At 69.2% G+C, this 54,908-nt stretch carries 53 protein-coding genes and 2 pseudogenes (1 of these 55 running past the window's edge); 30 read left to right on the forward strand and 25 right to left on the reverse strand.

The window, feature by feature from the left end; translation table 11 throughout:
- Positions 1–162: 162 nt before the first annotated feature.
- Positions 163–544: pseudogene (locus JOY88_RS23145) on the forward strand (type I restriction enzyme HsdR N-terminal domain-containing protein); the annotation flags it as partial.
- A 386-nt stretch (positions 545–930) separates the two neighbouring features.
- On the opposite strand, the gene JOY88_RS22420 reads toward JOY88_RS23145, so the two are convergent.
- From JOY88_RS22420 to JOY88_RS22460, 9 genes and pseudogenes are all read right to left on the reverse strand, one after another.
- Positions 931–1,866, reverse strand: a complete 936-nt coding sequence (locus tag JOY88_RS22420) for a LysR family transcriptional regulator (RefSeq protein ID WP_293504876.1) — start codon at positions 1,864–1,866, stop codon at positions 931–933.
- The gene (locus JOY88_RS22425; protein ID WP_293504878.1) at positions 1,863–3,791 is read right to left on the reverse strand and encodes a CocE/NonD family hydrolase; all 1,929 of its coding nucleotides are present in this window, start codon (positions 3,789–3,791) and stop codon (positions 1,863–1,865) included. The genes JOY88_RS22420 and JOY88_RS22425 overlap by 4 nt, the downstream gene beginning before the upstream one ends.
- Positions 3,788–5,380 (reverse strand): ABC transporter substrate-binding protein, encoded by a 1,593-nt coding sequence (locus JOY88_RS22430; protein ID WP_293504880.1) that lies wholly within the window; start codon positions 5,378–5,380, stop codon positions 3,788–3,790. The genes JOY88_RS22425 and JOY88_RS22430 overlap by 4 nt, the downstream gene beginning before the upstream one ends.
- A 38-nt stretch (positions 5,381–5,418) precedes the next feature.
- Complete coding sequence (locus JOY88_RS22435) at positions 5,419–6,456, reverse strand: ABC transporter ATP-binding protein (protein WP_524539250.1); 1,038 nt, start codon at positions 6,454–6,456, stop codon at positions 5,419–5,421.
- An 8-nt stretch (positions 6,457–6,464) separates the two neighbouring features.
- Entirely contained in the window at positions 6,465–7,499 is a 1,035-nt protein-coding gene (locus JOY88_RS22440) for an ABC transporter ATP-binding protein (RefSeq protein WP_524539251.1), read from the reverse strand.
- A 66-nt stretch (positions 7,500–7,565) separates the two neighbouring features.
- Positions 7,566–8,384, reverse strand: a pseudogene (locus JOY88_RS22445) (ABC transporter permease); the annotation flags it as partial.
- Complete coding sequence (locus tag JOY88_RS22450; protein WP_293504884.1) at positions 8,381–9,331, reverse strand: ABC transporter permease; 951 nt, start codon at positions 9,329–9,331, stop codon at positions 8,381–8,383. The gene JOY88_RS22450 and the pseudogene JOY88_RS22445, both read right to left, overlap by 4 nt.
- Positions 9,332–9,369: 38 nt before the next feature.
- Positions 9,370–12,144 (reverse strand): TonB-dependent receptor plug domain-containing protein, encoded by a 2,775-nt coding sequence (locus JOY88_RS22455; RefSeq protein ID WP_293504886.1) that lies wholly within the window; start codon positions 12,142–12,144, stop codon positions 9,370–9,372.
- Positions 12,145–12,647: 503 nt separating this feature from the next.
- Entirely contained in the window at positions 12,648–13,139 is a 492-nt protein-coding gene (locus JOY88_RS22460) for a DUF1439 domain-containing protein (RefSeq protein ID WP_293504888.1), read from the reverse strand.
- 330 nt (positions 13,140–13,469) lie between these two features.
- Between JOY88_RS22460 and JOY88_RS22465 the strand changes: the two genes are divergently transcribed.
- The 6 genes from JOY88_RS22465 to JOY88_RS22490 all read left to right on the forward strand — a co-directional run bounded on the left by JOY88_RS22465 (position 13,470) and on the right by JOY88_RS22490 (position 19,240).
- Positions 13,470–14,309, forward strand: coding sequence for a GDSL-type esterase/lipase family protein (locus tag JOY88_RS22465; protein WP_293504890.1), 840 nt, complete (start codon positions 13,470–13,472; stop codon positions 14,307–14,309).
- A gap of 69 nt (positions 14,310–14,378) precedes the next feature.
- The gene (locus JOY88_RS22470) at positions 14,379–14,852 is read left to right on the forward strand and encodes a hypothetical protein (protein ID WP_293504891.1); all 474 of its coding nucleotides are present in this window, start codon (positions 14,379–14,381) and stop codon (positions 14,850–14,852) included.
- A gap of 10 nt (positions 14,853–14,862) precedes the next feature.
- Positions 14,863–16,884: an alkaline phosphatase gene (locus tag JOY88_RS22475; RefSeq protein ID WP_293504893.1), complete on the forward strand. Its 2,022-nt coding sequence runs from the start codon at positions 14,863–14,865 to the stop codon at positions 16,882–16,884.
- An 87-nt stretch (positions 16,885–16,971) separates the two neighbouring features.
- Positions 16,972–17,739, forward strand: a complete 768-nt coding sequence (locus JOY88_RS22480) for a class I SAM-dependent methyltransferase (protein ID WP_293504895.1) — start codon at positions 16,972–16,974, stop codon at positions 17,737–17,739.
- A gap of 13 nt (positions 17,740–17,752) precedes the next feature.
- Positions 17,753–18,556 (forward strand): DUF2520 domain-containing protein, encoded by an 804-nt coding sequence (locus JOY88_RS22485; protein WP_293504897.1) that lies wholly within the window; start codon positions 17,753–17,755, stop codon positions 18,554–18,556.
- A 126-nt stretch (positions 18,557–18,682) separates the two neighbouring features.
- Positions 18,683–19,240, forward strand: coding sequence for a protein phosphatase CheZ (locus tag JOY88_RS22490; protein ID WP_293504899.1), 558 nt, complete (start codon positions 18,683–18,685; stop codon positions 19,238–19,240).
- On the opposite strand, the gene JOY88_RS22495 is transcribed toward JOY88_RS22490, so the two are convergent.
- Positions 19,237–20,058 (reverse strand): M90 family metallopeptidase, encoded by an 822-nt coding sequence (locus JOY88_RS22495; protein WP_293504901.1) that lies wholly within the window; start codon positions 20,056–20,058, stop codon positions 19,237–19,239. The genes JOY88_RS22490 and JOY88_RS22495 overlap by 4 nt on opposite strands.
- Positions 20,059–20,127: 69 nt before the next feature.
- On the opposite strand from JOY88_RS22495, the gene JOY88_RS22500 reads away from it, so the two are divergent.
- The 3 genes from JOY88_RS22500 (at position 20,128) to JOY88_RS22510 (ending at position 21,930) form a co-directional block, all read left to right on the forward strand.
- Positions 20,128–21,300, forward strand: coding sequence for a YbfB/YjiJ family MFS transporter (locus JOY88_RS22500; protein WP_293504903.1), 1,173 nt, complete (start codon positions 20,128–20,130; stop codon positions 21,298–21,300).
- 118 nt (positions 21,301–21,418) lie between these two features.
- Positions 21,419–21,592, forward strand: coding sequence for a hypothetical protein (locus tag JOY88_RS22505; protein ID WP_293504987.1), 174 nt, complete (start codon positions 21,419–21,421; stop codon positions 21,590–21,592).
- A complete protein-coding gene (locus JOY88_RS22510) occupies positions 21,589–21,930 on the forward strand; it encodes a hypothetical protein (RefSeq protein ID WP_293504905.1) in 342 nt (113 codons plus the stop codon). Before JOY88_RS22505 ends, JOY88_RS22510 begins: the two co-directional genes overlap by 4 nt.
- On the opposite strand, the gene JOY88_RS22515 is transcribed toward JOY88_RS22510, so the two are convergent.
- Genes JOY88_RS22515 through ylqF form a run of 3 tightly spaced genes read right to left on the reverse strand, consistent with a single transcriptional unit; the run spans position 21,931 to position 25,598 of the window.
- Positions 21,931–23,136, reverse strand: a complete 1,206-nt coding sequence (locus JOY88_RS22515; RefSeq protein WP_293504907.1) for an acetyl-CoA C-acetyltransferase — start codon at positions 23,134–23,136, stop codon at positions 21,931–21,933.
- Positions 23,133–24,599, reverse strand: coding sequence for a wax ester/triacylglycerol synthase domain-containing protein (locus JOY88_RS22520; RefSeq protein WP_293504909.1), 1,467 nt, complete (start codon positions 24,597–24,599; stop codon positions 23,133–23,135). The genes JOY88_RS22515 and JOY88_RS22520 overlap by 4 nt, the downstream gene beginning before the upstream one ends.
- 45 nt (positions 24,600–24,644) lie before the next feature.
- Positions 24,645–25,598, reverse strand: coding sequence for a ribosome biogenesis GTPase YlqF (gene ylqF / locus JOY88_RS22525; RefSeq protein WP_293504911.1), 954 nt, complete (start codon positions 25,596–25,598; stop codon positions 24,645–24,647).
- Between the two features lie 107 nt (positions 25,599–25,705).
- Between ylqF and JOY88_RS22530 the strand changes: the two genes are divergently transcribed.
- Positions 25,706–26,107: a cold-shock protein gene (locus JOY88_RS22530; protein WP_293504913.1), complete on the forward strand. Its 402-nt coding sequence runs from the start codon at positions 25,706–25,708 to the stop codon at positions 26,105–26,107.
- A gap of 91 nt (positions 26,108–26,198) precedes the next feature.
- Here JOY88_RS22530 and JOY88_RS22535 read toward each other — a convergent pair whose 3' ends face one another.
- The 6 genes from JOY88_RS22535 to JOY88_RS22560 all read right to left on the reverse strand — a co-directional run bounded on the left by JOY88_RS22535 (position 26,199) and on the right by JOY88_RS22560 (position 32,429).
- Positions 26,199–26,516, reverse strand: a complete 318-nt coding sequence (locus tag JOY88_RS22535) for an energy transducer TonB (protein WP_293504915.1) — start codon at positions 26,514–26,516, stop codon at positions 26,199–26,201.
- Positions 26,517–26,545: 29 nt separating this feature from the next.
- Positions 26,546–28,093, reverse strand: coding sequence for a methyl-accepting chemotaxis protein (locus tag JOY88_RS22540; protein ID WP_293504917.1), 1,548 nt, complete (start codon positions 28,091–28,093; stop codon positions 26,546–26,548).
- A gap of 214 nt (positions 28,094–28,307) precedes the next feature.
- Positions 28,308–29,600, reverse strand: a complete 1,293-nt coding sequence (locus tag JOY88_RS22545) for a cytochrome c (protein WP_293504919.1) — start codon at positions 29,598–29,600, stop codon at positions 28,308–28,310.
- On the reverse strand, positions 29,597–30,310 hold the full coding sequence (locus JOY88_RS22550) for a c-type cytochrome (RefSeq protein WP_293504920.1): 714 nt from the start codon (positions 30,308–30,310) through the stop codon (positions 29,597–29,599). Before JOY88_RS22550 ends, JOY88_RS22545 begins: the two co-directional genes overlap by 4 nt.
- Positions 30,311–30,345: 35 nt before the next feature.
- Positions 30,346–31,758: an aminotransferase-like domain-containing protein gene (locus JOY88_RS22555; RefSeq protein WP_293504922.1), complete on the reverse strand. Its 1,413-nt coding sequence runs from the start codon at positions 31,756–31,758 to the stop codon at positions 30,346–30,348.
- Positions 31,755–32,429, reverse strand: coding sequence for a YggS family pyridoxal phosphate-dependent enzyme (locus JOY88_RS22560; protein WP_293504924.1), 675 nt, complete (start codon positions 32,427–32,429; stop codon positions 31,755–31,757). The genes JOY88_RS22555 and JOY88_RS22560 overlap by 4 nt, the downstream gene beginning before the upstream one ends.
- Before the next feature lie 27 nt (positions 32,430–32,456).
- On the opposite strand from JOY88_RS22560, the gene JOY88_RS22565 reads away from it, so the two are divergent.
- From JOY88_RS22565 to JOY88_RS22575, 3 genes are read left to right on the forward strand one after another with little or no spacing between them, the layout of a single operon-like run.
- On the forward strand, positions 32,457–33,500 hold the full coding sequence (locus JOY88_RS22565; RefSeq protein WP_293504926.1) for a type IV pilus twitching motility protein PilT: 1,044 nt from the start codon (positions 32,457–32,459) through the stop codon (positions 33,498–33,500).
- A gap of 18 nt (positions 33,501–33,518) precedes the next feature.
- On the forward strand, positions 33,519–34,655 hold the full coding sequence (locus JOY88_RS22570; protein WP_293504928.1) for a PilT/PilU family type 4a pilus ATPase: 1,137 nt from the start codon (positions 33,519–33,521) through the stop codon (positions 34,653–34,655).
- 2 nt (positions 34,656–34,657) lie between these two features.
- Positions 34,658–35,548: an NAD(P)-dependent oxidoreductase gene (locus JOY88_RS22575; protein WP_293504930.1), complete on the forward strand. Its 891-nt coding sequence runs from the start codon at positions 34,658–34,660 to the stop codon at positions 35,546–35,548.
- Between the two features lie 116 nt (positions 35,549–35,664).
- On the opposite strand, the gene JOY88_RS22580 is transcribed toward JOY88_RS22575, so the two are convergent.
- From JOY88_RS22580 to JOY88_RS22590, 3 genes are all read right to left on the reverse strand, one after another.
- Positions 35,665–36,276, reverse strand: a complete 612-nt coding sequence (locus JOY88_RS22580) for a BON domain-containing protein (protein WP_293504932.1) — start codon at positions 36,274–36,276, stop codon at positions 35,665–35,667.
- Positions 36,277–36,295: 19 nt separating this feature from the next.
- Positions 36,296–36,874 carry an SIS domain-containing protein gene (locus tag JOY88_RS22585; protein WP_293504934.1) on the reverse strand — a complete coding sequence of 193 codons (579 nt, stop codon included), beginning with the start codon at positions 36,872–36,874 and terminating at the stop codon, positions 36,296–36,298.
- 65 nt (positions 36,875–36,939) lie between these two features.
- Complete coding sequence (locus tag JOY88_RS22590; RefSeq protein WP_293504936.1) at positions 36,940–37,188, reverse strand: PDDEXK family nuclease; 249 nt, start codon at positions 37,186–37,188, stop codon at positions 36,940–36,942.
- Between JOY88_RS22590 and rsmI the strand changes: the two genes are divergently transcribed.
- The 4 genes from rsmI (at position 37,187) to JOY88_RS22610 (ending at position 40,595) form a co-directional block, all read left to right on the forward strand.
- Positions 37,187–38,110 (forward strand): 16S rRNA (cytidine(1402)-2'-O)-methyltransferase, encoded by a 924-nt coding sequence (rsmI, locus tag JOY88_RS22595; protein ID WP_293504985.1) that lies wholly within the window; start codon positions 37,187–37,189, stop codon positions 38,108–38,110. The two genes, JOY88_RS22590 and rsmI, sit on opposite strands and share 2 nt — an antisense overlap.
- A gap of 81 nt (positions 38,111–38,191) precedes the next feature.
- A complete protein-coding gene (locus JOY88_RS22600; RefSeq protein ID WP_293504938.1) occupies positions 38,192–38,437 on the forward strand; it encodes a hypothetical protein in 246 nt (81 codons plus the stop codon).
- Positions 38,438–38,516: 79 nt separating this feature from the next.
- Positions 38,517–39,980: a metalloprotease TldD gene (gene tldD, locus JOY88_RS22605; RefSeq protein WP_293504940.1), complete on the forward strand. Its 1,464-nt coding sequence runs from the start codon at positions 38,517–38,519 to the stop codon at positions 39,978–39,980.
- A 9-nt stretch (positions 39,981–39,989) separates the two neighbouring features.
- Positions 39,990–40,595, forward strand: coding sequence for a hypothetical protein (locus tag JOY88_RS22610; RefSeq protein ID WP_293504942.1), 606 nt, complete (start codon positions 39,990–39,992; stop codon positions 40,593–40,595).
- A 13-nt stretch (positions 40,596–40,608) separates the two neighbouring features.
- On the opposite strand, the gene JOY88_RS22615 is transcribed toward JOY88_RS22610, so the two are convergent.
- Entirely contained in the window at positions 40,609–41,382 is a 774-nt protein-coding gene (locus tag JOY88_RS22615; protein ID WP_293504943.1) for a fumarylacetoacetate hydrolase family protein, read from the reverse strand.
- 259 nt (positions 41,383–41,641) lie between these two features.
- Here JOY88_RS22615 and JOY88_RS22620 point away from each other — a divergent pair, with 259 nt between their 5' ends.
- Positions 41,642–42,769 carry a 3-deoxy-7-phosphoheptulonate synthase gene (locus JOY88_RS22620; protein WP_293504945.1) on the forward strand — a complete coding sequence of 376 codons (1,128 nt, stop codon included), beginning with the start codon at positions 41,642–41,644 and terminating at the stop codon, positions 42,767–42,769.
- 13 nt (positions 42,770–42,782) lie between these two features.
- Entirely contained in the window at positions 42,783–43,094 is a 312-nt protein-coding gene (locus JOY88_RS22625; protein ID WP_293504947.1) for a hypothetical protein, read from the forward strand.
- Between the two features lie 19 nt (positions 43,095–43,113).
- On the opposite strand, the gene JOY88_RS22630 is transcribed toward JOY88_RS22625, so the two are convergent.
- Positions 43,114–43,356: a hypothetical protein gene (locus JOY88_RS22630; protein WP_293504949.1), complete on the reverse strand. Its 243-nt coding sequence runs from the start codon at positions 43,354–43,356 to the stop codon at positions 43,114–43,116.
- 133 nt (positions 43,357–43,489) lie between these two features.
- On the opposite strand from JOY88_RS22630, the gene htpG reads away from it, so the two are divergent.
- From htpG to JOY88_RS22645, 3 genes are all read left to right on the forward strand, one after another.
- On the forward strand, positions 43,490–45,370 hold the full coding sequence (gene htpG / locus JOY88_RS22635; protein ID WP_293504951.1) for a molecular chaperone HtpG: 1,881 nt from the start codon (positions 43,490–43,492) through the stop codon (positions 45,368–45,370).
- Positions 45,371–45,448: 78 nt separating this feature from the next.
- Positions 45,449–46,273: an alpha/beta fold hydrolase gene (locus JOY88_RS22640; protein WP_293504953.1), complete on the forward strand. Its 825-nt coding sequence runs from the start codon at positions 45,449–45,451 to the stop codon at positions 46,271–46,273.
- Between the two features lie 115 nt (positions 46,274–46,388).
- A complete protein-coding gene (locus JOY88_RS22645; protein ID WP_293504955.1) occupies positions 46,389–46,997 on the forward strand; it encodes a GNAT family N-acetyltransferase in 609 nt (202 codons plus the stop codon).
- Here the strand turns inward: JOY88_RS22645 and JOY88_RS22650 are convergent.
- Complete coding sequence (locus tag JOY88_RS22650) at positions 46,925–47,719, reverse strand: Crp/Fnr family transcriptional regulator (RefSeq protein WP_293504957.1); 795 nt, start codon at positions 47,717–47,719, stop codon at positions 46,925–46,927. The genes JOY88_RS22645 and JOY88_RS22650 overlap by 73 nt on opposite strands.
- Positions 47,720–47,851: 132 nt before the next feature.
- Between JOY88_RS22650 and JOY88_RS22655 the strand changes: the two genes are divergently transcribed.
- The 7 genes from JOY88_RS22655 to JOY88_RS22685 all read left to right on the forward strand — a co-directional run.
- A complete protein-coding gene (locus JOY88_RS22655) occupies positions 47,852–49,801 on the forward strand; it encodes an AMP-dependent synthetase/ligase (protein ID WP_293504958.1) in 1,950 nt (649 codons plus the stop codon).
- The gene (locus tag JOY88_RS22660; RefSeq protein ID WP_293504959.1) at positions 49,798–50,577 is read left to right on the forward strand and encodes an ABC transporter ATP-binding protein; all 780 of its coding nucleotides are present in this window, start codon (positions 49,798–49,800) and stop codon (positions 50,575–50,577) included. The genes JOY88_RS22655 and JOY88_RS22660 overlap by 4 nt, the downstream gene beginning before the upstream one ends.
- A complete protein-coding gene (locus tag JOY88_RS22665) occupies positions 50,577–51,506 on the forward strand; it encodes a branched-chain amino acid ABC transporter permease (RefSeq protein ID WP_293504961.1) in 930 nt (309 codons plus the stop codon). The genes JOY88_RS22660 and JOY88_RS22665 overlap by 1 nt, the downstream gene beginning before the upstream one ends.
- A gap of 2 nt (positions 51,507–51,508) precedes the next feature.
- Positions 51,509–52,573: a branched-chain amino acid ABC transporter permease gene (locus tag JOY88_RS22670; protein WP_293504963.1), complete on the forward strand. Its 1,065-nt coding sequence runs from the start codon at positions 51,509–51,511 to the stop codon at positions 52,571–52,573.
- Positions 52,574–52,598: 25 nt separating this feature from the next.
- The gene (locus tag JOY88_RS22675; protein ID WP_293504964.1) at positions 52,599–53,915 is read left to right on the forward strand and encodes an ABC transporter substrate-binding protein; all 1,317 of its coding nucleotides are present in this window, start codon (positions 52,599–52,601) and stop codon (positions 53,913–53,915) included.
- A 9-nt stretch (positions 53,916–53,924) separates the two neighbouring features.
- Positions 53,925–54,731, forward strand: coding sequence for an ABC transporter ATP-binding protein (locus JOY88_RS22680; RefSeq protein ID WP_293504966.1), 807 nt, complete (start codon positions 53,925–53,927; stop codon positions 54,729–54,731).
- A gap of 76 nt (positions 54,732–54,807) precedes the next feature.
- Positions 54,808–54,908: the 5' end (the start) of a hypothetical protein gene (locus tag JOY88_RS22685; protein ID WP_293504968.1), read on the forward strand. It continues 199 nt past the right edge of the window; only the first 101 of its 300 coding nucleotides appear in the window; its start codon is at positions 54,808–54,810; the stop codon falls past the right edge of the window.

The raw sequence follows: 54,908 nt of genomic DNA on the forward strand, positions 1-54,908 counted from the left end.
CCTCACCCAGCCCAGCCCAACCCAGCACCGCGCCCTGCAACTCGTCCAAGACATCAAGTTGTAGACAGCAGCCGCACCCCCGATTCCCGCCAAGTGCTTGAATCAACAGGGAAACTCGGCCGGAGGCTCGAGGAACTTCAGGCTAATAAGAGGAAGTCGGCAATGACCAGGGAGCAGCTGAATAAAAACGTTATGACGGAGGCCGATACCCGCCGGGAATTGGTCACCCCGAAGATCGTTCAGGCAGGGTGGTTCAGTTCGCCTTTCTCCATCGGGGGAACAACGCACGTTCACCAACGGCCGCATCTTCGTGGCAGGTGGCAAAGTCAGGCGTGGAAAGCAACACCGGGCTGACTACATCCTCTTCTACCGCCGCAACCTCCCCCTGGCCGTGGTCGAGGCCAAGGAGGCCAGCCTGCCCGCCGAAACGGGTGTGCAGCAGGTCCGCGAGTACGCCGAGGCCCTGGGGCTCAAGCTCGCCTGTGCCACCAACGGCCATCGGATCATTGAGATCGACTACCTGGCCGGCACCGAGCGCGAGGTCACCCTAGTCTGCAAACGACTTGTTCGTGGTGGCCGCCGTGCTCTTGTGCTGGTAGCGCCGGCTGACAGGTTCAGTTTGAGCCGGTCGCCCAACTGGAAAGCAGTTGGCACCCCAACACGGTTGCACTGTCTTGAGTGGCTTCCATTTGTCCAGAATGCTGGTCAAAAGTTGATGTTTTGACCATAAAGCTGAACAAACGATTGTGCCGACTGGCTGCCCGTCAAGGGCCCGTCGCAGCAGCCCGCGCCAATCACCCCACCGCAAGCAGCGGCACCGGCACAGAGGCCGGCGCAATGGCCACACCCGCCTGTTCGAGTATCCAGGCCTCGATGCGCTCATGGCGCATGCGCAGCAGGTCCAGGGGGCGTCCATGTACGGATTTAGGATCAGTCTTCAGGTGTGTCTTCGGGGCTTCCCCCCGCTCCGTCGGTCGGACCCAGCCGCGCCTTGTAGAAGCTGAAGAACGCCTCCACCGTCCTGTCCTCGCGTGCATTCCTCGCTGTGAGGAAACCGAACTCGGTCGTCAACTCGGGCACCAGCAGACGCGTGTTGCGGGTGCCCTCCGGGCGACGATTGCGGGCGAGCAACTCATCGACCAGCGCAATGCCGACGCCGGCCTCCGCCATCGCGCAGGCCACCGACGCGTTGTTGGTCTCGCTCCTGGACTTCGGAATGACCCGGTGACGGCGAAACACATCGAGCAGCCGTGAGCGCGTCGTGCTGCTGTGGCCGATCAGGATCAGGGGTTCATCGGCCAGGTCGCGAGGCGTCAGGGTCGGCTTGGCCAGCAGGGCGTGCCCAGGCGGAAGCACACAGGTGATGCGGGTCTGCAGCAGGCCGCGCACGCGAATGTCGGGATGCTCGCAGGGGAGCTTGCCGATGCCGCAATCCGCCGCCCGCGCGGCCACCATGTGCATGGCGGTCGGCCTCAGATGCGCCATCACCGAGATGCGCAGCTGCGGGTGAAGGCGCTGGAAGTCGGCCAACACCGGCACCAGCGCCCCTTCCGCGAACGTTGGCGGCGCGACGATCCGAAGGTGTCCCGCGCTGAGCTTTTGCAGATCTTCCGCGAGCGCACCAATGCGATCCATGCCCTGCAGGGCGATGTCCACTTCCTCGTAGAGCGCCTGGGCACGGCTGTTGGGCTGCAGCCGCCCGTTGACGCGGTCGAACAGCTTGAAGCCCAGCTCAGCCTCCAGTCCGCTCAGCAGCCGGCTCATGCCCGGCTGACTGATCCCCAGCGACCGCGCGGCCTCCGTCATGGAGCCCAAGGCCATGATCTCGCGGAAGCACTTGAGGCTGCGCAGACTTTCGATCTTCATCCGGGCCAGGCTCGACGAGCCGCATCAACGTTGAGGACGCATATGCTCACACGAGAAGGCGTGTGAGCGCCGAGGTGCAGCGTATTGCGGGCCACGCGGCTCTCTCGCCAGTCACCTTCGGGAGCGCCCGTGTTCGGGTTCGGGTCGAAATGCGGGAAGTTGCTGCTGGAGATATCGATCCGCAGGCGGTGTCCGGCGCAGAAGCGGTTGGCACTGGGGAAGGGCTGAACGGTCGCCTCGAAGACCTTGCCGGGCTCCATCAGACTCGGCTGCTCCCAGCTGTCGCGATACCGCATGCGCAAAATGCCGTCGGTGATGTTGAGCGCAAAGCCGTCCGGGTAGTCGGGGGTCGGTGGATACCAGTCGATCAGCTTCGCCGTGAAGTCGGTATCCACGGCGTCGGAAGAGACGAACAGCGTGACCTTGACCTCCCCAACGAGATCCAGCGGCCCGGCCAGCGGCGCGCTGACAAAGCTCAGTACATCGGCACGTTCCGCCAGGTCGCGACCGCTGCCCTTGCAGCCGAAGAAGCGCGGGTCGTCCCGCTGGTCGAATCCGCCCCCCACCATGACCGGCTCGGCCGAGGTGATGGTGCCGCCCATCGTTGGCACCGGATGCCTCGGGTCGTAGTCATAGCTGAGCGAAGCGGCGTCGGCGGTCGGGGCATCGGCGGCCAGACGTCCATCCGCGTGCAGGAACAGTTCCAGGTTCTGGCTGCCCGGCAGCGGCCATGCGTCGGCGAAGTGCCAGCGCCCGCCGTGGTCCATGCGCCCTGAGGGCAGCTTGCGGCCGCTGCCCCCGCCCATGATGAAGACCGCCACGCGCCGGCCCGACAACGGGTCGGGCGGCACACTGCCGTCGGCGGCGGCCCGACCCAGGGCATGGTCGAACCATTCCCGACGCAGCGTCAGATAGTCCTTCGCGAGGTTGCCGTCCAGGGTGGACTGCGGCCCGAAGTCCACGTCCCCGGAGAAGGTCTGCGAGCGGCGCCCATGCACCCAAGGCCCCATGATCAGGGACGGTCGGCATTGCTTGAACCGGCTCAGGCCCAAGTAGTTGCTGATGGCCGTGCTCGCATACGGGTCGTACCAGCTGGACATGTGCACGGTCGGGACGTCCGCATAGCCGGGATAGTGGCCCGCCGCCCAGAGAGCCGGACGGCGCCAGTAATCGTCGAAGCTGCCATGGCGCCACTGCTCGAACAGGTAGGCCTCGTACTCCGGCGCCGCCGTGACGGGCGAGTGGCCTGGCCACCAGGGCAGCCGCGTCAGCCACTCGCGGATGTCCACCGACGCGAGGGCCGCGGCCCGTGCGGGATCCTCCTGCGTGCTCGGGCTCAGGCGCGCATGCTTGAGGGCCCATGTGACCTGCTTCAGCTCGAACGCCCCCCCTTGCCGGATCCCTGCATGGAAGGCGCTCGCAAAGCCACCGGAATCCATCCACTGCGCGGCCAGCCCGTCGGGGTTGAGTGCCCCCAGCGCCGACTGCGTGTGGGCACAGTAGGACAGCCCCCAGGTGGCGATCCGCCCGTCGCAGAACGGCTGATCGCGCAGCCACGCCAGCGTGTCGACGCCGTCCTCCGCCTCGTCCAGGTACTTGCGGAACACCCCCTCGGAGCCATAGCGCCCGCGGCAGTCCTGCAGCACCACCACATAGCCGTGGCTCGCGAAGTACCGGGCGATCTCGGGCTTGCTGAGGCCGCTCGGGTTGGCCACGCTGCGGTCGGCCGCGTTGCTGCCGCGCTTGTTGTAGGGCGATCGCTCCATGAGCACGGGCAGTGCCTGCGTCAGCAGCACGCCGTTCAGCGCGGGCCTGTAGATGTCGGTGGCAAGCCGGACGCCGTCGCGCATGGGAACCATGTGTTCGACGCAGTCGACGTCATAGGGACCGTGGTCGGGCGCTGCGGGCAAGGGGTGATCGGTCATGGCCGGCTCCGCTCAGGGGTGGGGGCGCGACTCACGTTCTGCGCCAGCGTGCGCTCGTCGCGCCGTGCTGTGAAGGCCAGGCCCGGCCGGCCGGCCCAGCTCGCCTGCTGGTGATACAGGGGAATGATCGCCACGTCGGCGAACGCCGCGGCCGCGGCCTGACCGACCAGCGCGTCCAGGGCGGGGCCATGCTCGGCGGCGCTGGCCTGCTCCAACAGCCGGTCCACGAGGGCGTTGCGGTAGTGCCCGCGGTTGTTGGACCCGAAGCCGCGCCTGGGGTCCGGGCTGGCCAGCAGCGAGCGCATGACGTGCAGCGCCTCCCCGGTAGCGGCGCCGAAGCCGTAGAGGTAGAACCCGTATTCGCGCTTGCTCGCGCGCGGGAGGAACACGTTCTTGGGCACGGTATCGAGCTGCATCTGGATGCCGAGCTTGGCGAGCTGGATGGCCAGCCCCTGTGCGACCAGGGCGTCGTTGGGGTAGCGGTTGTTGGGGGCGTGCAAGGTCAGCCTGAACCCGCGCGGATAGCCGGCCTGTGCGAGCAGTGACCTGGCCTTCTGCAGGTTGAACTGCTCCCGCGGGATCTCGCCGTTGAAGCCGGGCGTTCCCTTGGGCACGACCTGATTGGCGGGGATGCCCATGCCGTCCAGCAGCTTGTCGACGAGCTGCTCCCGGTCGATTGCCAGTGACAAGGCCTGGCGTACCCGCAGGTCCTTCAGCGGATTGACCTTCAGGGGGCGGCCCTCGATGTCCGTGATCGACGGATTGACGTCGCGCTCCAGCTCCATGCCCAGGTACAGCAGCGTGACCGTGGGGGCCTGCCACAGCTCGAACCGGGCCTTGTGCTTCAGGGACTCGAGGTCGAACACCGGCACGGCGTCGATGAGATCGACGGTACCCGACTCCAGAGCTGCGAGGCGGGCCGCGTCGGCCGTCATGTAGCGAACCGTCACCCGCTCGAAGTCGGGCTTGTCGCCCCAGTACTGATCAAAGCGCAGCAGCTCCAGTCGGTCCGCCGGCACCCAGCGGACGAATCGGTAGGGCCCCGTGCCGATGGCGGCGCGCCCGGCGTTGAACTGCTGGGTCTCCAGCCTGGCGCCCAGCTTGCTGCTGACCATCATCACGGTGGAGATGTTGACCAGGGCCTGGGGGTCGGGCTTGCGGGTGGTCACACGTACCAGCAAAGGCCCCAGCACCTCGACCTTGCTGATGTTGGCCACCCGCGACCTGAACGGTGCGGGGCTGTTGGGCACGTTCGCCGCTCGGTCGAGGCTGAAGCGCACATCCTCGGCGTCGAACGGTTGGCCGTCGTGGAACTTGACGTTCGGGCGCAAGGCGAACTCCCACTGTGTGGGACTCACCCGCGTGGCAGACAGGGCCAGGGCCGGCTGCAGGCGCAGTTGCGCATCCCGGGTGAACAAGGGCTCGAACATCTGCATCGCCGTGGCCTGATTGGTCCCCACGGTCGAGAACTGCGGATCCATGGCGTTGGGCTCGGCCCGGGTCGCGATGACGAGGGTGGTGCGGGAGTCTGCGGCCGTGGTGGCGCCATGGCAGACGCCCGTGGTCATCCCGATGAAGAGCGCGGACACGATAGCCCGCCATCCTCGCATCGCTGGTCTCATGCTTGTCACTGGATATCCGTCGTCTGATGCAGATGGCAGGCTGCGCCGTGGCCCGGCTGCAGCTCGCGCCATGCCGGCGTCTGCTGCCGGCAGACCGGCATCGCGTGCGGGCAGCGCGGGTGGAAATGGCAGCCGGGCGGCGGTGCAAGCGGCGACGGAATCTCGCCCATCACGGGCGTGTAGGCGCCTTGCCGCTTGCCCACCTGGGGCAGCGCCATCAGCAGTCCCTTGGTGTAGGGGTGCTGCGGACGCTCGAAGACCTCCTGCACGGGCCCCGACTCCACCATGCGGCCCAGGTACATGATGACCACGCGGTCGCTGACATGGCGCACGACGGCCAGATCGTGGCTGATGAAGAGGCTGGCGAGACCCAGCTGCCGGCGCAGGTCCATGAACAGGTTCAGGACCTGGGACTGCACCGAGACGTCGAGCGCGGCCACCGGCTCGTCGCACAGCAGGAGCTCAGGTTGCATCGCCAGTGCGCGCGCGATGCCGATGCGCTGGCGCTGGCCGCCGGAGAACTCGTGCGGCCAGCGCTGTGCCGCGTCCGCCTGCAGGCCGACCTGGTCGAGCAGCGCAGCCACACGTGCCGCCTGCTCATCCCGGGCCCAGAGTCCATGCACGACGGGCGCCTCGCCGATGAGGTCCAGCACCCGCAAGCGTGGATTCAACGAGGCCATGGGGTTCTGGAACACCATCTGAACGCCGCCAGAGGCCGCGTGGGCCGCGGTGGCCCGCGCGCTCCGCCCCTGCCAGACGATGCTGCCTTCGGTGGGGCGGTCCAGGCCGCAGATGAGGCGCGCGAGCGTCGACTTCCCGCAGCCGCTCTCGCCGACCAGGCCGACGACCTCGCCGGGCTGGATCTGCAGGGAAACGCCGTCCACGGCGTGCACGACCTGTCCTTGCGCCCTCCTGCCGAGCAGCAGCCCGCGTGCGCGGGCCCACAGGCTGGGCGGCCGGCTGAAGCGGCGCACGACCTGACGCACGTCCAGCAGAGGCGGCGGCAGGAGCGATGTTGTGTTGACAGCGTTCACGGACGACATCCAGTCGGTCAAACCAGGGGGTGGTGGCACAGGGCCGACCGTGGCGCATCGGCGGTGCCAAGCCGGACCACGGGCACCGGCGTTGCGCAGCGCTCGTCGGCGCGTGAGCAGCGGTCGCGGAAGCCGCAGCCAGGATCCTTGCCCACTTTGCTGGTCACCATGCCGGGGATCTGCCGGAGCCGCTGACCGGGCGTGTTGGCCGCGGGGAGGGAGTCGAGCAGCCCGCGCGTGTAAGGGTGTGCGGGTGCCGCCAGCACCTCGTGGGTCGGCCCTTGCTCCACGATCCGCCCCCGGTACATGACCGCCACGCTCTGCGTGAGGCCTTCCACGACGCCCAGGTCGTGCGTGACCCAGATCGCCGCCATGCCCTCCTCGCGGGCCAGGCCCTGGAACTCCGCCAGGATCTGGCTCTGGATGGTCACGTCGAGCGCCGTCGTCGGCTCGTCGGCGAGCACGACGCCGGGGCGGTTCAGCAGGGCGATGGCGATCGCGACCCGCTGCCGCATCCCGCCGGACAGCTGATGCGGGTACTGCGCCAGGCGCTCCTGCGGCGAGGGAATGCCCACGCGTGCCAACATCCGGGCGGCCAGCTCCTGCGCCTGGGCGTCGCTCACGCGGCGGTGCGCGTGCACCGCCTCCGTCATCTGGCTGCCGATGCGCAGCACGGGATTGAGTGCAGTTGTCGGGTCCTGGAAGATGAGAGAGATGTCCTTGCCGCGCCTGGCTTGCAGCTCCGTCTCGCCCATGGCCACCAGATCCACCCCTTGCAAGAGCACCTGGCCGGCGGTCACGCGCCCGGGCGCGTTGATCATTCCCATGATGGCGCGCGCCGTCATCGACTTGCCCGAGCCCGATTCGCCGACCAGCCCCAGGACCTCCCCGCGCCGCACGCTCAGGCTGACATCGTCCACGGCGTGCAGGGGGCCGGCCGGTGTGTCGAACACCACGCTCAGGCCCTCGACGCGCAGCGGCCTGTCGTCGGCGTCACTGCCGCGGGAGGCCTGCCGTTCGCGGGGCGCGGGCGCAAGGTCCAGCGGCAGCATGACGCCCTTGCGCAGCCGGGGATTGAAGTACTCGCGCAGCCGATCGCCCACCAGGTTCAGGCTGCCGACCAGCAGCAGCAGGGCCAGGCCTGGATACAGGCTGATCCAGTAGTCGCCATTGAGCAGGAACTGTGATCCGTTGGCGATCAGCAGGCCCAGGGACGGCTCGCTGATGGGCAAGCCGATGCCGAGGTAGCTCAGCGTCGATTCCAGCAGGATGGCGCTGGCCACCTGGATGGTGAGCACGACCAGCAGCGGCGGCAGGCAGTTCGGTAGCAGGTGCTTGAGGAGCTGGCGCCACAGCGGCAGCCGCAGAACCCTCGCGGCGTCCATGTACTCCTGATGCACCTGGGGCAGGGCGGCGGCCCGCGCGGTGCGCGCAAACGGCGCCCACTGCACGATGATCAGTGCCAGCACGATCTTGTCCAGGCCCTTGCCGAGCACGGCGAGCAGGATCAACGCCACCAGCAGCGTGGGGAAGGACAGCTGCAGGTCCACCAGGCGCATCAGCAGGGCATCCACCCGGCCGCCCCGATAGGCGCTGAAAAGACCCACCGAGACGCCCACGGCGAACGCGACGATGCCCGCGGTCAGGCCCACCATCAGGCTCATGCGCAGCCCGTACAGGATCGCCGACAGCACATCGCGGCCCAGCACGTCGCTGCCCAGCAGGTAGGTGGCGCCGGAGGCCGCCCCGCCGAGCGGCGGCGTGCGGCTGTCCTCCAGCCTGAGGCTCGCCAGGTCATAGGGATTCTGCGGCGCCAGGTAGGGCGCGAAGCTTGCGCCCAGCAGGAGCAGCATGAGCACGGCCAGGGCCACGACAGCCACGGGGCTGCGGGCGTACTCCCGCCAGAACTCGGCAAACGGCTTGGAGGATGCGCTCATCGGGCCTGGTCCAGCCTCACGCGGGGATCGAGCGCGGAATAAAGAAGGTCAACCACGAGATTGATGGTGATGAAGATGACGACCACGACCATCAGATAGGCAACGATCACCGGGCGGTCCAGCACGGCGATGCTGTCGACGATGAGCTTGCCCATGCCCGGCCATGCGAACACGGTCTCGGTGACGACGGCGAAGGCGATGAGCCCGCCAAACTCCATGCCCGTCACCGTGAGCACCGGCACCATCACGTTCTTGAGGGCATGCACGGCCAGGATGCGGGTGCTTGCGACGCCCTTGGACCTCGCATAGTCGATGTAGTCCATCGTCAGGGCCTCGCGCATCGCGTTGGCGGTCAGCCGGGTCACGAGCGAGATCTTGAACAGCGCCAGATTGAGTGCCGGCAGGATCAGGTGACTGAACCGGTCCCAGCTCCACAGCGGACCGTTGCCGCGCCCGCTGGACGGCAGCCAGCCCAGCAGCACCGAGAACACCAGCACCAGCATCAGTCCCTGCCAGAAGCTCGGGAACGAGACGCCCAGGATGGCGCCCGTCTGTATGGCCCTCCCCGGCAGGGACTTGGGCCGGGCCCCGGCCCACAGGCCCAGCGGCACGCCCAGCAGCAGCGCCAGCAGCAGAGCGGTGGTCGCGAGCTCCAGCGTCGCCGGCAGGCGCTCCAGGATGAGTTCCAGCGCGGGCTGGTTGTAGACGAAGGAGCGTCCCATCTCGCCCCGCAGCGCATTGCTGACGAAGTGGCCGTACTGGACCCAGACGGACTGGTCCAGCCCGAGCGTGCGGATGGCCTCCAGGCGTTCCAGCTGCGTGGCTTCCGGGTCGATGAGGATGTCGGCCGGGTTGCCGATGACGAAGACGCCGAAGAACACCAGCGCCGACATCACGGCCACGACCAGGACGCTTTGCAGCAAGCGCCGAAACAGAAATCCCATCACGGTGAGATGCCCTCGTCCTTGAACATGTGCCTATCGGGTCAGAAGCGCACCGCCGCCTTCACGTACACGAAGCGCCCGCGGGGATCGTAGGTGCCGATGTTGAAGTTGTTGTCCGTGGCGCCGGCCAGGTAGGACAGGGGCGGCTTGCGGTCGAACAGGTTGTTGATGCCCAGCGACACCGAATGCAGGCGCTTGGGATCAGCGCCGAAGCTGTAGGACATCGACAGGTCGTTGGTGACGGATGCCGAGACCGGCGTGGGCACAAACTGCTTGGTCGTCGGGTCCTGGACGGACTCGGTGTAGCCGCCGATGTAGCGCAGCGCCCAGTTCGCGCCCCACGCGCCCCGTTGCCACGCCAGCGTGAAGCTGCCCTTGATGCGCGGATAGGCCTTGCGGCTGATGCCCGTGCCCTGCAGGTCCTGGTGGATGGTGCTGCCATCGCTTTGGGGGATGACCTGCTCGAAGCGGTCCAGATAGGACAGGCTCAGCGCCGTGCTGAAGGCGCCCAGGGACTGCGCGCGCCAGCCGTAGCGCGCGGTGCTGTCCAGGCCGGCCACGCGCAGCGATGCGAGGTTCAGATAGGCCGCCGTCAGGTTCGCGATGCTGCCGTCCGCGTTTCGCTGCACCACGTCGCAGCCCCGTCCGGTGCGGGCGCACAGCCCCAGCAGCGTGTTGGCGTCTATCGTCTGGATGGTGTTGTCCATCTTGATGTCGTACCAGTCCATCGACCAGGAGAACTCCTTCAGCGCGGAGGGCGTGAAGACGAACCCCAGCGAGCGGTTCAGGGACGTCTCTGGCTTGAGTGACGGATTGCCCCCGGTGATGCCGGGCACCTTGCCCGCCGTCGTGGCGGCCTGGCTGTAGGTGGCAGGGACGCCGGCGCAACCGGGCAGGCCCGCACCGCCGCCGTCGCAGGGGTCGGCGCTGATGGGGAAGACGGTGCTGCGCAGGCCGCCGTACAGCTCCAGGATGTTGGGGGCACGGAAGCCCTGCGCCACGTCGCCGCGGATCATGAGGTCCTGCACCGGGCGCCAGTTCAGGCCGGCCTTGCTGTTGAGCGTGTCGCCGAAGTTGCTGTAGCGGCTGTGCCGCGTCGCGAGCGTGGCTTCTAGCGAGTGCGCGCCCGGCCGCTTGGCCAGCAGCGGGATCTTGAACTCGGCATAGGCCTCGCTGAGGTGGTAGCGGCCGTCGGTGGGCGTGCTCGCCGTGCCGGTGGTGGTCGTGGAGCCGGAGAACTGCGGGGTCGCGTTCAGGAACGCGTCCGGCTGGTCATAGGCACTCTCTTCCCGGTACTCGACGCCGGCCGCGAACGCGAGCGCCCCGGCAGGCAGCCGCATGATGTCGCCGGTGATGTTGGCCACCATGTCCAAGGACTTGGTGCCGTTGCGCCCCACCAGCGCAGGCGCCCGCACGGCATCGGCCATGGCCGGGGTGAGCGGCCCGAACAGCGCGATCGGCGTGCACTGACGAGCGGCGCAGCGGGCCGTGTCGCCGATGCCCAGCGCCACGTTCTCCAGGTTCAGCTGGTTGAGCGCGGTGAAGCTGGCCTTGTTTTCCGCCTGGCTGACGAACGCATTCCAGGTCCAGCCGTTGGCCAGGGACCCGTCCAGGCCGATGCCCAGGCGGGTCGTCTCGACCTTCTGCAGGTTGAAGCGGTCGCCGACTTCCACCATGGTCCGGTTGACCGTGAAGCCGCTCAAGGTGCTGCCAAACGGGTTGTAGGCATGGTTCGCGGGCATGACCTGCCCCTTCATGCCGGCGCCGCCGATCACGAGGGCCGCAGGATTGAAGCGCTGACTGGACTCGCGGGTGTTGTAGAGGCCTTCGGCGATGAGGTCCAGGGAGTCGCTGATCGCCACGCGCGCCTGTCCGTAGACGGCCTTGCGCTCCGACGGGCCGATGAGATAGCCGTCGGTATTGGTGTCGTAGACATCGCTCGCCACCTTGAGCCGGAAGTCGGACGGTTTGGTGCCGGCGGCGCCGTCCACCCGCGTGAACGCCTTGCCTGCCTGCACACCGGGGACCACGTAGACGCCACCGGGAAGCTGCGTGCTCTGGATGGGTTGATATCGGGCCAGCGCCCAGTCCCTGTCGGTGGTGGCGATGGGATCGGACTTCGCGAACGAGGCGGAGACCAGCGCGCTGCCCCATTCGCCGGACTTGCCCCACAGCACATCGGCGCTGCGGCTTTGCCCGTCACCGCGGCTCGTGGCGCCCGCCTGGAGATTCAGCTGCCCGCCTTCGTACTTCTGGTAGGTGATGATGTTGACGACGCCGGCAATCGCGTCGGAGCCGTAGATTGCCGTGGCGCCGTCCAGCAGGATCTCGACGTTCTGCACGGCCGCCAGCGGGATGGTGTTGAGGTCGACGAAGTCCCGGAAGGAGCGTGATCCCGCGCCCACCACCCAGCGCCGCCCGTTGACGAGCACCAGCACCCGGTTGGGCTCCAGATTTCGCAGGTTCACCGAGCTGCTGCCGTGCGACGTGCCCTGGGAACCGTTGGAGTTGGCGCTCGACCCGACAGACGGGAGTTGCTGCAGCAGGTCGCCGACCGAGCTGACGCCCGTCGCTTCGATCTCCTTGCGATTGAGCGTGACCACCTGGTTGGGTGCGCTCTCATCCAGCCGGCGAATCCGCGATCCCACCACAAGCACCGAGTCCAACTTGCCGGCTTCACTCTGCGCCACCGCCTCGAGGGGCGCCACGGTCAGCGCCGTGGGCAGGGCCAGCGCCGCCAGGGCCGCTGCGGCGACGGAACTGAGACCGCTCGCTGAATCGAACGATCGCAGGGAACGAATGGGGGCGCGAAGCATGGAAGAGCCTTGTTTGTGCTTGATGACCGCTCGCGGAGAACCGCAGGAACGGGGCCGAAATGAAGGATAGGTTTGCGCCTCCAGCTCATGCAACTTCATTGTGTTTAAAGATGGCTCCATGCTGCTTTGGTATGAAATATCGAAAACCCGTAGCCGTTTCCCCGAGGTCGCCGGCGGGCTCTGTGGCCGGGGCGAAGGGGCGGATCGGACCTTCGGCGAGGGGGGCGCAACGCTGGTAGCGGCTGCCGCCATGGGCCATCGGCCAAGTCGGTATCGACTTGCGGGGGCCGTGCCCGGAAGGACTCAAGATCGAGGCGGCCAAGCAGAACACGGAGCGAGGCCCTCGGGTGGCGCTTGTCGACCGGGGGGGGGCGGCAACTCGGGTCGGTCTGCGTGCCTTGGCACGGACAGGGCGCGGAGGGGGGGCTTTCGTCGCCGTCAGCAAATGCGCGCTATGGCGCATTCGACGGTGCAAGAGCAACGGACCTGTGGGCTCGTCCGGTCTATTGCCGCTCCGCCGAGGCGAAGCTGATCCTCAGCTTGCCGTCGACGACCTTCACGTCCTTCACCGCCAGCTTCGCCAGCGCTCCCTTGGCCGTGCCGGTGTCGATGGTGTAGACGGGACGGGACCGCAGCTGAGCGTTGAGCGCCTCCGGCCCGCTCCGCTTCACGAGGGCCGCGTACTCCTCGGGAAGACCGGCGAACTCCAGCGTCGTGATCTGCAGGTCGTCGAGGAAGAGCTGGCCTTCTGCGGGCACATAGCGCGGCCGGCCGGAGAAGCCCAGGCGGCCGGTGCGCTCGCGCCCGCCCAGCGCCACCTTGGCGTCGACGTTCAGGCCGATGCGATCCTCGCCCTCGGTCAGAACGACGACCGGGTTGGCGAGGTCCAGGCAGGCGATGACGAGCTTGCAATGGTGCGTCGGGAAGCGCGTCGCGATGCGGGCTTGCAGCTCGGCCGGTTCGATGTCGAGATGACCGGCCGAGAGCTTGTCCACGATGGCGCAGGTTGCCAGCGCCGCGGCGGCAAGCAGGGCGACGGAGAGGGCGGCGAGGCGGCGGTTTATGGCGCAAGGCTACGCCATCGGCGTCGGCACGCGCGCCGGCACCGGCGACGCGGGGGCGGGCCGGACTTGTGCGCGGCCGACTCCCGCCTCGCCTCGTGCCTTCCCTCGGCTTTGGCATGGCTCGGCCCGCGGGCGCTGCCTGCCATGCCGCCCGCTTCCGCAGAGTTGGGGAGCCGCCCGGGCCGGCCCCGTGGCGCGGGGCGCTGATTTGCCCGAGGCTTTGCCCTATCGACAGCAGCCATCAAGCCGACGGGAGGGTTCATGACATCCGTGGTCATCACTGGAAACCGCTATCTGATCCACCCGGAGCAGGCCGACCGGTTCGGCCCCTTCGAGAAGACCTTCCTGGCCGAGGGCGATTCCTGGATGGATGCCAGCGCGGCCGTCCAGGGCTCGTTGCCCTTCTACCTCGCCGAGGAGTTCAACCGGCGTGGCAAGACCCACCTCATCGTCAACATCTCCACGTCGGGGCAGACGCTGCAGCGCATCTCGCAGACCATGAGCGGCGAGTACCTGTGGTGGTTGCAGCAGCTGCGCTACGACGCAGTCCTGCTCAGCGCCGGCGGCAACGACTTCATCGACGCCGCCCGCGACGAGGCGCCGGGCGAGGGCCTGCTGCGCGACATGCAGGGCCAGCCCTTGCCCGCCGATGGCTATGCCTGCGTCCGCCAGGACGCACTGGCCAGCCTGGTCGACGGCTACCTGAACCCCAACTTCGACGCGATGTACCAGGCGTTGCGGTCCAGCGCCAGGAACGCAGGCACGCCGCTGCTGCTGAACTGCTACGACACGCCGGTGGCCCGCAACGCGCCGGCCATTCCGAATCTGGTGGGACCCTGGCTCTGGACGGCCTATCGCAACAACCACATCGATCCCTCGCTGTGGCCGACGCTGACTGCGGGCCTGTTCAAGGACATCAAGGGTGCGGTGCAGGCCTGGCCGGTCGGGCGCACGGGCGTCGTCGCCGTGCCCACCACCGGCGTGCTGGTGCCGGCCGAGGCCGACTCGACCGGCAGCAGCGGCGACTGGAAGAACGAGATCCATCCCAACGCCAGCGGCTGGCGCAAGCTGGCCAGGATCTGGGCCGACCTGCTGGCCTGAGGTGGCGCGTCCGTCACGCCCCTGTCACGCGGCGCGACCAGCATCGCCGGTTTTGCACAGCCGCGTCGCATGAAACTGCTGCCCGTCCTGCTCGCCCTGAGCGGCCTGATCGCCACCGCGTCCGCCACCCACGCCGTCGCGGCACCGCTGGAGCTGGGCTTTGGCGACTTCTTCGTGCAACCCATCGGCCCGCGCGGCCTGGAGCCGACCGCCCGGCTGCTGGCCGCCAGCGGCCACGAGGTGCGGCTGGTCGGCTTCATGGTGCAGCGCGAGCAGGCCCAGCCGGGCCGCTTCCTGCTGACGCCGCGGCCGGTCGCCATGGCCGAGCATGCCGACGGCGAGGCCGACGATCTGCCGGCGGCCACCGTCACCGTGTTGCTGCCCGAGGGCCAGCGCACCCGCGTTGTCGCCCACCAGGCCGGCCCGCTGGCCTTGACCGGCCGCCTCGAATACGGGCCGGCCGAGGACGAGACCGGCCGCGTGTCCTGGCTGCGCCTGCGCCTCGCACCCGACGCGCTGGCCGCCACCCCCGATTCGCACTGAGCTCCATCCGATGAAACAGACCTTGCTCCTCGCGGCCCTTGCTGCCGGCTCCGCTGTCGCCGCCCCCACCGTGACGCGCCTCACGCCGCCCAGCGAGCTCTTCGCCAGCGGCCGCGCCGATCCCGTCATCGCCCGCTTCCTGCCCGGCCAGCGCTTCGACCTGCAGGCCACCATCAGACCCGACGCCGGACAGAAGATCACGGCCGCGCGCTTCCTTGTCGACGGCAAGCCGGTGGCCGCCGCCGTCGCGCTGCGCGACTGCGCGACTGGCTGCGTGAAGGGTCTGGCCGCCGAGACGGCCATCGCCACCGTGCGCGCGGTCAGCAGCGACATGGCCGGCCGGCACGAGTTCAGCGTCGAGGCGACGCAGGCCGACGGCCAGAAGGTCGTCGCCAAAGGCAACTTCGAGGTGGTGCCCTTCACGGCAGCGCTGGGCCCCAAGGTCAAGAACATCATCATCCTGCTGGGCGACGGCATGGGCGCGGCGCAGCGCACGGCGGCGCGCATCGTGCACGGCTACGCCCAGGGCAAGGCGTTGCAGCCGCTGGCCATGGACGGCTTCTCGGCGACGGCCCTGGTGAAGACCGCGTCGCTGAATTCCATCGTCACCGACTCATCGCCCGGCATGACGTCCTATGTCAGCGGCAACAAGAACAACAACAACGAAGAGGGCGTGTTCCCCGACGACACGACCGACCCCTTCGACAACCCGCGCATCGAGTACCTGTCCGAGTACCTGCATCGCACCCAGGGCAAGCAGCTGGGCATCGTGACGACGGCCGACGTCTTCGACGCCACGCCCGCCGGCAACGCCGTGCACACCAGCAACCGCGGCGCCGGCACGGGCATCGTGGACCAGTTCTTCGACGACCGCGCCCGCACCGGCCTGACCGTGCTGATGGGCGGTGGCCGCAAGTGGTTCCTGCCCGCCGGCACGCCGGGCTCGGCGCGCACGGACACCAGCGACTACGCCTTCTCCACCACCGACCCGCACACGGCCGAGATCGTCAAGCGCTGGGGCGCAGCCGCCGGCGCGCTGGACAAGGACCGCGACCTCATCAAGGACTTCCAGGCCGCCGGCTTCCAGTACGCCGCGACCAAGACCGACCTGGACAAGACCGATGCGGGCAAGCCCTTGCTGGGTTTGTTTGCCTTCTCCAATATGAACGTCGCCCTGGACAAGATCAACGGCCGCCGCGGCACCGACAAGAACGGCCTGGGCGGCGCCAGCGTCGTCCAGGACTTCGGCCTGCCCGACCAGCCCATGCTGGACGAGATGGCCGGTCAGGCCCTCAACGTGCTGAAGCGCGCGCCCAAGGGATTCGTGCTGATGATCGAAGGTGCGTCCATCGACAAGCAGGCCCACAACATGGATACCGAGCGCTGGATGCTGGACACGCTTGAGTTCGACCGCGCCGTGCGCGTGGCCCAGGACTTCGCGGCCGAGCGGGGCGACACCCTGGTCATCGTCACGGCCGACCATGAATGCTCGGGCGCCGCGCTGATCGGCGGCTCCGTCGTGACGGACGCAAAGCTCGCCGAGCTGGCGACCAAGAAGGGCGTGGCCAACCTGCGCAACCAGGTCGTCGGTCCCTACGAGAAGGCCGGCTTCCCGCGTTACCGGCTCGCGGCCGACGGCTACCCGGAGACGACCGACATCGACTACCGCCTGCTGGTGGGCTACGGCGCCAACGCCGACCGCTACGAGGACTGGCGCACCAAGAAGACGCCGCAGCGCGACGGCCAGCAGCCCTTCGCCAGCGAGATGCCGCTGAAGTGGTACCCCGCCAACGCGGCCGAGCGCGACGACGCGCTGGGCGAGTACCACGTCACCGGCCAGGTGCCCGGCGAGCAGGCCGTTCACACGGGCACCGACGTCCCGCTGTCGGCCTACGGCCCCGGCGCGCTGGCCTTCACCGGCGTCATCGACAACACCGACGTGTTCTTCAAGCTGGCCCAGGCCGCCGTGAAGGGCGTCGTCGCGCCGGCCGACGCTTCCGGCGCCAGCAAGCCGCCCAAGCCGCGGCGCTGAGCTGCCGGGGCGGTGGCATGGGCTGACGTTCGGCAGGGGCCGGGCGAGACGGGATACTGGCCCGCTCGAACCGAGGAGACTGCATCCATGAAGACGACCTGGCTCACCGCCGCCCTCGTTGCCGCCGCTACCGCCGGCGCCCAGGCCCAGCCGGCCGATCCGCTGAAGGCCGCCATCGCGGCCGATCACCGCACGGTGGGCAACGCTGCCCGCGATGGCTGGCGCCACCCCTACGAGACGCTGAGCTTCTTCGGCATCAAGCCCACCGACACCGTCGTCGAGCTTGCGCCGGGCGGCGGCTGGTACACCGAGATCCTCGCGCCCTATCTGCGCGAGCGGGGCCAGCTCTATGCCGCCGGCGGCGGGGTGCGCTTCAAGGCCAAGATGGATTCGGTGGCTGTCTACGGGAAGGTGCAGATCACGCCCTTTGATCCAGCCAAGGGCCAGTTCGACATCGCCCCGCCCGGCAGCGCCGATGCGGTGCTGACCTTCCGCAACGTGCACAACTGGATGAACGGCGGCACGGCGCAGGCGGTCTTCGACGCGGCCTTCAAGGCGCTCAAGCCGGGCGGCGTGCTGGGCGTCGAGGAGCACCGCCTGCCGGCCTCGCGCACGCAGGACCCCAAGGCCGGCACGGGCTATGTGCAGGAGGCCACCGTCATCAAGTTCGCCGAGGACGCCGGCTTCAAGCTGGCGGGCCGCAGCGAGGTCAATGCCAACCCCAGGGACATGGCCGATCATCCGGACGGTGTCTGGACGCTGCCGCCGACCTATGCGCTGAAGGACAAGGACCGCGCGAAGTACCAGGCCATCGGCGAGAGCGACCGCATGACGCTGAAGTTCGTCAAGCCCTGAGGACGGGGCAGACGTGACCCATGCCGTCGTCGGCCATGGCCGCTTGGCGCGCGCGCTGGTGCCGGCGTTGCGGGCCGCGGGGGAGGTGGTCGTCGTCGGGCGGCGCTCGCCCGGCGCAGGCGAATTCCTGCCCGTGGACGCGGCCCGCGCGGCCGACTGGGTCTGGCTGACCGTACCCGACGACCATATCGCCGCAACCGCCGCGTCCCTGCCTTGGCGGCCCGGCCAGCTTGCGCTGCATTGCAGCGGTGCCACGCCGCTGGCCGCGCTGGCGCCGGCACCTGCGGCGGCCGGCTTTCATCCGCTGAAGCTGCTGGCCGGCGACACCGGCCTCGCTGGAGTGCACGTGGGCATCGAGGCCGACGCCGCGCACCGGCCGGTGCTGGAGGCGCTCGCGCGCGCGCTCGGCCTGCTGCCGCTGGTGCTGCCGTCGCCCATGTCGGCGCAGGCGCGGGCGGCCTATCACGCGGCGGCCAACCTCGCCGCCAGCGGCGTGCTGGCCGTGCTGGCCGAGGCCCAGGCGCTGTGGGAGGCCGCCGGCTTGGCGCCGGAGCAGGCCTTGCCCGCACTGGCGCCGCTGAGCCGCGGCGCGCTGGACACGGCGCTGGCTCGTGGCCTGGCCGGCGCCGTCTCCGGCCCCATCGCGCGGGGCGACGCGGGCGTGCTGACGCGCCATCTCGACGCATTGGCGGCGGCGGGCCTGGACGCCGACTTGCTGCTGGCCCTGGCCCGGCGCCAGCTCGCGCTTGCCGAGGCGGCCGGTCGCCTGGACGCGGCCCAGATCGCGGCGCTGCGGGCCAGCCTGGCCGCGCGATGAATGCGTTTGCAACGGGCAGCGTGACAAAGGCCGCGTTCGGCCCGGGCTGCGGTGCCGTCGCGTCGGGTCTGGACTTCTAAACTTTCCGGTCCCGCCACCGGTGGCGGGCGTAGCCAGGGAGTTCAGATGTCCGACGCCTCCATTCAAGCCATGATCCGGGCCGACGCGGCCAAGATCCTGCACAACGTCGTCGACGAGCTGCCCGATGCCCGCGAGCGCCTGGCCTATGTGCGCAGTATGACGGAGCAGGCGGCCACCAAGGTGCTCAACCTTGTCGAGGCGGCGCAGGCGGACGCCGAGGCCGTGCGCAAGAAGGGCCGCGAGCTGTCCGACGCGCTGAACCGCCTGGCCCTGTCCTCCAACATCAGCCAGGAGCGCGCCCGTGCGCTGATGAAACTGTGCGCGGCCTATGCGGCCGACGCCGCCAGCTTCGCGTCGCGCGAGAAGTCGCTGCACACCGAGATCATGATGTCGCAGGACTTCCAGGATCTCTCCGGCCAGGTCATCAACAAGGTCAGCCGGATGCTGGAGCGTGCGGAGCCGCCGCTCAAGGACCTGATCGACTCCCTGCCGCCGCCGCCCGCCGTGGACAGCACGACCATGGAGCTCGGCGGCGTGCAGACGCCCGACAAGGCCCTCAAGCAGGACGACGTGGACGACCTGCTCGCCTCGCTGGGCTTCTAGGCCCAGGACGCCGGATCCAGCCGGTAGTAGCCCCTGAGCTCCGCATACAGTGACGGGTGGCCCGCGGCCAGCTCGATGGGCCGCTCGAAGAACAGCTCGCTGATCACCGCGAAGAACTCCGCCGGGTCGGTGGCCGCGTAGGCATCGATGAGCCCCGGCTTGCCGCGTGCCAGCCGCCAGTGCAGCGCGTCGAATTCGTTCTGCATCACAGCCGACCAGCGCCGGTAGGCCTCGGCCGTCGGCAGCGCTGGCGCACCGTTGGCCGGGCCGCCAGCCTGGTCCAGCTGGTGGGCGAACTCGTGGATGACGACGTTGTGGCCGTTGCCCGGCGTGGCCGCGCCGCGCTTCACCTCGTCCCAGGCCAGCAGCACCTGGCCCTGGCTCCAGCTTTCGCCAGCCAGCACGCGGCGCTGCTCGGACAGCACGCCGCCGGATGCCGTCACCGGCCGGTCGACGACGAAGGCGCTGGGATAGACCAGCACCTGGCGCAGCTCCGGGTAGATGCCGCGCGCCGCACCCAGCAGTGGCAGGCAGGCCAGCGCCGCGATGGTCACGCGGACCTCGTCAGTCACGCGCAGGCCGCGGCAGCCGAGGATGGGCTTCTCGGCCAGGAAGACCTGCATCAGCCCCTTGAGCCGCAGTTGCTGGCGTGCCGGCAACCGGGCTACCAGCGGCACATGGCGGCGCAGCAGGCGGCGCCAGGCAGCCGGGAAGGGGCGGTTCGCGATGCGCTCGCGGCGCCGCCTCACCCACAGGGGCCACAGCGCGATGCCGGCAGCGGCCAGCAGGACCAGGCAGAAGCAGATGAACAAGGCCATGCCCGGCAACTGGGTCCGGTCGCGCGGTTTGCAAGCCGCGGCGAAACCCGCAGCTGGTACAACCCGGCCATGCCCAAGTCGCCTCCTCCCCAGTTGCTGGCCTGGCAGGTGCTGCTGGGCGGCATCTGCGCGCTGGTGTTGACCATAGGTCTGGCACGCTTCGCCTACACGCCGCTGCTGCCGCAGATGCAGGCCCAGGCGGGCCTGGGTCTGGCTGATGGCGGCCTGCTGGCGGCCATCAACTACGCCGGCTACATGAGCGGCGCGTTGCTGGCAGCCTGGATCGAGAGCCCGCTCTGGCGCCAGCGCCTGTACAGCTGGGGGCTGCCGCTGGCCCTGCTGGTCACGGCGCTGATGGGCTGGAGCTCGTCCTTCGGTGCGTGGGCCGTGTCGCGCTATGTCGGCGGCCTGTGCGGCGCCGCCGGCATGCTGCTGGGCTCCGGCCTCGTGCAGGGCTGGCTGATGCGCGCCGGGCACCGGCCCGAACTGGGCATCTACTTCATAGGCCTGGGCCTGGGCATCGTAGTGTCGGCCCTGGGCGCGATGGGCATGACGCGGTTGCAACTGGGCTGGGCCGCGCAATGGCAGGGCTTTGCGCTGCTGGGCCTGGCCTTCCTGATCCCGGCCTGGCGGTGGCGTCCGCCGGTGCCGCCGCCGCCCGCGAAGGCGGCGGCCGGCGCGAGCCCGAGCCGGCGCTGGATGGCGCTGATGGTGGCGGCCTATTTCTGTGCTGGCTGGGGCTTCGTCATCAACGCGACCTTCACCGTCGCCATTGTCGAGAAGCAGCCACTGCTGGCCGGCCAGGGGCCCTGGGCCTGGCTGCTCGTGGGCCTGGCGGCCACGCCGGCGGTGTTCGTCTGGGACCGCATCGCGCGGCGCACCGGCGATGTCGGCGCGCTGCTGATCGCCTTCGGCGCACAGATCGTGGGCGTGCTGCTGCCGGCGCTGGCCGGAGGGCTGGCCGCCGCGCTGGCGGGCGCGCTGCTGTACGGCGCGACCTTCATCGGCATCGTCAGCCTGACGCTGGCCCTCGTGGGGCGGCGCTCGCCCGCCAACCCCGGGAAGGCGATGGCGCGGCTGACGCTGAGCTATGGCGTGGCCCAGATCAGCGCGCCGGCGCTGACCGGCCGCATGGTGGAGGCCAGCGGCAGCTTCGACGCCGCGCTGTGGCTGACGGCGGCCGTGCTGGCGGCGGGCATGGGCTGCCTGATCGCGGTGCTGCGGGAGCCGCGCGGGTCCTGAGCCGCGGGGCGTACACAGTCCACCACGAAGTAACTCTGTGTGATCCGGTCATCCGGCAGGGCGGATGAACGGTTAAAGGCGGGTGGCCGTGCCTCTTTCCGCGGCCTGGAGTTGCCTCATGAAACGACTGGCTCTGGCCCTTGCGCTGATCACCTCAGCAGCTCTGCTGTCGGGCTGCATCATCGTGCCACCCCGCCATGGCGGCTACTACCATGATGGCTATCGCTCCTACCAGGGCGATGGCCGCTATCAAGGCGGGCCTTATTACGGTCAACCGGAGTGGCGGCGATGAGCCGCGCCGCCCTGACCCTGGCGCTGGCGTCGGCGGCCCTGCTGTCGGCCTGCGTGATGGTGCCCGCCCAGCGGGTGGGCTATTACGGCGGCTATGCCGATGGCTCCGACGTCGTCGTGGACGTGCCGCCGCCGGCACCCTATGCCGAGGTCGTGCCCGTCGCACCCTATCCGGGCGCGATCTGGATCGGCGGCTACTGGGGCTGGCGTGGCGGCCGCCACCAATGGGTGCCGGGCTACTACGAGCGCCCGCGTCCCGGCTACCGCTACGAGCCTAACCGCTGGGAGAACAGTGGTGGGCGCTGGCACCTGCGCATCGGTGGCTGGTTCCGCCTGTGATCAGACCCGCTCGATGACGGTGGCGATGCCCATGCCGCCGCCCACGCACAGCGTCACAGCGCCGGTCTGAAGGTCGCGCCGCTCCAGTTCGTCGAGCAGGGTGCCCAGCAGCATCGCGCCGGTCGCCCCCAGCGGGTGACCCAGCGCGATGGCGCCGCCGTTCACGTTGATGCGCTCCGGGTCCAGCCCGAGGTCGCGCGCCGTCTTCAGCGGCACGGCGGCAAAAGCCTCGTTGATCTCCCACAGGTCGATGTCACCCGGCCGCATGCCGGCCTGTTGCAGCGCCTTCCGGCAGGCCGGCGTCGTGCCGGTCAGCATGATCGTGGGCTCGCTGCCAGTCACGGCCGCGGCGCGGATGCGGGCGCGGGGCCTGAGGCCGGCCGCGTCACCGCCTGCCTTGGATCCCACCAGCACCAGTGCCGCGCCGTCGACGATGCCGGATGAATTGCCGGCGTGGTGGCGGTGCGCGATGGCGTCCACCTGCGGATACTTGCGCAGCGCCGCCGCGTCGAACTTCTCGCCCAGCTTGACGAAGCTCGGGTTCAGCGTGGCCAGCGTGTCGGCGGTGGTCTGCGGGCGTATGGTTTCGTCCTCGGCCAGCAGCAGCTTGCCGGCACCGTCGCGCACCGGCACCAGGGCGCGGCCGAAGTGGCCGGCCGCGCGCGCCGCGGCGGCGCGCTGGTGCGAACGGGCCGCATAGGCATCGAGCGCCTCGCGCGAGAAGTCCTCCAGCGTCGCGATCAGGTCGGCGCCTATGCCCTGGGGCACGAAGCCTATGGCGTCGACGACGCGCGCGTCCAGCAGCCAGGCGCCGCCGTCGCTGCCCATGGGCACGCGGCTCATGCTCTCCACGCCGCCGGCGACGACCAGCCGCTCGAAGCCGCTCGCCACCTTGGCCGCGGCGAGGTTGACGCTTTCCAGCCCCGAAGCGCAGAAGCGCGACTGCGTGACGCCGGCGACCGACTCGGCCCAGCCGGCGTCCAGCACGGCGATGCGGGCGATGTCGCCGCCCTGCTCGGCGATAGGCGTCACGCAGCCAAGCACGACGTCGTCGACGAGGCGCGTGTCCAGTTGCGTGCGCTCGCGCAGCGCCTGCAGCAGCGTGCGCACCAGCCAGATCGGCGTGGCCGTGTGCAGCGAGCCCTCGGGCTTGCCCTTGCCACGCGGTGTGCGGCAATGGTCGTAGAGATAGGCGTCGAAGCTCACGGTTGCCCCCTTTGCGCCGCGCGCTGTCCCGCCGGGCGGGAGCGAGTTCGCGCGGGGCGGTCCGGCGCCGTGCTCGCGGCGATGCCCACGGCCTCCTCCAGCGCCGCGACCTCCTCCTCCACGTAGGCGGCCAGTCGGCCCAGGTGGGGCAGGGCGTCTGTGGCGATCAGGCCGAAGTGGAGCGTGCCCGCGTAGCTGAACAGCGTGATGTTGAGCAGGTGCGTGGCCGGCAGCGTCGAGACCGGGTGCATCTCCAGCAGCGGCGCGCCCTTCAGGTAGAGGCGCTCGGCCGGCCCGGGCACGTTGGACACCAGCGTGTTTCCCATGGGCGTGACGACGTCAGCCAGCTTGAGCATGCCGGCGATCTGGCCCAGCAGGCCCGTGAGGATGGTGTAGGTCTCGACGGCCTCGGGCGCGACGGCGTCGATCATGCTGCGCACATTGCGCAGCGAGTAGCCGACGTTGCGCAGTCGCACATAGGCGTCGTCGGTGGGCGGCGACAGGTCGACGAGGATGATGCCAATCTTGTTGCCGCCACCTTTCTCGCCTTCGCGACGCAGGTTCACCGGCATCTGGATGGTGATGGGCCGGTCCAGCGCTATGCCCTCGTCGGCCAGGTAGCGGTGCATGGCGCCGTCCAGGCAGGTCAGCGCGACGTGGTTGAGCGTCGCTCGGGACTGCTTGCGGATGGCGTCGATGCGGGCCATGGGCACGGCCGCCGTCGCGAACTGGCGACCCGGCGTGGCGTTGCCGGTGAAGGGCGTGTCGCCGCTGGCCATGAAGGGCAGCGCAATGGCGTTCTTGGTCAGCCGGACCGCCTCCAGCGCCAGCATGGCTGTGAGTCGGCCGATGCCTACGGCGCGCTTGCTGTTGGCGGTCAGTTGCTTCCAGACGGTGCCGGCGATGGCCTGGTCCAGGCGCTTGCTGCGGCCATCGCCGCGGCGGGTATGGGCCAGGGTCCAGACCGGCGTGACGGTCGGGTCGCCCGGCGTCGTGCGCAGCGACTCCACGCCCCAGCGCGTCATCGTGATGCCGTCCGCCACCGCGTGGTGCATCTTGTAGTAGACGGCGAACTGCCGGTCCCAGAGGCCGGCGATGACGTGCACCTCCCACAGCGGCCGGCTGCGGTCCAGTACCGGCTCGTGGAGGCGGGCCGCCAGCGCGTAGAGGGCCGCGCGGTCGTTGGTGCCGCGTTCGAGCCTGTGGAAGAAGACGTGTTGCTTCAGGTCCACGCTCTCTGCCGCTCCCCAACTCGGCATCAGCGCCGGCGACACGAAGTGAATGACCTGGTCGAAGGGCGGCTGAACGTCGGTGTGCGTCAGGAACTCCTCGTAGAGCTGCCTGGCGAAACCCGCCTTGCCCCCCTTGGGAATCTGATGGATGTGCAGCCCGGCCACATGCTTTGGGGAGGCCTCGCTCTCGGCAATGAAGAAGGCGAGGTCGAGCAGGGAGAGGCGGGTCATGGCACCCAGCATAGGCGGGCGCCCGGGACGGTCAAACCAGGGGAATCACGCGTCGCCGCTGCTGGCCGCGCGCCTGCCGCTGCGGCGCTCCTTGTCCGCCAGCCGGTCGGCCTCCGCTTCTTCCGCCTTGCGCGCCTCCTCGGCGGCGGCGGCCCGGCGCCAGGCCGCCATCTCCTCGGGCGTCTCCAGCGTGATGCGGCCGAGCAGTCCCTGGCGGTAGTCGATCAGCAGCGCCTCGGCGGCCTTGTGCATCTGCACGCCGCCGCCGCGCACCTTGGCGCCACGCTTGACGCCGATGGCCTCCAGCACGGCCTCGTCGGCGCCCAGTTCCGCCAGGCCGAAGCGCTCCCGCAGCCGCTCGGGGTAGCGGCGCTTGAGCACGGCGATCAGTTCCAGGGCCACCTCCTCCTCGTCGAAGGCGTTGCGGCCGATCGCACCGCTGGCCGCGAGGTGGTAGCCACTCTGCTCGATGGCGATGCGCGGCCACAGCATGCCGGGCGTGTCGAACAGGTAGAAGCCGTTCTCCAGCACGATCTTCTGCTCGGTCTTGGTGATGCCGGGCTCGTCGCCGGTCTTGGCCGCGCGCTTGCCGACCAGGGTGTTGATCAGCGTGCTCTTCCCCACATTGGGGATGCCGCAGATCAGCACGCGCAGCGGCTTGTGCAGATCGCCGCGCCCCGGCGCCAGCTCGCGGCACGCCTTGGCCAGCGCGCGGGCGGGCGACTTGTCGCCGGCGTCCAGCGCGATGGCGCGCGTGTGTGGCTGGGCGTTGTAGAAGTCCAGCCAGTCGGTCGTGGCGGCCGGGTCGGCCAGGTCCTGCTTGTTCAGCACCTTCAGCGACGGGCGGCCGGTGGTCAGCGCGGCCAGCAGCGGGTTGCTGCTGGAGCCGGGCAACCGGGCGTCGAGCAACTCGATGACCACGTCCAGCCCCGCCTTCACGCGATCCTTGATCGCCTGGCGGGTGGAGTTCATGTGGCCGGGGAACCAGTTGATGGGCATGCGCTGACGAGTTTGGGGGCTTGCAAAAAGCGCATTGTCGGGCTTACATCCCGTTGCTGCGGTCCCAGCCATCGCCCCCAAGAATTCGGGCTCTTGTTGAGGTGAGCATGAGATTTGAAGGAGTGCTGAGCGCCTGGAACCATGACGCTGGTTATGGCGCCATCCGGCCTTCCGGCGGCGGCGAGGAAGTCTTCGTCGGCCTGACCGCCTTCCCGACGGACGGCGAGGGTCCGCGGCTGGACGAGAGGCTCAGTTTCGAAATTGTGACGGGACGTGACGGCCGCAAGCAGGCCGTCCATCTGCGCCGCCTGTCGCGCACTCATTTCGGTCCCGCCCTGCGGGAGGCGGCCGGCGGAGCCCGCATCCGCGCCCGCCAGGCGCAAAGAAAACGGCGCCTGGGCCTGATGGCCGGAGGCGCCGTGGTGGCGGTGATGCTGCTGGTTCTGGGTGGAGTGCGCTGGTGGCACCATCCGATGAGCAAGGACGTGCCGCCGGTGTTGCGGCGGTAGGCTGCGGTCCCTGTTCATGCCATCCGGCAGGCATGCCGCATGGCCTTGGACAGGCGTCGAACAGCGCGCAGGCGCTGTGCTCGGCCCAGCCTCAGTCCTCGTTCTTGAAGACGAGCTTGACTTCGTGGCTGGCCTTCTCGCCCGGCTCGAACTTCCACTCCATCAGCGCCGCCTTCACTGCGCGGTCGAAGACGCGCTTGGGCTCGGCCTCGAGGATCTCGACGTCGCTGACCTTGCCATCGGCCTCGATGACCAGCTTGGCCTTGACGACGCCGGTGGAGATGCCCTTCTTGGCGGCCTCGGCCGGGAAGTCGGGCGGCACCTTCTTGACGATCTTGGGCGTGGCCTGGGCGGCCAGGGCCAGCATCAGGCCGGCGGCGAGGACGGTGACGGAACGCAGGAGTGACATGGCGAACCTCGGCGGGTGAAGGATTGGGGTCAGGCGGCGCGGAAGAAGCCGACCGCTTCGATCAGGCGGGTGGAGCTGTCGCGCAGCGCGTCGGCCGAGCGGCTGAGCTCGCCGACCAGGCTGGTGTTCTGCTGCGTGGCCTTGTCCAGCTCGCTCATCGCGCCGTTGACGACGGTGACGCCGGTGGCCTGCTCCTGGGCCGAATGCGAGATCTCCTCGATCAGCTGGCCCATGTTGTTGACCTCGTCGACGACGCTGCGGATGGTGACGCCGGCGTTGTTGACCAACGTGGTGCCGTTCTCGACCTTGACGGTCGATTCCTGGATCAGCACCTTGATCTCCTTGGCGGCGCCCGCCGAGCGCTGGGCCAGCGCTCGCACTTCCGACGCGACGACCGCAAAACCGCGGCCATGCTCGCCGGCACGGGCGGCCTCGACGGCGGCGTTCAGCGCCAGGATGTTGGTCTGGAAGGCGATGCCGTCGATGACGCCGATGATGTCGCCGATCTTCTTGGAGCTGGCGCTGATCTCCTCCATGGTCTCCACGACCTTGGAGACCACGGCGCCGCCGTTGCTGGCCGACTGGCGGGCCGTCACGGCAATGCCGGCGGCGCGGCGGGTCAGCTCGCTGGCGCCCTTGAGCGTGGAGGCGATCTGCTCGACGGAGGCGGCGGTGTTCTGCAGGCTGGCGGCGGAGCGCGTCGTGCGGTCGGCCAGGTTGGTGTTGCTGTCGGCGATGGAGCCGGAGTTGTGGGCCACTTCGCTGGCGGCGGTGGAGACGTCGCGCACGACGCCGGACAGCGCGGCCTGCATGTCCTTCATGGCCTGCAGCATCTGGCTCAGTTCATCGCGGCCCTCGACCTGGATGTCCTGGGTCAGGTCGCCGGCGCGAATGGCCTCGGCCGCGGCCTGGGCCTTGCGGGCCGGGCCGACGATGGAGCGCGAGATGACGAGGAAGGCGCCGAAACCGAGTGCTGCCGCGACGACGACCAGGACGGCCGTCAGCATGACCGAGGTGCGCGCCACCTCGCCGCCCCTGGTGGCGAGCTCCTTGCCGCTGTCGAACTGCATGTCGACGAGCTTCTTCAGGTCCTCCTGCAGCGCGGCCTGGGCGGGGCGCAGGTCGGTGATCAGGCTTTCGCGGGCTTCGTCGGGGCTGCCGTCGGCCTGGATCTTCTGGAATTTCTCCAGCGCTGCCAGGAACTTGGTCTTGCGCTCGCGCACTTCGTTGACGACGGCCTTCTCCTGGTCGTCGGCCACTGCGGCCTCCAGGCCGGTGAGCTGCTTCTCGGCCTCCTCGGTCGCGGCGGCGATGGCGGCCTTCTGCTTCTTGATGGCGCCGGCCGTGTCCAGCAGCAGCAAGTCACGCACGGCCCGCGAGATGATGTTGACCTGATTCTCCAGCCCATTGGCCGCGCCGATCTTCACGAGGCTGGAGTTCGCGGTGCGGTCCAGGTCCTTGGCCAGGTTGTTGGCGTTCTTCGCGCCGTAGACGCCGATGGCGACCAGCAGCACGATCAGCAGGCCGAAGCTCACGAAAAGGCGCTGGCCAATGCGCAGTTGGGTCAGGAAGTTCATGCGATTCAGGTCCTTGTCCGGTGATCTCGGGTATAGGCGGCGGGGGGCCGCTCTTGAATCCAGCGGCGACTGTAGGGCTCGCGGCCCTGCTTTTGCGGCCCTGCCCCGGGGCCGGCGCGCAGTGTGTCGCGACCTGTGAGCATTTGCTTCATGACATTGGGAGGCTTGCGTGAAGTCGTTCACGTCGCCTTCCCCGCCCCGTGGGTTTGGGCCGTCAGTGCCTTGCCGCAGCGGCGCGCAGCCTCAGGACCTCGACGGTGTCGACTTCGCCCGCGTGGTGGCCGAAGGACTGGCGCAGATGGCTGGCCAGGGCGGCCAGTTCGTCGGCGTCGAGCAGGCCGGCAAAGGGCGGCATGCCGTAGGGACGCGGGTGGCCGGGCGTGGCCGGCGCGAAGCCGCCGCGCTCGATCAGGCGGATCAGGTTGGCCGGGCTGGCCTGCGTCACGAGGCGGCTGCCGGCCAGTGCCGGGTAGGCCAGCTCACCGCTGTCGTCGCGCCGGCCCTCGCCCTTGGCGCCATGGCAGGCCGCGCAATGCTCGCGGTAGAGGCCCGCCCCGTGCTCGCGGCGGCGCGCGTCCGGCCGCACCGGCGCGGGCCGCGCGGCGGCCTGCTCGGGCAACGTGCGCAGATAGTGGCTGACGGCGGCCAGGTCGGCATCGTCCAGCGCGGCCGTGCTGCCGAGCACGACCTCGGCCATCGGGCCCTGGGCGATGTAGCCGTCGGCATGGCCGTCGCGCAACCAGCGCTGCAGCGTCGTGTCGGACCAGCGCTGCACGCCGGCCTCGGCCGGGTCGAGCAGCGAGGGCGCCACCCAGCCCAGACCCAGCAGCAGGCCGCCGCGGAAGTCCGCCGGGCCGTTGTCACCGCCCAGCGTGTTGCGCCCGGCGTGGCAGGCGCTGCAATGGGCCAGGCCCTGGCTGAGATAGGCGCCGCGGTTCCAGGCGGCGTCGCGGGCGGGCTCGGGCTGGTAGACGCCGGGCCTGAAGTGCAGCGCCCGCCAGGCCGCCACGGCGAGCTGGGTGCCCAGCTCGCTGTCCATGGGCCAGCGCAGCTCGTGCGCGCGGCGCGGCGCGGACACGGCGGGCTGGACCTGCAGCCAGGCATGCAGGGCGTCGGCGTCCTCGCGCGTGACCAGCGTCGTGTTCGTGATCGGGTGGGCCGGCACGAGCAGCCGGCCGTCGCGGCCTATGCCCAGGTGCAGCGCGCGCCAGAAGTCGTCGGCGCTCCAGCCCGCGAGGCCGCTGGCGTCGGGCGTCAGGTTGCTGGAGAACGCCGTGCCGAAGGGCGTGGGGATGGGCCGGCCGCCGGCCAGCCGCGCACCGCCTCGCGCCGTGTGGCAGCCGGCGCAGTTGCCTACCGCCGCGAGATAGGCGCCGCGCTCCAGGCTGACCGGCGCCGTGGAGGCCGGCGTGTGGTCGCTCAGGCCGCGCTGCCAGGCCAGCAGCGCAAGGGCGACGCCAACCAGCAGGCCGGCCAGTGCGACGAGGACGGTCAGCAGGCGCTTCATTGCGTCAGGCCCCCGCAGCGCAGCGGCGCCGGTGCCGCCAGCGCCGGCGCGGGATGCGCGTCGGCCGGCATGGGCTGGCCGGCGAGGAATTGCGTCATCGCGTTGATCTCGGCCGCCGTCAGCGCCTTGGCGATACCGGCCATGCAGTCGGGCGCCTGAGCATGCCGCTGGCCGCTGCGCCAGGCGCCAAGCTGGCCGTTGAGGTAGTCGCGCGACAGGCCCAGCAGGCCCGGAACGGTCGGCTGGGTGCCGGTCAGACGCTCGCCGTGACAGGCGGTGCAGGCGGGCAGTCGGCGGGCAGCGTCACCGTGGCGGATCAGCTGCTCGGCGCGCGCGAGTTCCGGTGCGGCCAGCGTGGGCCCTTGCGGTGGTGGGTAGGGCAGGTCCAGAGACGCGAAATGGCCGGCCAGCTCCTTCAGGTAGGCATCGGACAGCGGCGCGATCAGCTCGCTCATCAGGCCGTAGTCGCGCCGGCCGTCGCGGAAGTTCAGCAGCTGGTTGTAGAGGTAGCCGGCCGGCTTGCCGGCCAGGCGCGGGTAGTAGCCGTCCGGCGCGGCGCGGCCCTCCTTGCCGTGGCAGCCGGTGCAGGCCAGCGCCCGTTGCGCCAGCGTGTCCGGTACCACCCGCGGCGCGGCCGCGTCGGGCTGGGCCGCGACGGGGAGGCAGAGCAGGGCGGCGAGCAGGCAGGCGAGGCGGCGCATGACCGCCATCTTGCCCGGGTGCACGGGGGCGCGTAAGGAGCAGATCAAGCGGATTGCGACCGTATCAGTTCGCCCAGCCTCGTGACGGCGCGGACCAGTGCGGGCGTCCAGGGCTGGCCGCCGTTCAGGCGCAGGCAGGCGCGGAAGTCGCCACCGGCAGAGAACAGCGGGCCGGGCGCCAGGCTGATGCCCTCGGCCAGCGCGGCGCGATGCAGGGCCAGGCTGTCATGGCCCGGCGGCAGTTCGACCCAGACGAAATAGCCGCCCAGCGGCCGCGTCACGCGTGTGCCGGGTGGGAAATGCTGCAGCACCGCCGTGCGCAAGGCCCGCTGCTGCTCGGCCAGCGCCCGGCGCAGCGCGCGCAGGTGGCGGTCGTAGTCGCCGCCTTCCAGATAGTGGGCGATGGCCGCCTGGGCCGGCCAGGAGCCCGACAGGCTCTGGCTGAGCTTGGCGCGCAGCAGCGCCGGCGCGTAGCGCCCCGCGGCCACCCAGCCGACGCGGTAGCCCGGCGCCAGCGTCTTCGCGAACGAGCCGGCATGCAGCACTTCGCCGCGCGTCGAGTAGGCCTTGGCCGGCAGCGGCGGCCCGCCCTCGTGCGGCAGCTCGGCATAGACATCGTCCTCGATCAGCGGGATGCCGTGGCGCTCCAGCAGCGCGACCAGCGCGCGCTTCTTCTCGGGCGGCATCAGGCTGCCCGTCGGGTTGGAGAAGCTGGTCATCAGCCAGCAGGCCCTGGGCGCATGGCGCGCGATGGCGGCAGCCATCGCGTCCAGGTCCGCGCCCTCGGCCGGGTCGGCGGGCACCTGGACGGCGCGCAGGCCCAGTCGCTCCAATGCCTGCAGCGCGGCGTAGAAGCCGGGTGACTCGATGAGCACCGTGTCGCCGGGCCGCGTCAGCAGCTGCAGCGACAGGTTCAGGCCCTCCAGTGCGCCATCGGTCAGCACGATCTCGTCGGGCGGAATGCTCATGCCCAGGCGCAGGTAGCGCAGCGCGATCAGCCGCCGCAGGGCCGAGTGGCCACCCGGCAACTGCTGCGTCAGCTCCGCCGGACTGGTGCGCCGGCTGCCCGCGGTCAGCGCGCGACGCAGGGCGTCCAGCGGGAAGAGTGTGGGGCTGGGGAAGGCGGAGCCCAGCGGCGCGTGGATCTCGTGCGGGCCCGTGCCCAGCAACTGGAACACCATCTCGCTGACGGCTACCGGCTGCGGTGCGCGCTCGCGCGGTGCGGGCGGTGGCGGCGCGGCCGGCGCGACGAAATAGCCGGAGCGCTCCGCCGCGCGCACCAGGCCGCGCGATTCCAGCAGGTGGTAGGCCTGGAACACGGTGGCTGCGCTGCAGCCGCGGCTGGCCTGGGTCTGGCGCACGGAGGGCAGGCGGTCGCCGGGGCGCAGCGCACCGCTCCTGATCAGGCCCGCGATGTCGTCGGCCAGCTGACGGTAGCGCGGTGCGGCCCCGCTCACCTTGCGCCGAACACCGCCGTGCCGATGCGCACCATCGTGGAGCCCGCCGCGATCGCGGTCTCCAGGTCGGCGCTCATGCCCAGTGACAGGGTGTCCATGTCCAGCCCCTGCGCGTTCAGCGCGTCGAACAGCGCAGCCATCGCGCGATGCTGGCCGGTGGACTCGGGGCCAGGCTCGGGGATGGCCATCAGCCCGCGCAGCTTCAGGCGCGGCAGGGCGGCGACCTGCCGCGCCAGCGGCGCCACCTCGGCCGGCAGCAGGCCGCTCTTGCTGGCCTCGCCGCTGATGTTGACCTGCAGGCAGATGTTCAGCGGGGGCAGCTCGGGCGGGCGCTGCTCGGACAGCCGCTCGGCGATCTTGAGCCGGTCCACGGACTGCACCCAGTCGAACTGTTCGGCCACCGGTCGGGTCTTGTTGGACTGCAAGGGGCCGATCAGATGCCATTCGAGCCGGCCGCGCAGGGCGACCAGGGCCTCGATCTTGGCCAGCCCTTCCTGCACATAGTTCTCGCCGAAGGCCTGGGCGCCCGCCGCGAAGGCCTCGCGCACGGCGGAGGCCGGGAAGGTCTTGCTGACGGCCAGCAGTCGGACCGCATCGGGGGCGCGGCCGGCTGCGACACATGCCGCAGCAATGCGATGTTTGGTGGCTTGCAGGGAGTCGGAGATCGCCATAATGAAACGAGGACTCCACCGCACATCATGGACATCACTCAGCTGCTGGCATTCTCGGTCAAGAACAAGGCGTCGGACCTGCACCTCTCGGCCGGCCTGCCGCCGATGATCCGGGTGCACGGCGACGTGCGCCGCATCAATGTCGAGGCTCTGGATCACCGCGCGGTCCACGACATGGTCTACGACATCATGAACGACTCCCAGCGCAAGGTGTACGAGGAGACGCTGGAGGTCGACTTCTCGTTCGAGATCCAGGGCCTGGCGCGTTTTCGCGTCAACGCCTTCAACCAGAACCGCGGCGCGGGCGCCGTGTTCCGGACCATCCCGAGCAAGATCCTCAGCCTGGAGCAGCTGGCCGCGCCCAAGGTCTTCGCCGAGCTGGCGCTGAAGCCCCGCGGCATGGTGCTGGTGACCGGCCCCACGGGCTCGGGCAAGAGCACCACGCTGGCAGCCATGATCAACCACCTCAACGAGAACGAGTACGGCCACATCCTCACCATCGAGGACCCGATCGAGTTCGTGCACGAGTCCAAGAAGAGCCTGATCAACCAGCGCGAGGTGGGCCCGCACACGCATTCGTTCAGCAACGCGCTGCGCTCGGCGCTGCGCGAGGACCCGGACTGCGTGCTGGTGGGCGAGATGCGCGACCTGGAGACGATACGCCTGGCGCTGACGGCGGCCGAGACGGGCCACCTGGTGTTCGGCACGCTGCACACCTCGTCAGCCGCCAAGACGGTGGACCGCATCGTCGACGTGTTCCCCGCGGCCGAGAAGGAGATGGTGCGGGCCATGGTGTCCGAGTCGCTGGTGGCGGTCATCTCGCAAAGCCTGTGCAAGCTCAAGGACGGCACCGGCCGCGTCGCGGCTCACGAGATCATGCTGGGCACCTCGGCCATCCGCAACCTGATCCGCGAGAACAAGGTGGCGCAGATGTACTCGTCCATCCAGACCGGAAACTCGCTGGGCATGCAGACGCTGGACCAGAACCTGACCGACCTGGTCCGTCGCAACATCATCTCGCCGGCCGAGGCTCGTGCGAAGGCCAAGTTCCCCGAGAACTTCCCTGGCTGATTGCGAAGGACATCGACCATGGAACGCGATCAGGCCTCCAAGTTCATCAACGACCTGCTGCGGCTGATGCTGTCGCGCAAGGGCTCCGACCTCTTCCTGACCGCCGAGTTCCCGCCGGCCATCAAGGTGGACGGCAAGCTGACCAAGGTCTCGCCGCAGCCGCTGACCGGCCAGCACACGCTGCAGCTTGCCCGCTCCATCATGAACGACAAGCAGGCGGCCGAGTTCGAGCGCACCAAGGAGTGCAATTTCGCGATCTCGCCGCACGGCATCGGCCGCTTCCGCGTCAACGCCTTCATCCAGCAGAGCCAGGTGGGCCTGGTGCTGCGGACCATCCCGTCCACCCTGCCCACCATTGCGTCGCTGGACCTGCCCGTCGTGCTGCGCGAGGTGGTGCAGCACAAGCGCGGCCTGGTCATCGTCGTCGGCGCCACGGGCTCGGGCAAGAGCACGTCGCTCGCCGCGATGATCGATGAGCGCAACGAGACGACCTATGGCCACATCGTGACCATCGAGGATCCGATCGAGTTCGTGCACCCGCACAAGAACTGCATCGTCACGCAGCGCGAGCTGGGCCTGGACACCGACAGCTGGGAGGCCGCGCTGAAGAACTCGCTGCGCCAGGCGCCCGACGTCATCCTGATGGGCGAACTGCGTGACCGCGAGACCATGGAGCATGCGGTGGCCTTCGCCGAGACCGGCCACCTGTGCATGGCCACGCTGCATGCCAACAGCGCCAACCAGGCGCTGGACCGCATCATCAACTTCTTCCCCGAGGACCGTCGCCAGCAGTTGCTGATGGACTTGTCGCTGAATCTGCGGGCCCTCATCAGCCAGCGCCTGCTGCCGCGCCGCGAAGGCAAGGGCCGTGTCGCGGCGGTGGAGATCCTGCTGAACTCGCCGCTGATCTCCGACCTGATCTTCAAGGGCGAGATCAGCGAGATCAAGGAGCTGATGAAGCGATCACGCGAGCAGGGCATGCAGACCTTCGACCAGGCGCTGTTCGACCTCTACGAGGCTGGCAAGGTCACCTACGAGGACGCGCTGCGCAACGCCGACTCGGTCAACGACCTGCGCCTGCAGATCAAGCTCAACAGCGAGCGAGCCCGTTCCGGCGACCTGTCGTCCGGCACCGAACACCTGACCATACTCTGAGCATGAGCACCCGCTCCTACGATCCCGTTCCCGCCCGCCGCGTCGCCTTCCTGGGCCTGGGCGTCATGGGCCATCCCATGGCCGGCCACCTGGCGCGCGCCGGCCACCAGGTCACGGTCTACAACCGCACCGCGGCCAAGGCCGAGGACTGGGTGAAGGAATACGGCGGCACTTGCGCGGCGACGCCGGCCGAGGCCGCAAGCGGCGCGGAGTTCGTGTTCTGCTGCGTGGGCAACGACGACGACCTGCGCTCGGTCGTGCTGGGCGACAGCGGCGCGCTGGCCGGCATGACCTCGGGTGCCGTCTTCGTGGACCACACCACTGCCTCGGCGGCCGTGGCCCGGGAGCTGCATGCGGAGGCCGCCCGGCGCGGCGTGGCCTTCATCGACGCGCCGGTCTCCGGCGGCCAGGCTGGCGCCGTCAACGGCGCGCTGACCGTCATGTGCGGCGGCGATGCGGCACCCTTCGACATGGCCAAGCCCGTCGTCCTGGCCTTTGCCAAGGCCGTGACGCTGCTGGGCGGCCCCGGCTCGGGCCAACTGGCCAAGATGGTCAACCAGATCTGCATCGCCGGCGTCGTGCAGGGGCTGGCCGAGGCAGTGCGCTTTGGCCAGAACGCCGGCCTGGACATGGTGCAGGTGCTGGACGTCATCGGCAAGGGCGCGGCCCAGAGCTGGCAGATGGACAACCGCGGCAAGACCATGGTCGACGACAAGTTCGACTTCGGCTTCGCCGTCGACTGGATGCGCAAGGACCTGGGCCTCGTGCTCGACGAGGCCCGCCGCAACGGTTCGCGCCTGCCGCTGACGGCGCTGGTGGACCAGTTCTACGCCGACGTGCAGGCGCTGGGCGGCAGCCGCTGGGACACGTCCAGCCTCATCAAGCGTCTTTGAATCAAGCGCGCCGCCGGGCTGCCCCACGGCGCGCTTGAGCCGATGTGCGAGCGGGACATCACCCCCGAGCGTCACCCCCCTGGGTACCGGTCAGGCCTTCAGGCCTGGACGAGGGGCTATTGCTTCTTCGGCGTGATGCGGGCGAGCTCTTCCTCGCTGATGATCTCGAACGCCCGCACCACCTTCTTGACGCCGCTGACCTGGCGCGCGATCTCGGTTGCGCGGTCGGCCTCGCGCTCGGTCACGCGGCCCATCAGGAAGGCCTCGCCGCGCTCGACGACGACGTCGAAGGCATTGCTCAGCAGGTCGCGCGCGTCGATGAGCTTGGCCTTGATCTTGCCCTGGATGACGACGTCGTTGGAGCGGCTGCTCAGCGAGCTGAGCATCGTGACGGCCGTCTCGTTCATGACCTTGGTGACGTTCTCGACGCCGGCGACGATGCGCTCCGCCTCGGCGCGGTCCGCCTCGTTGCGGACCTCGCCGGTGATCAGCGCGACGCGGTTGTAGCTGTTGACATTGATGTGGACCCGGTCGCCCAGCTGCTCGCGGATGCGCGCGCCGGCCTTGAGCTCTATGGTCTGGTCTTCCAGCTGCGTGGCCGAGGTGCGGCGGTCGGTGGCGACCTGGACCGTGCCGACCATCGCGCCACCGATCAGCAGCGGCGCGCAGCCGGTGGCAAGCGTGCTCACGAGGACGGCGGCGGTCAGGGAAAGGGTGAGCTTCTTCATCGGTCTTCCATCGAAAAGGTTATTCGTCGCTGCCCAGCAACTGCAGGTCGACAGCGTCGGCCAGCGCATGCAGCAGCACGCGCTGGACTTCGACAACGCGCGGCTCGCGGCCGTGGCTGACACGGATCTGGATGTCGGTGTCCTGCAGCAGGCCGCGCCACTCGTCGGCAGAGCCGGGCGGCTGGGCCGTCAGCGCGATGATGCTCATCTCCTGGGCATGGGCCACGGCCAGCGCCGGCTGCCAGGCGTCGCGCTGCTCGCGCAGCGGCTCGATCATGACGAGCACGTCGCCCGGGTGTCCATGGGCCTGCAGCAGCCGGGCCAGGTCCAGCCCGGCTGCGTCGCGGGCCTGGGCGGCCAGGCTCCAGGCGGCCAGGCCTGGGCGCTCCTGCTCGAAGCGGCCCGCCAGGCGGGCGGCCAGGTAGTCGGCCTCCATGCTGGCCAGGCCCTGGCCGGCGCAGAGGATGCGGTTGCCGCCGGTGATGGCGTCCACCACCATCTGCGCGGCCATCGCCAGGGGGCGGGCCAGTTGTTCGGCGGCCTGGTAGAGCAGGTCGGCGCTCTCGAAGAACTGCTGCTGGATGCGTTGTTCAATCATGCGGCGCGAATGATAGGGTCAACCCGCATCGAAGGTGTCCTGTATCCAGTCGAGGTCGTTACCGTCTATGGCCACGACATCGAAGCGGCAGGTCGCCAGCGGGGGGCGTCGGTGCGCGCCGCGGCAATGGCCGGCGTGCCGTCGTGATTCACCGGGATCAGGTCCACCTTGCCCTCGTGGCGGCCGGAGCCGGCGGCGACTCGATAATTCCGCTCCAGAAGGCGCAGGCCCGCGCGTTGCGGACAGGCCGGCGCCGCGTCCTCGCCCGCGAGGCCGGTTTCCGCCCGCTTTGATCGAGAGCCCCAGTTGAGCATTGACGCCTCCACCGCCACCCAGTTGCGCCAGGCCGCCGCGGCCGCGGCCGGCGGCCAGCAGTATCCGGCCGCCACGCTCTATCTCGTCGCCACGCCCATAGGCAATCTTGCCGACCTCAGCCTGCGCGCTATCCACGCCTTGGGCCTGGCCGACGCGCTGGCCTGCGAAGACACGCGCCAGGGCGGTGCGCTGTTGCGCCACCTGGGCCTGCACAAGCCGCTGATCGCGCTTCACCAGCACAACGAGCGCGAGGCCAGCGGCCAGGTGCTCGCGCGGCTGGCGGCGGGCGAGCGCGTGGCCTATGCATCCGATGCTGGCACGCCGGCCATCTCCGACCCTGGCGCCGTGCTGGTGCAGGCGGTGGTGGCCGCCGGTTACCGCGTGCTGCCGCTGCCGGGTCCCAGCAGTGCGGTGACGGCCCTCAGCGTCGCCGGCGACACCGCCGGCCAGGGCTTCGCGTTCGCCGGCTTCCTGCCGACCAAGGCCGGCGAGCGCCGCACGGCGTTGCAGGCGCTGCTGGCCGTGGAGGGGCAGAGCCAGATCGTCTTCGAGGCGCCGCACCGCATCGTCGAGCTGCTGGCGCTGCTGGCGGACCTGGCGCCCGCGCGCCGCGTGACGGTCTGCCGCGAGCTGACCAAGCAGTTCGAGACCGTCCACACCGCCGAGGCCGCCACGCTGCCGGCCTGGCTGGCCGAGGACGCGCAGCGCCAGCGTGGCGAGTTCGTGCTGGTGCTGCATGCCCAGGCGCCGGCCGCCGCGGCCGACGGCGAACTGCCGCCCGAGGCGCTGCGCGTGCTGGGGTTGCTGATGGTCGAGCTGCCGCTGAAGCAGGCGGTTGCGCTTGCCGCGCAGATCAGCGGTGCGCCCCGCAACGCCCTGTATGAGGCGGGGCTGGCGTTGAAGCACGCGCCCAAGGGTTGAGCCTGGCATGCGGCGCCGAGCGTCCATGTAGAGCCCCGACGAGCGCAGCGCCTGCTGCCGACCCGAGACAAAGGATGCCCGTTGGAGAACCAGACCAAGAACCTGAAGCCGCCGGCCCAGATCCATGCCATCGCCAGAAGGATGTTCGGCGGCACCGGGCTGGACGGCGGGCGCGCCGAGGAGGTGCGCGGCTGCTGGCTCTACACGCTGCATCTTGCGCTGGGCATGCCTGTGGAGTGCCTCTTCCGCGACTACGGCGCCGACGAGGCGTTCAACAACTCGCGGGAGCCGATTGGCTCGGCGATGAGGTGGCTGCGGGCGAGCTGATGCCGCCGCCCTGCCCAAGCGCGCCGGGCCAAATCGCCGAGGCGGGCGTTGCGACTGCGGTCGTTCTTAGAATCGTCCCATGATCGCCGTCGAACCCACCCTGGCCCGCCTGGCCACTGCCCGCTCGCAACTGCTGGAGCCCTTCGGCCTGACCGAGTCCTCGCTGTCGCAGGCGCTGCGTCTCATCACCGAGCATCGCGTCGACGACGCCGACCTCTACTTCCAGACCACGCGCGCCGAGGGCTGGAGCCTGGAGGAGGGCATCGTCAAGAGCGGCTCGTTCAGCATCGACCAGGGCGTGGGCGTGCGCGCCGTGGCCGGGGAGAAGACGGCTTTTGCCTATTCGGACGACATCTCGCTGGACTCGCTGCTGGATGCCGCCCGCACCGTGCGCACCATTGCCGCGGCGGGGCAGAGCCGCAAGGTCAAGGTGCCGTCGCAAGGCGTCGTAGCCGGCAGCCGGGAGCTCTACGGCGTGGCCGACCCCATCGCCAGCCTGGACAGCGCCGCCAAGGTGGCGCTGCTGGAGCGTGCCGAGAAGATGGCCCGAGCCAAGGACCCGCGGGTGTCCCAGGTCATGGCCGGCCTGGCCGCCGAGCATGAGGTGGTGCTGATCGCCCGCGCCGACGGCACGCTGGCGGCCGACGTGCGCCCGCTGGTGCGCCTGTCCCTCACCGTCATTGCCGAGAGCAACGGCCGCCGCGAGGTGGGCTCGGGCGGCGGCGGCGGCCGCTTCGGCCTGGCCTATTTCACTGACGAGATGATCGCCAGCTACGTGGACCAGGCCGTGCATGCGGCGCTGACCAACCTCGACAGCCGCCCCGCACCGGCGGGCGAGATGACGGTCGTCGTCGGCCCCGGCTGGCCCGGCGTGCTGTTGCACGAGGCCGTCGGCCATGGCCTGGAGGGCGACTTCAACCGCAAGGGCTCCAGCGCCTTCTCCGGCCGCATCGGCCAGCGCGTGGCCGCCAAGGGCGTGACGGTGCTGGACGACGGCACCCTCCCGGACCGCCGCGGTTCGCTGAACGTCGACGACGAGGGCTGCGCCAGCCAGCGCAACGTGCTGATCGAGGACGGCATCCTGAAGGGTTACATCCAGGACGCGATGAACGCGCGGCTGATGAAGGTCGCGCCCACCGGCAACGGCCGCCGCGAGAGCTACGCCCATGTGCCGATGCCGCGCATGACCAACACCTACATGCTGGGCGGCAAGGACGACCCCAAGGAGATCGTCGCGTCCATCAAGAAGGGGCTGTACGCCACCAACTTCGGTGGCGGCCAGGTCGACATCACCAGCGGCAAGTTCGTGTTCTCGGCCAGCGAGGCCTACTGGGTGGAGAACGGCAAGATCCAGTACCCCGTCAAGGGTGCCACCATCATCGGCAACGGCCCGGACGCGCTGACCCGCGTCAGCATGATAGGCAACGACATGCAGCTGGACACCGGGGTCGGCGTCTGCGGCAAGGAAGGCCAGAGCGTGCCAGTCGGCGTGGGTCAGCCGACGCTGCGCATCGACGGGCTGACGGTGGGCGGGACGGCCTGATCCTGCAGCATGAACGACAAGTTCGAGGGCTTCCTGTACGGCGCTGCAGCGGTGCTCCTCGGCGTTGTTTTCAAGTGGGCCGTGGATGGGTTCACCCGCCGCCAGGAGCGCAGGCAACATGCCGCCTTCCTTTCGGTCAGGACCGTCTACGAGCTGGACCGGTTCACGCGCGCTTGCTTCGACATCGCCAACGATTGGGGCCCCTCGGCGGATCAGTCCCCAACGGATGTCGCCCCCGGGGCACCCAGCTTCTCCCCGCAAGACCTTCCGGTGGACTGGAAGTCCATCGACATCAAGGTCACCTATGCCGTTCTGAACCTGCCCAGTGACCAGGCGGCAGCCGAGGACCGCGTGCTCAACCAGTACGGGAGGGATCCCTCATCGCTTCGCGATGCCGCCTTCATGCGCGCGGGTGAGTACGCGGCGCTGGGGGTGAGTGCTGCGCGCCTGGCCTTGACGCTGCGGGAGATTGGGAACCTGCCTGCGCCCGACGCGGACTTGCTGGGCCTGATGACCGTTGCGCTGGATGCTCACAAGGCCGAGGAAATGCGGCGCACCACCAGCGGCGGGGGCACGGCGGCGCAGAGTTTGCACCGGCCCCTGCCTGTCGGCTGAAAGGCGGGGCGGGTCAGCCCACGACCTTGACGCTCAGCAGCGGCAGGCCTGCAATCGACCCCTCCATCAGATCCCCCGGCACCACGGGCCCCACGTTCTCCGGCGTGCCGCTGAAGATGATGTCGCCGGGCATCAGCTCGAAGGCCTCCGACAGCTTGGCGATCTGCTCGGCCACGCTCCAGATCATCTGGTTCAGGTTGGCGTCCTGCCTGACCTGGCCATTGACCTTCAGCGTGATCGCGCCGGCCGTGAAGTGCCCCACCTGAGCCACGCGGTGGATGGGGCCGATGGGCGCGGAGCGGTCGAAGCTCTTGCCGATCTCCCAGGGCTTCTTCTGGTCGCCCATGCCGCGCTGCAGGTCGCGGCGCGTCATGTCCAGGCCGACGGCGTAGCCGTAGACGAGGTCCAGGGCCTTGTCGACCGGCACGTTCTTGCCGCCCTTGTGCAGCGCGGCCACCGGTTCCAGCTCATAGTGATAGTTCTTGGTCAGCGGCGGGTAGGGATGGTTGGCGGTGCTGCCGATGGCGACGAACTGCACGGCGTCGCTGGGCTTCTGGAAGAAGAAGGGCGGCTCGCGTGTCGGGTCGGAGCCCATCTCGCGGGCATGGGCCGCGTAGTTGCGGCCTATGCAATAGATGCGCCGCACGGGGAAGACCTCGCTGCCGCCGGCAATCGGCACGACGGGCTGGGCGACCGCGAAGGGCGTGGCCGAGGCGGCCGTCGTCGTGGCGCAGCCGGCAGCTGCGAGGCCCGTGACGGCGGCGCCCAGGGCATGGCGTCTTTGCATGGCTTGTCTCCTTGGAGCGAGGCCTCGATTGGCCGGCAGGCGCGTGCGGGGGTCAAGCCGGGCTTGCCCGCTGCCGAAAGCTCGTCGCGGCGGCCGTGCTAGATTCCGGTCCCATGTTCCGCGCTGCGTCCTACTTTCGCTTTTGGTTTTTTCCCCGCCCCGGCGGTGGAGAGTCCTGAGCGCGCGCGCTGAATCCAGACTCCCTACAAACCGCCGGGCCTCCAAAGCCCGGCGGTTTTTCTTTTTGAGGTGCCCGAAGATGAATGCGACCAAGCTCCAGTCCGTCGAACCCGAAGCCCAGCGCTGGTACTCGCAGGACGACAAGACCAGCGCCACCGATGACGAGCGCATCCTGGACATCACGCCGCTGCCGCCGCCGGAGCACCTGATCCGCTTCTTCCCCATCCGCGGCACGGCGATGGAGGGCCTGATCAGCCAGACCCGCCAGCGCATCCGCAAGATCATGAGCGGCGATGACGACCGCCTGCTGGTCGTCATCGGCCCCTGCTCCATTCACGACCCCAATGCCGCCATCGAGTACGCGCGCCGCCTGAAGGCGCAGCGCGAGCAGTACGCCGACACGCTGGAGATCGTCATGCGCGTCTACTTCGAGAAGCCGCGCACGACGGTGGGCTGGAAGGGCCTGATCAACGACCCCTACCTGGACGAGAGCTTCCGCATCGACGAGGGGCTGCGCATCGCGCGCCAGCTGTTGCTGGAGATCAACCGCCTGGGCGTGCCGGCGGGCAGCGAGTTCCTGGACGTGATCTCGCCGCAGTACATCGGCGACCTGATCGCCTGGGGTGCCATCGGCGCGCGCACTACCGAGAGCCAGGTGCACCGCGAGCTGGCTTCAGGCCTGTCGGCGCCCATAGGCTTCAAGAACGGCACCGATGGCAACATCAAGATCGCCACCGACGCCATCCAGGCCGCGGCGCGAGGCCACCATTTCCTGTCGGTACACAAGAACGGCCAGGTCGCGATCGTCGAGACGCGTGGCAATGCCGATTGCCACGTCATCCTGCGCGGCGGCAAGGCCCCCAACTACGACGCACAGCATGTGGCGGCCGCCTGCGCCGACCTGGAGAAGTCCAAGCTGCCGCAGCGCCTGATGGTGGACTGCTCGCATGCCAACAGCAGCAAGCAGCATCAGCGCCAGCTGGACGTGGCACGCGACATCGCCGGCCAACTGCTCGAGGGCAGCCGGAGCATCTTCGGCGTCATGGTCGAGAGCCATCTGCACGATGGCGCTCAGAAGTTCACACCCGGCAAGGACGATCCGGCAGCGCTGGAATACGGCAAGAGCATCACCGACGCCTGCCTGGGCTGGGACGACTCGCTGGCCGCGCTGGACGTGCTGTCGCAGGCGGTGAAGGCGCGGCGCTGACACAATCGGGGCCATGCAAGCCCGGATCAGCGTCGTCTTCGAGGCCGGCCCGCCCGTCGAGATTCAGCTCGACGGTGCCGAGGTGCTGGGCTTCGAGGCCGCCCGCCGCTGGCTGGACGAGGCCTTCGTACGCCTGGAATGCGAGCCGCTGCGCGGCTCGGGCAAGGTGCTGCTGGCCGACAAGCTGATCCAGGTCGCCGCCGCGGCCGGCCCGGCCGGCTTCGCGGACCCGGCCTGGGCGCTGGACTATGGCCGCGCGGCGGCAGGCGCCCTGTCCAAGGCCTTGATCAAGGTCGACGTGGCACGGCTGGCCGTGTCGTACTGAACCGGGCCCGCGGCCCGGTTCATTTGCGGTCGGCCCTCTTCCCAGACAGGGGCTCGCCAAAGAGCCAGAAGACCGGCAGCCAGACCAGCACGGCGGCCCAGACGCCAAGCAGCTTGGCGCCGACGCTCGCGCTGGAGATCCAGGCATAGGCGATGCCGCCGAACATGGCGGTGTAGACCAGCCATCCCTGCCAGGTCAGCGGCGTGGACCAGCCCAGGCCGCCTTTCTTGGCCTTGAACCAGTATTTCCGTTCGGTAACCATGCAGCCTCCCCAGCGACAGACGGAAGAATAGCGCCGGCAACGGCGGGCCAGGCGGACTTCGCAACGCGCCCGTTGAAAATCACGCCACGGGCCGCATGTCGGCCACCGTCTGAATTCACTGACATCGCATCCCATGACCAAGCAAACCCACGCCTTCCAGGCCGAGGTCAAGCAGATCCTGCACCTCGTCACCCACTCGCTGTACTCCAACAAGGAGATCTTTCTGCGCGAACTGGTGTCCAACGCCAGCGACGCCTGCGACAAGCTGCGCTTCGAGGCGCTGGACAACGCTGCGCTGTGGGCGGACCAGACCGACCTGGAGGTGCGCGTCAGCTTCGACGAGGCCGCCAGGACGCTGACCATCAGCGACAACGGCATCGGCATGAGCGCCGACGAAGCCGCCGCCCACCTGGGCACCATCGCCAAGAGCGGCACGCGCGAGTTCATGGCCAAGCTGGAGGGCGACCAGAAGAAGGACGCCCAGCTGATCGGCCAGTTCGGCGTGGGCTTCTACTCCGGCTTCATCGTCGCCGACCGGATCACGGTGGAGACGCGCCGCGCCGGGCTGCCGGCCGACCAGGGCGTGCGCTGGAGCAGCGAGGGCACCGGCGAGTACGAGCTGGAGACCATCACCAAGGCCGGCCGCGGCACCGACGTCATCCTGCACCTGCGCGAGGGCGAGGAGGAGTTCCTGAAGACCTGGCGCGTCAGGTCGACGATCGCCAAGTACAGCGACCACATCTCGCTACCCATCCTGATGAAGAAGGAGACCTGGGACGCGGAGGCCGCCAAGCAGGTCGTCACCGACGAATGGGAGCCGGTCAACAAGGCCTCGGCGCTGTGGAGCCGCAGCAAGAGCGACGTCACGCAGGAACAGTACGAGGAGTTCTACAAGCAGATCAGCCACGACAGCGAGGCTCCGCTGGCCTACACGCACAACCGCGTGGAAGGCCGCAGCGAGTACACGCAGCTGCTCTACATCCCGCAGAAGGCGCCCTTCGACCTGTGGAACCGCGACAAGCGCGGCGGCGTGAAGCTGTATGTGAAGCGCGTCTTCATCATGGACGACGCCGAGGCGCTGATGCCGGTCTACCTGCGCTTCGTCAAGGGCGTCATCGATTCGGCCGACCTGCCGCTGAACGTCTCCCGCGAACTGCTGCAGGAAAGCCGCGACGTGAAGGCCATCCGCGAGGGCTCGACCAAGCGCGTGCTGGGCATGCTGGAGTCGCTGGCCAACAGCGAAGACCAGGCCGAGAGGGACAAGTACGCCGCCTTCTGGACCGACTTCGGTCAGGTGCTGAAGGAAGGCATTGGCGAAGACCACCAGAACCAGGAGCGCCTGGCCAAGCTGTTCCGCTTCGCGTCCACGCAGGCCGACGAAGGCGTATCGCTGGCCGACTATCTGGGCCGCATGAAGGATGGCCAGGACGTCATCTACTACATCACCGCCGACTCCCTGGCCGCCGCCAAGCACAGCCCGCAACTGGAGATCTTCCGCAAGAAGGGCATCGAGGTGCTGCTGCTGGTGGACCGCGTGGACGAGTGGATGCTGAGCCACCTCTACGAGTTCGAGGGCAAGTCGCTGCAGTCCGTCGCCAAGGGTGCCGTGGACCTGGGCAAGCTGCAGGACGAGGACGAGAAGAAGAAGGCCGAGGAGACCGCCGAGAGCCTGAAGCCGCTGCTGGACAAGCTCAAGGACGCGCTGAAGGACCGCGCCAAGGACGTGCGCGTGACGACCCGCCTGGTCGACTCGCCGGCCTGCATCGTCGTGGAAGAGGGCGACATGAGCGGCCACCTGGCGCGGCTGCTGAAGCAGGCGGGCCAGAGCGCGCCCATTGCCAAGCCCACGCTGGAGATCAACGCCGAGCATGCGCTGGTCAAGAAGCTGGACGGTAGCGCCCACTTCGACGACCTGGCCCAGGTCCTGTTCGACCAGGCCGTGCTGGCCGAGGGCGGGCATCTGGAAGACCCGGCCGCCTACGTGAAGCGCGTCAACGCGTTGCTGACGGGCTGAGCGGCCGCGGTCCGCGCCGCCGGCACGCCAAGGCGGGGGCCTGGAAACGGTCATGCGGGGCGGTTAGGCTGCGCCGCCATGCGCCGTCTCCCCCTCGTCCTGTCGGCCGCCCTCGCCATTGCCGGCTGCGCCGCACCGCTGCCCACTCAGACGGTGGCGCTCGGCGCCACCCGCATCGCCTATCTGCAGACCGGCGGCGGCCCGCCGCTCGCGGTGTTCCAGTCCGGCCTGGGTGACGGCAAGGACGTCTGGGCCGCCGTCATCCGCCGCGTCGTGCCTGACGTGGCCGTCTTCGCCTACGACCGCCCCGGCTATGGCGACAGCAGCGCCGCGCCGGCCGCCGCCACGGCGCCGCCGCGCGATCCCTGCACGATCGCCCATGAGCTGCACCTCGCGCTTCAGGTTGCCGGGCAGCGCCCGCCCTACATCCTCGTCGGCCATTCCATAGGCGGCCTCTACCAATACGCCTTCGCCAGGCTCTACCCGGCCGAGGTCGCCGCCGTGCTGCTCGTCGACCCCACCCATCCCGACCATTGGGTGCGCATGCAGCGCGAGGCACCGGCCGCCGCGCGCATCGCGGGCGGCATGCGCATGGCTGCCTTCAGCCCCGTCATGCGCGCCGAGTTCGACGCCCAGGCGCTGACCGGCTGCGCCGTCGAACTCGACGCCCGGCCGCCGCCGATCCTGCCGGTGAGGCTGCTCGTGCGTTCCAGCTTCGGCCTGGCCGAGACGGGCGCGTTCGAGAGTCTGGTGCGCCGCCTGGAGAAGGGCTGGCCCGGACTGCTGCCGGGCACCACGCGCCGCCAGGTGGAGGGCGCCGGGCACTACATCCAGAAGGACCGCCCCGACGTCGTCGCCGACGAGCTGCTGGCGCTGGCCCGGGCGGTGCCGCGCCGGCCCTGATCGGCGTTCTTTACACGGTTCTGTTACGGTTTTGCTACAACTCCCCCGCAAGCGGGCTTCCACCTCGGGCGGCTCGCGGCTACGCTCCTAGGGTTTTTACCGAGTTCTGCGCTTCATGGTCCAGATTGAGTTCAGCGAGTCCGTCGCCGCCGTGCCGGCAGCCATGCTCACCCGCCGCCTGGTGCTGCGCCCACCCCGGGACAGCGATCTGGACACCCTGGCCGCATTGCATGCCGACCCGGCGGTGAACCGCTTCTGTGCCGCGGCCACGCCGCAGGGGCAGGCGGCGGTCGAGGCCCAGTTGCAAGCCTGGATCGCACATTGGCAGGCCCATGGCTTCGGCCACTGGGCCATTGCCGAGCGCGACCAGCCCGACACGCTGATCGGCTTTGGCGGCCTGATGAATCGCAGCGTCGCCGGCCATGCCGGCCTCTACCTCTATTACAGGATCACGCCCCAGGCCTGGGGCCGCGGGCTGGCGTCCGAGATGTCGCAGTACGCCATCTGCCAGGCCTTCGAGCAGCGCCACGAGGGGGCCGTCGTCGCCGCCGTGCTGCCGAACAACGTGCCCACGCGCAAGACGCTGGAGGGCCTGGGCCTGCGCCTCAAGGGGTCGCTGTCCGACGGCCCCGGCAGCGCCGCGGCATTGCTCTACGAGCTGGGCGCCGAACGCTGGGCGACGCTGCCTCGTGGCGAACCCGAAGCGGTCGCCTTCGCCGCCTGATGCGGCCCGTCGCCGGGCGAAAAGCCGCGCAGGCCGAGTAGATCCAGGACGCGCAGTCCGCCGTATTCGATGCGGATGAGGCCCTCGGCCGACAACCGGCACAGCGCCTGGTTCACGCGCTGGCGCGACAGCCCGACCAGATAGCCCAGCTCCTGCTGCGTGATGCGCAGGCCCTTGCCCACGCCCGGATACAGCGTCGGGTGGAAGAGGGCGGCGAGGTTGCGCGCCACGCGCACGTCGGGGTCGTGGATGCGGTCCGTCTCGCGCGCGGCGATGAACTGGCCCAGGCGCTCGTTCAGTTGGTCCAGCACGAAGCGGTTGAAGGCGATGCTGCCGTCCAGCAGCGCATGGAAGCTGTCCAGCGGCAGGCCGGCGACGATGCTGGGCCGCAGGGCCTGGATGTTGTAGCGGTAGCTCTCGCGCTTGAGCAGCGTGCCCTCGCCGAACCAGCCGCCCGGCGGGATGCCGGTGAAGGTGACGGCCTGGCCGGTCGAGTCGTCGTTGTTCATCTTCAGCAGGCCGTCGACGACGCCGAACCAGAAGTTGGCGGGCCGGCCGATGCGGCACAGGCGCTCGCCAGGCTCGGCATCCGCGACCTCCAGCGCCGCGACGGCATGCCCGCGCTGCGGGCCGTCGAGCAGCTTCAGCCAGGGGATGGCGTCCAGCTCGGCCGGCGTCGGGCGGCGCGCGCGCTGGCGCAGGCTCAAGGGGGCGTCGGCCATGGTGGGCGGCTGGGGCGGGAAAGTCTGGGCCGTGAAGACCCGTAAATTGTCGTCGTACTGACAGATCGGCGTCAAAGTCCCGATCAGAATGGGCTCACAGACGGGGGTGCCAGCCCCTGCACCGGAGACAGCTTGGTGGACACCTTCCCGCGGCTCCTGCTAGCCCACGCGGCCCAAAGGCCCGACGCGCCCGCACTGCGCGAGAAGGCCTTCGGCGTCTGGCAGACACTGCCGTGGGCCCAGCTCGCGACGCTGGTACAGGAGCTGGCCCTGGGCCTGGCGGCCGCGGGGCTGCGCCGTGGCGAGCATCTCGTCGTCGTCGGCGAAAACCGCCCGCGGCTCTACGCCAGCATGCTGGCCGCCCAGTCCCTTGGCGCCGTGCCGGTGCCGCTGTACCAGGATGCGGTCGCCGCCGAGTTCGTCTTCCCGCTGAACAACGCGGAGATCGCCTTCGCCGTCGTCGAGGACCAGGAGCAGGTCGACAAATTGCTGGAACTGCGCGAGCTTGTGCCCCAGCTCAAGCGCATCTGGTTCGACGACCCGCGCGGTCTGCGCAATTACGACGAAACGGGCCTCGCGTCGCTGGACGAGCTGATCGAGCAGGGCCGCGCGGCCCGCGTGCAGCGGCCCGATTTCTTCGCGGCCGAGGTGGCGGCCGGCCGGCCCGACGACGTTGCCGCGCTGTTCTTCACCTCGGGCACGACGGGAAACCCCAAGGGCGTCATCCACACGCATGCCTCGCTGATCGACCGCGCGCGCGCCGGCCAGCGCTTTGACAAGCTCACCGAGCGCGAGGAGGTGCTGGCCTACCTGCCGCCGGCCTGGATAGGCCAGAACATCTTCAGCTTCGCGCAGTGGCTGGCGGTGGGCTATGTCGTCAATTGCCCGGAATCGGCGTCGACGGTCAGCATCGACCTGAAGGAGGTGGGCCCCACCTACTACTTCGCACCGCCGCGCGTCTTCGAGGGCCTGCTGACGACGGTGATGATCCGCATGGAGGACGCCGCCGCCCCCAAGCGCTGGCTGTTCGGGCGCTGCATGGAGCTGGCCCGCCGGGTCGGCACGCGGCTGATGGATGGTCAGCCCGTGGGCCTGTGGGACCGTCTCGCCTATGCACTGGGCAATGTGCTGATCTACGGTCCTCTGCGCAACACGCTGGGCTTCTCGCGCGTGCGCGTCGCCTACACGGCCGGTGAGGCCATAGGCCCGGACCTGTTCAGTTTCTACCGCGCGATCGGCATCAACCTGAAGCAGCTCTACGGCTCGACCGAGACGGCCGTGTTCGTCTGCCTGCAGCCCGACCACGAGGCCCGCGCCGACACGGTGGGCGTGCCCATAACGGGCGTTGAGATCAAGCTCACCGACGACGGCGAGCTGCTGGTGCGCTCGCCGGGCCTGCTCAAGGGCTATTACAAGAACGAGGCCGCCACGCGCGAGGCGCTGACGGCGGACGGCTGGTTCCACACGGGCGACGCCGGCTTCCTGACTCCCGGCGGCCACCTGAAGATCATCGACCGCGCCAAGGACGTGGGCCGGCTGTCGGGCGGCGCCTTCGATGGCGCGATGTTCGCGCCCAAGTACGTGGAGAACAAGCTGAAGTTCTTCCCGCACATCAAGGAGGCGGTCTGCTTCGGCGACCGCCGCGAGAAGGTTTGCGCCTTCGTCAACATCGACTTCGAGGCGGTGGGCAACTGGGCCGAACGCCGCAACCTGCCCTACGCCGGCTACACCGACCTGGCCGGTCGTGCAGAGGTCTACGAGCTCATCCTCGACTGCGTCGAGAAGGTCAACGCCGACCTGGCCCGGGACGAGCTGCTGGCCGGCAGCCAGATCAGCCGCTTCCTGGTGCTGCACAAGGAGTTGGACGCCGACGACGGTGAGCTGACCCGCACGCGCAAGGTGCGCCGCGGCGCCATCGCCGAGAAGTACGGCGTGCTGATCGCCGCGCTGTACGACGGCAAGGGGTCGCAGCACATCGCGACGCAGGTGAAGTTCGAGGACGGCCGCACGGCCATGATCGCGGCGGACCTGCGCATCGTCGAAGCCCGGACCTTTCCGGCCGTGAAGGCGGTGGCCGCATGAAGAAGATCGGCGGCGTCGTCCTCGACGTGAAGAACATCTCGCTGGCCTTTGGCGGCGTGAAGGCGCTGACCGACATCAGCTTCGACGTCCGCGAGCATGAGATCCGCGCCATCATCGGCCCCAACGGTGCCGGCAAGAGCTCGATGCTGAACTGCATCAACGGCGTCTACCAGCCGCAGCAGGGCAGCGTGACGCTGCGCGGCAAGACCTACCGCGGCATGAGCCCTCGCCAGGTCGCGGAGATGGGTGTGGCCCGCACCTTCCAGAACCTGGCCTTGTTCAAGGGCATGAGCGTGCTGGACAACATCATGACCGGGCGCAACCTGCGCATGCGTCGTGGCCTGTTCTGGCAGGCCCTGCACCTGGGGCCGGCGCGGCGCGAGGAGACCGAGCAGCGCGCGCATGCCGAGCGCATCATCGACTTCCTCGAGATCCAGGCGCACCGCAAGACGCCCGTGGGGCGGCTGCCCTATGGCCTGCAAAAGCGCGTGGACCTGGGCCGGGCGCTGGCCATGGAACCCAGCCTGCTGCTGCTGGACGAGCCCATGGCCGGCATGAACGTCGAGGAGAAGCAGGACATGTGTCGCTTCATCCTGGACGTGAACGACGAATTCGGCACCACCATCGTGCTGATCGAGCACGACATGGGCGTCGTCATGGACATCTCGGACCGCGTCGTCGTTCTCGACTACGGCAGGAAGATCGGCGACGGTGCGCCCGACGAGGTGCGCAGCAGCGAGGACGTGGTTCGCGCCTACCTGGGGGTGAGCCAGTGATGGGCCCGTTCCTCGAAACCCTGATCGGCGGACTGATGTCCGGCATGCTGTATTCGCTGATCGCGCTGGGCTTCGTGCTGATCTTCAAGGCCAGCGGCGTCTTCAACTTTGCGCAGGGCGCGATGGTGTTGTTCGCGGCGCTCGCGATGGCGCGCTTTGCCGAATGGCTGCCGGCGCTGACCGGCCTGGACGGCAAGCTGGTCGTCAACGCGCTGGCCTTCGTCGGCGCGCTGGCGGTGATGGTGGTCGTTGCCTGGCTGGTGGAGCGGTTGGCGCTGTCCCGGCTCGTCAACCAGGAGGGCATCACGCTGCTGATGGCCACTCTGGGCATTGCCTATCTGCTCGAAGGCGCCGGCCAGATGCTGTTCGGCAACGACATCTACAAGATCGACATCGGCCTGCCCAAGGACCCGATGTTCCTGTTCGAGCAGACGTTTGAAGGCGGTGTCCTCGTCAGCAAGGAAGACCTCTACGCGGCGTTGATCGCGGCGGCGCTGGTCGCCGGTCTGAGCCTGTTCTTCCAGAAGACCGCCATCGGCCGCGCGCTGCGCGCGGTGGCAGACGACCACCAGGCCGCGCAGAGCATAGGCATCCCGCTGTCCCGCATCTGGGTCATCGTCTGGAGCGTGGCGGGCTTTGTCGCGCTGGTGGCGGGCATGATCTGGGGCAGCAAGCTGGGGGTGCAGTTCTCGCTGTCGCTGGTCGCGTTGAAGGCGCTTCCTGTGGTCATCCTGGGCGGTCTCACCAGCGTGCCCGGCGCCATCGTGGGCGGCTTGCTGATCGGAGTGGGCGAGAAGCTGTCGGAGGCGTATCTAGGACCGGCGCTCGGTGGCGGCATCGAGTACTGGTTCGGCTATGTCCTGGTGCTCGTGGTGTTGCTCGTCAGGCCTCAGGGGCTGTTCGGCGAGAAGATCATCGACAGGGTCTGACGATGTTTTATCGAGAGAACGGCCAGTTCAAGACGAGCTACGCGGCGGACAGCCAGATCCTGCCCATTCGCCAGGACCGCATCGGCATGGCGCTGTTGCTCGGCGTCGCCTTCGTCGTCGTGCCACTGCTGTCCAGCGAGTACCTGCTGCGCGCCATCCTCATCCCCTTCCTGATCCTGTCGCTGGCGGCGTTGGGGCTGAACGTGCTGGTGGGCTATTGCGGCCAGATCTCGCTGGGCTCGGGCGCCTTCATGGCCGTCGGAGCCTACGTGGCCTACAACTGCCAGGCGCGCGTGGAGGGCATGCCACTGATCGTCGCGCTGCTGGCCGGCGGCCTGGGCGCGACGGTGCTGGGCGTGGCCTTCGGCCTGCCGTCGCTGCGCATCAAGGGGCTGTATCTCGCGGTCGCGACGCTGGCGGCGCAGTTCTTCGTCGACTGGGCCTGTCTGCGGCTGAAATGGGTCACCAACGATTCGACCTCGGGCTCGGTCGGCATCGCCCACCTCGACGTCGCGGGCTTCAGCGTCGAGTCGCCCGCCGCGCGCTACCTGCTGTGCCTGGGCTTCGTCGTCGTCTTCGCGCTGGCCACCAAGAACCTCGTGCGCGGCCACATCGGCCGCTCCTGGATGGCCATGCGCGACATGGACGTGGCGGCGGCCGTCATCGGCATCCGTCCCATGCAGGCCAAGCTCAGCGCGTTCGCGGTGTCCAGCTTCATCATCGGCGTGGCCGGCGCGCTGTGGGGCTTCGTGCACCTGGGTTCCTGGGAGCCGGCGGCCTTTGGCATCAACCGCTCCTTCGACCTGCTGTTCATGGTCATCATCGGCGGCCTGGGCTCCATCTCCGGCGCCTTCTTCGGTGCGGCATTCATCGTCGTGCTGCCGTTGGTCCTGGACAAGCTGCCCTACTGGACAGGCCTGCCGATGGACACCGCCACGGCTTCGCATCTGGCGCTGATGATCTTCGGCGCCCTCATCGTGTTCTTCCTCATCAAGGAACCGCACGGCCTCGCGCGACTCTGGGCGACTGCCAAGGAAAAGCTCAGACTCTGGCCATTTCCCCACTGATACCCACAACGACAGGAGACAGCTCATGAAGACCTTCATCGCCTGTGCGGCACTGGCCGCGTTGCAACTCTTCAGCCCCGTCGCACAGGCCGAGGCGGCCAAGGAGCAGTTCTTCCCGCTGCTGGTCTATCGCACGGGGCCTTACTCGCCCAATGGCACGCCCTGGGCCAACGGCAAGCAGGACTACATCAAGCTCATCAACGCCCGCGACGGCGGCATCAACGGCGTGAAGCTGAGCTACGAGGAATGCGAGACCGGCTACGCCACCGACAAGGGCGTGGAGTGCTACGAGCGCCTGAAGGGCAAGGGCGCCAGCCTGTTCGACCCGCAGGCCACCGGCATTACCTTTGCGCTGACCGACAAGGTGCCGGGCGACAAGATCCCGCTGATCACGCTGGGCTATGGCCTGTCGGCCTCCGCCGACGGCGGCGTCTTCGCGTGGAACTTTCCGCTGATGGGCAGCTACTGGACGGCGGCCGACGTGCTGATCCAGCACCTCGGCAAGAAGGAGGGCGGCCTGGACAAGCTCAAGGGCAAGAAGATCGCGCTGGTCTATCACGACAGCCCCTTCGGCAAGGAGCCCATCCCGCTGCTGGACGAGCGCCAGAAGATGCATGGTTTCGAGCTCATCAAGATCCCGGTCACGGCGCCCGGCGTGGAGCAGAAGTCGGCCTGGCTGCAGGTGCGCCAGGCGCGGCCCGACTATGTGCTGCTGTGGGGCTGGGGCGTCATGAACTCCACGGCGCTGAAGGAGGCACAGGCCACCGGCTACCCGCGCGAGAAGATGTATGGCGTCTGGTGGTCGGGCGCCGAGCCCGACGTGAAGGACGTGGGCGAGGGCGCCAAGGGCTACAACGCGCTCAACCTCAACACCTCGGGCCAGAGCCCCAAGGTCATCCAGGACATCCTGAAGTACGTGCATGGCAAGGGGCAGGGGACGGGGCCCAGGGATGAGGTTGGCTCGGTGCTCTACACGCGCGGCCTGGTCATCCAGGCACTTGCCGTGGAGGCCGTGCGCCGCGCGCAGGAGCGCTTCGGCAAGGGCAAGGTCATGACCGGCGAGCAGGTGCGCTGGGGCCTGGAGAACCTGGCGCTGGACGACAAGAAGCTCGGCAGCCTGGGCCTGACGGGCGTCATCCGCCCCATCAGCACCAGCTGCACCGACCATCAGGGCTCGACCTGGGTGCGCGTGCACACCTGGGACGGCAAGCAATGGGCCTTCAGCTCTGACTGGTACCAGGCGGACGAGCAGATCCTCAAGCCCATGGTGAAGGCGGCCGCCGACAAGTACGCGGGCGAGAAGAAGATCACTCGCCGCACGCCGGCGGAATGCCAGAGCTGAGCTGACGCGATGGACAAGCCGCTGCTCGATGTGAACGGCATCGAGGTCATCTACAACCACGTGATCCTCGTGCTGAAGGGCGTGTCGTTGCAGGTCAGGGAGGGCAGCGTCGTGGCGCTGCTGGGCGGCAACGGCGCCGGAAAGACGACGACGCTGCGTGCCGTGTCCAACCTGCTGGAGGGCGAGCGCGGCGAGGTCACCAAAGGGGCAATCGAGCTGCGCGGCGAGCGCATCGAGAAGCTGTCCACGGCGGCGATGGTGGAGCGCGGCGTCGTGCAGGTCATGGAGGGCCGGCACTGCTTCGCCCACCTGACCATAGAGGAGAACCTCATGACCGGCGCCTACACGCGACGCGACGGCCGCGCGGCGGTGGCGGCCACGCTGGACAAGGTCTACGGCTACTTCCCGCGCCTGAAGACGCGCCGCTCCAGCCAGGCCGCCTACACGTCCGGCGGCGAGCAGCAAATGTGCGCCATTGGCCGCGCGCTGATGGCCAACCCCAAGATGGTGCTGCTGGACGAGCCCTCCATGGGCCTGGCGCCGCAGATCGTCGAGGAGGTGTTCGAGATCGTGCGCGACCTCAATGCCAAGGAGGGTACGACCTTCCTGCTCGCCGAGCAGAACACCAGCATGGCGCTGCGCTATGCCGACTACGGCTACATCCTGGAGAACGGCCGCGTTGTCATGGACGGTGCCGCCGCCGAACTGCGAGAGAACGAGGACGTCAAGGAGTTCTACCTCGGGGTGGGCGGCGAAGGGCGGCGCAGCTTCAAGGACGTGAAGAGCTACAAGCGCAGAAAGAGGTGGCTGGCATGACGAGCCGAGTGCAGGGGCGCCCCAAGTCGGCGGGCATCCCCTCAGGATCCAGGAGCAAAGCGAAGTGGGGGGCTGCATGAGCGACGACGGCTGGGACATCGCCCCGCCGCCCTTCAACGCGGACGCGGCGCTGCAGACCTTGAAGCGCTTCGTGCGCGACCAGCGCCTGCTGGCCGA

The sequence above is a fragment of the Roseateles sp. genome (assembly GCF_019237615.1).
GTDB lineage: Bacteria > Pseudomonadota > Gammaproteobacteria > Burkholderiales > Burkholderiaceae_C > Pelomonas.

What these genes read in the sequence shown, in the direction of transcription:
- JOY88_RS22420 (WP_293504876.1), bottom strand. Translation starts at nt 1,866, where the DNA reads ATGAAGATCGAAAGTCTGCGCAGCCTCAAGTGCTTCCGCGAGATCATG.
- JOY88_RS22425 (WP_293504878.1), bottom strand. Translation starts at nt 3,791, where the DNA reads ATGACCGATCACCCCTTGCCCGCAGCGCCCGACCACGGTCCCTATGAC.
- JOY88_RS22435 (WP_524539250.1), bottom strand. Translation starts at nt 6,456, where the DNA reads ATGTCGTCCGTGAACGCTGTCAACACAACATCGCTCCTGCCGCCGCCT.
- JOY88_RS22440 (WP_524539251.1), bottom strand. Translation starts at nt 7,499, where the DNA reads ATGCTGCCGCTGGACCTTGCGCCCGCGCCCCGCGAACGGCAGGCCTCC.
- JOY88_RS22455 (WP_293504886.1), bottom strand. Translation starts at nt 12,144, where the DNA reads ATGCTTCGCGCCCCCATTCGTTCCCTGCGATCGTTCGATTCAGCGAGC.
- JOY88_RS22465 (WP_293504890.1), top strand. Translation starts at nt 13,470, where the DNA reads ATGACATCCGTGGTCATCACTGGAAACCGCTATCTGATCCACCCGGAG.
- JOY88_RS22470 (WP_293504891.1), top strand. Translation starts at nt 14,379, where the DNA reads ATGAAACTGCTGCCCGTCCTGCTCGCCCTGAGCGGCCTGATCGCCACC.
- JOY88_RS22475 (WP_293504893.1), top strand. Translation starts at nt 14,863, where the DNA reads ATGAAACAGACCTTGCTCCTCGCGGCCCTTGCTGCCGGCTCCGCTGTC.
- JOY88_RS22480 (WP_293504895.1), top strand. Translation starts at nt 16,972, where the DNA reads ATGAAGACGACCTGGCTCACCGCCGCCCTCGTTGCCGCCGCTACCGCC.
- JOY88_RS22490 (WP_293504899.1), top strand. Translation starts at nt 18,683, where the DNA reads ATGTCCGACGCCTCCATTCAAGCCATGATCCGGGCCGACGCGGCCAAG.
- JOY88_RS22495 (WP_293504901.1), bottom strand. Translation starts at nt 20,058, where the DNA reads ATGGCCTTGTTCATCTGCTTCTGCCTGGTCCTGCTGGCCGCTGCCGGC.
- JOY88_RS22500 (WP_293504903.1), top strand. Translation starts at nt 20,128, where the DNA reads ATGCCCAAGTCGCCTCCTCCCCAGTTGCTGGCCTGGCAGGTGCTGCTG.
- JOY88_RS22505 (WP_293504987.1), top strand. Translation starts at nt 21,419, where the DNA reads ATGAAACGACTGGCTCTGGCCCTTGCGCTGATCACCTCAGCAGCTCTG.
- JOY88_RS22510 (WP_293504905.1), top strand. Translation starts at nt 21,589, where the DNA reads ATGAGCCGCGCCGCCCTGACCCTGGCGCTGGCGTCGGCGGCCCTGCTG.
- JOY88_RS22520 (WP_293504909.1), bottom strand. Translation starts at nt 24,599, where the DNA reads ATGACCCGCCTCTCCCTGCTCGACCTCGCCTTCTTCATTGCCGAGAGC.
- ylqF (WP_293504911.1), bottom strand. Translation starts at nt 25,598, where the DNA reads ATGCCCATCAACTGGTTCCCCGGCCACATGAACTCCACCCGCCAGGCG.
- JOY88_RS22530 (WP_293504913.1), top strand. Translation starts at nt 25,706, where the DNA reads ATGAGATTTGAAGGAGTGCTGAGCGCCTGGAACCATGACGCTGGTTAT.
- JOY88_RS22535 (WP_293504915.1), bottom strand. Translation starts at nt 26,516, where the DNA reads ATGTCACTCCTGCGTTCCGTCACCGTCCTCGCCGCCGGCCTGATGCTG.
- JOY88_RS22540 (WP_293504917.1), bottom strand. Translation starts at nt 28,093, where the DNA reads ATGAACTTCCTGACCCAACTGCGCATTGGCCAGCGCCTTTTCGTGAGC.
- JOY88_RS22545 (WP_293504919.1), bottom strand. Translation starts at nt 29,600, where the DNA reads ATGAAGCGCCTGCTGACCGTCCTCGTCGCACTGGCCGGCCTGCTGGTT.
- JOY88_RS22550 (WP_293504920.1), bottom strand. Translation starts at nt 30,310, where the DNA reads ATGGCGGTCATGCGCCGCCTCGCCTGCCTGCTCGCCGCCCTGCTCTGC.
- JOY88_RS22560 (WP_293504924.1), bottom strand. Translation starts at nt 32,429, where the DNA reads ATGGCGATCTCCGACTCCCTGCAAGCCACCAAACATCGCATTGCTGCG.
- JOY88_RS22565 (WP_293504926.1), top strand. Translation starts at nt 32,457, where the DNA reads ATGGACATCACTCAGCTGCTGGCATTCTCGGTCAAGAACAAGGCGTCG.
- JOY88_RS22570 (WP_293504928.1), top strand. Translation starts at nt 33,519, where the DNA reads ATGGAACGCGATCAGGCCTCCAAGTTCATCAACGACCTGCTGCGGCTG.
- JOY88_RS22575 (WP_293504930.1), top strand. Translation starts at nt 34,658, where the DNA reads ATGAGCACCCGCTCCTACGATCCCGTTCCCGCCCGCCGCGTCGCCTTC.
- JOY88_RS22580 (WP_293504932.1), bottom strand. Translation starts at nt 36,276, where the DNA reads ATGAAGAAGCTCACCCTTTCCCTGACCGCCGCCGTCCTCGTGAGCACG.
- JOY88_RS22585 (WP_293504934.1), bottom strand. Translation starts at nt 36,874, where the DNA reads ATGATTGAACAACGCATCCAGCAGCAGTTCTTCGAGAGCGCCGACCTG.
- JOY88_RS22590 (WP_293504936.1), bottom strand. Translation starts at nt 37,188, where the DNA reads ATGCTCAACTGGGGCTCTCGATCAAAGCGGGCGGAAACCGGCCTCGCG.
- tldD (WP_293504940.1), top strand. Translation starts at nt 38,517, where the DNA reads ATGATCGCCGTCGAACCCACCCTGGCCCGCCTGGCCACTGCCCGCTCG.
- JOY88_RS22610 (WP_293504942.1), top strand. Translation starts at nt 39,990, where the DNA reads ATGAACGACAAGTTCGAGGGCTTCCTGTACGGCGCTGCAGCGGTGCTC.
- JOY88_RS22615 (WP_293504943.1), bottom strand. Translation starts at nt 41,382, where the DNA reads ATGCAAAGACGCCATGCCCTGGGCGCCGCCGTCACGGGCCTCGCAGCT.
- JOY88_RS22620 (WP_293504945.1), top strand. Translation starts at nt 41,642, where the DNA reads ATGAATGCGACCAAGCTCCAGTCCGTCGAACCCGAAGCCCAGCGCTGG.
- JOY88_RS22625 (WP_293504947.1), top strand. Translation starts at nt 42,783, where the DNA reads ATGCAAGCCCGGATCAGCGTCGTCTTCGAGGCCGGCCCGCCCGTCGAG.
- JOY88_RS22630 (WP_293504949.1), bottom strand. Translation starts at nt 43,356, where the DNA reads ATGGTTACCGAACGGAAATACTGGTTCAAGGCCAAGAAAGGCGGCCTG.
- htpG (WP_293504951.1), top strand. Translation starts at nt 43,490, where the DNA reads ATGACCAAGCAAACCCACGCCTTCCAGGCCGAGGTCAAGCAGATCCTG.
- JOY88_RS22640 (WP_293504953.1), top strand. Translation starts at nt 45,449, where the DNA reads ATGCGCCGTCTCCCCCTCGTCCTGTCGGCCGCCCTCGCCATTGCCGGC.
- JOY88_RS22645 (WP_293504955.1), top strand. Translation starts at nt 46,389, where the DNA reads ATGGTCCAGATTGAGTTCAGCGAGTCCGTCGCCGCCGTGCCGGCAGCC.
- JOY88_RS22650 (WP_293504957.1), bottom strand. Translation starts at nt 47,719, where the DNA reads ATGGCCGACGCCCCCTTGAGCCTGCGCCAGCGCGCGCGCCGCCCGACG.
- JOY88_RS22660 (WP_293504959.1), top strand. Translation starts at nt 49,798, where the DNA reads ATGAAGAAGATCGGCGGCGTCGTCCTCGACGTGAAGAACATCTCGCTG.
- JOY88_RS22665 (WP_293504961.1), top strand. Translation starts at nt 50,577, where the DNA reads ATGGGCCCGTTCCTCGAAACCCTGATCGGCGGACTGATGTCCGGCATG.
- JOY88_RS22670 (WP_293504963.1), top strand. Translation starts at nt 51,509, where the DNA reads ATGTTTTATCGAGAGAACGGCCAGTTCAAGACGAGCTACGCGGCGGAC.
- JOY88_RS22675 (WP_293504964.1), top strand. Translation starts at nt 52,599, where the DNA reads ATGAAGACCTTCATCGCCTGTGCGGCACTGGCCGCGTTGCAACTCTTC.
- JOY88_RS22680 (WP_293504966.1), top strand. Translation starts at nt 53,925, where the DNA reads ATGGACAAGCCGCTGCTCGATGTGAACGGCATCGAGGTCATCTACAAC.